This window comes from Nonomuraea sp. NPDC004186 (assembly GCF_053603495.1).
This window is the reverse complement of the sequence record NZ_JBSGFQ010000096.1, coordinates 1-48,927: the sequence shown is the minus strand read 5'-3', so window position 1 is coordinate 48,927 and position 48,927 is coordinate 1. Positions and strand designations below refer to the sequence as shown.

The 48,927-nt window shown below is 70.7% G+C and carries 43 protein-coding genes; 21 read left to right on the top strand and 22 right to left on the bottom strand.

What is annotated here, in order from left to right:
- Positions 1 to 132: 132 nt before the first annotated feature.
- From ACWEPL_RS48990 to ACWEPL_RS48970, 5 genes are all read right to left on the bottom strand, one after another.
- Entirely contained in the window at positions 133 to 2,637 is a 2,505-nt protein-coding gene (locus ACWEPL_RS48990; RefSeq protein ID WP_452440340.1) for a PEP/pyruvate-binding domain-containing protein, read from the bottom strand.
- Positions 2,638 to 2,856: 219 nt separating this feature from the next.
- A complete protein-coding gene (locus ACWEPL_RS48985; protein ID WP_452440339.1) occupies positions 2,857 to 3,492 on the bottom strand; it encodes a response regulator in 636 nt (211 codons plus the stop codon).
- A gap of 3 nt (positions 3,493 to 3,495) precedes the next feature.
- A complete protein-coding gene (locus ACWEPL_RS48980) occupies positions 3,496 to 4,797 on the bottom strand; it encodes a sensor histidine kinase (RefSeq protein ID WP_452440338.1) in 1,302 nt (433 codons plus the stop codon).
- Positions 4,794 to 5,516, bottom strand: coding sequence for an ABC transporter permease (locus ACWEPL_RS48975; RefSeq protein WP_452440337.1), 723 nt, complete (start codon positions 5,514 to 5,516; stop codon positions 4,794 to 4,796). The genes ACWEPL_RS48980 and ACWEPL_RS48975 overlap by 4 nt, the downstream gene beginning before the upstream one ends.
- Entirely contained in the window at positions 5,513 to 6,229 is a 717-nt protein-coding gene (locus ACWEPL_RS48970; protein ID WP_350728279.1) for an ABC transporter ATP-binding protein, read from the bottom strand. The genes ACWEPL_RS48975 and ACWEPL_RS48970 overlap by 4 nt, the downstream gene beginning before the upstream one ends.
- 161 nt (positions 6,230 to 6,390) lie before the next feature.
- Here ACWEPL_RS48970 and ACWEPL_RS48965 point away from each other — a divergent pair, with 161 nt between their 5' ends.
- Both ACWEPL_RS48965 and ACWEPL_RS48960 read left to right on the top strand, forming a co-directional pair.
- Positions 6,391 to 7,236, top strand: coding sequence for an ABC transporter ATP-binding protein (locus ACWEPL_RS48965; protein WP_350728278.1), 846 nt, complete (start codon positions 6,391 to 6,393; stop codon positions 7,234 to 7,236).
- A gap of 8 nt (positions 7,237 to 7,244) precedes the next feature.
- Positions 7,245 to 8,084, top strand: a complete 840-nt coding sequence (locus ACWEPL_RS48960; RefSeq protein ID WP_452440336.1) for an ABC transporter permease — start codon at positions 7,245 to 7,247, stop codon at positions 8,082 to 8,084.
- Between the two features lie 222 nt (positions 8,085 to 8,306).
- Here the strand turns inward: ACWEPL_RS48960 and ACWEPL_RS48955 are convergent, their stop codons facing one another.
- The 3 genes from ACWEPL_RS48955 to ACWEPL_RS48945 all read right to left on the bottom strand — a co-directional run bounded on the left by ACWEPL_RS48955 (position 8,307) and on the right by ACWEPL_RS48945 (position 10,768).
- Positions 8,307 to 9,038 carry a 4'-phosphopantetheinyl transferase family protein gene (locus tag ACWEPL_RS48955; protein WP_350728276.1) on the bottom strand — a complete coding sequence of 244 codons (732 nt, stop codon included), beginning with the start codon at positions 9,036 to 9,038 and terminating at the stop codon, positions 8,307 to 8,309.
- A 133-nt stretch (positions 9,039 to 9,171) separates the two neighbouring features.
- The gene (locus tag ACWEPL_RS48950; protein WP_355199581.1) at positions 9,172 to 9,834 is read right to left on the bottom strand and encodes a response regulator transcription factor; all 663 of its coding nucleotides are present in this window, start codon (positions 9,832 to 9,834) and stop codon (positions 9,172 to 9,174) included.
- Positions 9,821 to 10,768: a sensor histidine kinase gene (locus ACWEPL_RS48945; protein WP_355199580.1), complete on the bottom strand. Its 948-nt coding sequence runs from the start codon at positions 10,766 to 10,768 to the stop codon at positions 9,821 to 9,823. Before ACWEPL_RS48945 ends, ACWEPL_RS48950 begins: the two co-directional genes overlap by 14 nt.
- Positions 10,769 to 11,668: 900 nt before the next feature.
- Here ACWEPL_RS48945 and ACWEPL_RS48940 point away from each other — a divergent pair.
- Both ACWEPL_RS48940 and ACWEPL_RS48935 read left to right on the top strand, forming a co-directional pair.
- Positions 11,669 to 14,413: an AAA family ATPase gene (locus tag ACWEPL_RS48940; protein WP_452440335.1), complete on the top strand. Its 2,745-nt coding sequence runs from the start codon at positions 11,669 to 11,671 to the stop codon at positions 14,411 to 14,413.
- 211 nt (positions 14,414 to 14,624) lie between these two features.
- Positions 14,625 to 15,554 carry an aldo/keto reductase gene (locus ACWEPL_RS48935; protein WP_363979430.1) on the top strand — a complete coding sequence of 310 codons (930 nt, stop codon included), beginning with the start codon at positions 14,625 to 14,627 and terminating at the stop codon, positions 15,552 to 15,554.
- Positions 15,555 to 15,570: 16 nt separating this feature from the next.
- On the opposite strand, the gene ACWEPL_RS48930 is transcribed toward ACWEPL_RS48935, so the two are convergent.
- Complete coding sequence (locus ACWEPL_RS48930; RefSeq protein WP_350728271.1) at positions 15,571 to 16,449, bottom strand: UbiA family prenyltransferase; 879 nt, start codon at positions 16,447 to 16,449, stop codon at positions 15,571 to 15,573.
- A 209-nt stretch (positions 16,450 to 16,658) separates the two neighbouring features.
- Between ACWEPL_RS48930 and ACWEPL_RS48925 the strand changes: the two genes are divergently transcribed.
- Entirely contained in the window at positions 16,659 to 18,326 is a 1,668-nt protein-coding gene (locus ACWEPL_RS48925) for a 2-isopropylmalate synthase (RefSeq protein WP_452440334.1), read from the top strand.
- 258 nt (positions 18,327 to 18,584) lie between these two features.
- On the opposite strand, the gene ACWEPL_RS48920 is transcribed toward ACWEPL_RS48925, so the two are convergent.
- A complete protein-coding gene (locus ACWEPL_RS48920; protein WP_363979434.1) occupies positions 18,585 to 18,794 on the bottom strand; it encodes a DUF5988 family protein in 210 nt (69 codons plus the stop codon).
- A gap of 12 nt (positions 18,795 to 18,806) precedes the next feature.
- Positions 18,807 to 20,219: an acyl-CoA carboxylase subunit beta gene (locus tag ACWEPL_RS48915; protein ID WP_350728268.1), complete on the bottom strand. Its 1,413-nt coding sequence runs from the start codon at positions 20,217 to 20,219 to the stop codon at positions 18,807 to 18,809.
- A gap of 320 nt (positions 20,220 to 20,539) precedes the next feature.
- Between ACWEPL_RS48915 and ACWEPL_RS48910 the strand changes: the two genes are divergently transcribed.
- Positions 20,540 to 21,748 carry an NAD(P)-dependent malic enzyme gene (locus tag ACWEPL_RS48910; RefSeq protein ID WP_363979437.1) on the top strand — a complete coding sequence of 403 codons (1,209 nt, stop codon included), beginning with the start codon at positions 20,540 to 20,542 and terminating at the stop codon, positions 21,746 to 21,748.
- A 75-nt stretch (positions 21,749 to 21,823) separates the two neighbouring features.
- On the opposite strand, the gene ACWEPL_RS48905 is transcribed toward ACWEPL_RS48910, so the two are convergent.
- A complete protein-coding gene (locus ACWEPL_RS48905) occupies positions 21,824 to 22,252 on the bottom strand; it encodes a nucleoside deaminase (protein ID WP_350728266.1) in 429 nt (142 codons plus the stop codon).
- A gap of 54 nt (positions 22,253 to 22,306) precedes the next feature.
- Positions 22,307 to 23,161, bottom strand: coding sequence for a DUF4429 domain-containing protein (locus tag ACWEPL_RS48900; RefSeq protein ID WP_452440333.1), 855 nt, complete (start codon positions 23,159 to 23,161; stop codon positions 22,307 to 22,309).
- Positions 23,162 to 23,198: 37 nt separating this feature from the next.
- On the opposite strand from ACWEPL_RS48900, the gene ACWEPL_RS48895 reads away from it, so the two are divergent.
- A complete protein-coding gene (locus ACWEPL_RS48895) occupies positions 23,199 to 23,786 on the top strand; it encodes an HD domain-containing protein (protein ID WP_452440332.1) in 588 nt (195 codons plus the stop codon).
- Here ACWEPL_RS48895 and ACWEPL_RS48890 read toward each other — a convergent pair.
- Positions 23,783 to 24,493, bottom strand: coding sequence for a FadR/GntR family transcriptional regulator (locus ACWEPL_RS48890; protein ID WP_363979446.1), 711 nt, complete (start codon positions 24,491 to 24,493; stop codon positions 23,783 to 23,785). The two genes, ACWEPL_RS48895 and ACWEPL_RS48890, sit on opposite strands and share 4 nt — an antisense overlap.
- Before the next feature lie 132 nt (positions 24,494 to 24,625).
- On the opposite strand from ACWEPL_RS48890, the gene ACWEPL_RS48885 reads away from it, so the two are divergent.
- Genes ACWEPL_RS48885 through ACWEPL_RS48865 form a run of 5 tightly spaced genes read left to right on the top strand, consistent with a single transcriptional unit; the run spans position 24,626 to position 31,049 of the window.
- Positions 24,626 to 26,230, top strand: coding sequence for an ABC transporter substrate-binding protein (locus ACWEPL_RS48885; protein WP_363979449.1), 1,605 nt, complete (start codon positions 24,626 to 24,628; stop codon positions 26,228 to 26,230).
- Positions 26,227 to 27,186: an ABC transporter permease gene (locus ACWEPL_RS48880; protein WP_363979452.1), complete on the top strand. Its 960-nt coding sequence runs from the start codon at positions 26,227 to 26,229 to the stop codon at positions 27,184 to 27,186. The genes ACWEPL_RS48885 and ACWEPL_RS48880 overlap by 4 nt, the downstream gene beginning before the upstream one ends.
- Positions 27,183 to 29,120 carry a dipeptide/oligopeptide/nickel ABC transporter permease/ATP-binding protein gene (locus ACWEPL_RS48875; protein WP_452440330.1) on the top strand — a complete coding sequence of 646 codons (1,938 nt, stop codon included), beginning with the start codon at positions 27,183 to 27,185 and terminating at the stop codon, positions 29,118 to 29,120. Before ACWEPL_RS48880 ends, ACWEPL_RS48875 begins: the two co-directional genes overlap by 4 nt.
- Complete coding sequence (locus ACWEPL_RS48870; RefSeq protein WP_363979458.1) at positions 29,113 to 30,147, top strand: ABC transporter ATP-binding protein; 1,035 nt, start codon at positions 29,113 to 29,115, stop codon at positions 30,145 to 30,147. Before ACWEPL_RS48875 ends, ACWEPL_RS48870 begins: the two co-directional genes overlap by 8 nt.
- Entirely contained in the window at positions 30,144 to 31,049 is a 906-nt protein-coding gene (locus tag ACWEPL_RS48865) for a dihydrodipicolinate synthase family protein (protein ID WP_452440328.1), read from the top strand. The genes ACWEPL_RS48870 and ACWEPL_RS48865 overlap by 4 nt, the downstream gene beginning before the upstream one ends.
- 1 nt (position 31,050) lies before the next feature.
- Here ACWEPL_RS48865 and ACWEPL_RS48860 read toward each other — a convergent pair whose 3' ends face one another.
- Positions 31,051 to 31,308, bottom strand: coding sequence for a DUF1876 domain-containing protein (locus ACWEPL_RS48860; RefSeq protein WP_185067965.1), 258 nt, complete (start codon positions 31,306 to 31,308; stop codon positions 31,051 to 31,053).
- A gap of 233 nt (positions 31,309 to 31,541) precedes the next feature.
- On the opposite strand from ACWEPL_RS48860, the gene ACWEPL_RS48855 reads away from it, so the two are divergent.
- Entirely contained in the window at positions 31,542 to 32,678 is a 1,137-nt protein-coding gene (locus ACWEPL_RS48855) for a Fic family protein (RefSeq protein WP_452440327.1), read from the top strand.
- 292 nt (positions 32,679 to 32,970) lie between these two features.
- Here ACWEPL_RS48855 and ACWEPL_RS48850 read toward each other — a convergent pair whose 3' ends face one another.
- Positions 32,971 to 34,071, bottom strand: a complete 1,101-nt coding sequence (locus ACWEPL_RS48850; RefSeq protein WP_452440326.1) for a winged helix DNA-binding domain-containing protein — start codon at positions 34,069 to 34,071, stop codon at positions 32,971 to 32,973.
- 98 nt (positions 34,072 to 34,169) lie between these two features.
- Between ACWEPL_RS48850 and ACWEPL_RS48845 the strand changes: the two genes are divergently transcribed.
- Genes ACWEPL_RS48845 through ACWEPL_RS48835 form a run of 3 tightly spaced genes read left to right on the top strand, consistent with a single transcriptional unit; the run spans position 34,170 to position 38,152 of the window.
- Positions 34,170 to 35,204 carry a LacI family DNA-binding transcriptional regulator gene (locus tag ACWEPL_RS48845; protein WP_452440325.1) on the top strand — a complete coding sequence of 345 codons (1,035 nt, stop codon included), beginning with the start codon at positions 34,170 to 34,172 and terminating at the stop codon, positions 35,202 to 35,204.
- A gap of 34 nt (positions 35,205 to 35,238) precedes the next feature.
- Positions 35,239 to 36,240: a hydroxyacid dehydrogenase gene (locus ACWEPL_RS48840; RefSeq protein WP_452440323.1), complete on the top strand. Its 1,002-nt coding sequence runs from the start codon at positions 35,239 to 35,241 to the stop codon at positions 36,238 to 36,240.
- A gap of 58 nt (positions 36,241 to 36,298) precedes the next feature.
- Positions 36,299 to 38,152: a protein kinase domain-containing protein gene (locus ACWEPL_RS48835; RefSeq protein ID WP_452440321.1), complete on the top strand. Its 1,854-nt coding sequence runs from the start codon at positions 36,299 to 36,301 to the stop codon at positions 38,150 to 38,152.
- Here ACWEPL_RS48835 and ACWEPL_RS48830 read toward each other — a convergent pair.
- From ACWEPL_RS48830 to ACWEPL_RS48820, 3 genes are all read right to left on the bottom strand, one after another.
- On the bottom strand, positions 38,149 to 41,448 hold the full coding sequence (locus ACWEPL_RS48830) for a protein kinase domain-containing protein (protein WP_452440320.1): 3,300 nt from the start codon (positions 41,446 to 41,448) through the stop codon (positions 38,149 to 38,151). The two genes, ACWEPL_RS48835 and ACWEPL_RS48830, sit on opposite strands and share 4 nt — an antisense overlap.
- 105 nt (positions 41,449 to 41,553) lie before the next feature.
- Positions 41,554 to 42,108 carry a GNAT family N-acetyltransferase gene (locus tag ACWEPL_RS48825; protein WP_363979485.1) on the bottom strand — a complete coding sequence of 185 codons (555 nt, stop codon included), beginning with the start codon at positions 42,106 to 42,108 and terminating at the stop codon, positions 41,554 to 41,556.
- Positions 42,109 to 42,120: 12 nt separating this feature from the next.
- Positions 42,121 to 42,630 (bottom strand): shikimate kinase, encoded by a 510-nt coding sequence (locus ACWEPL_RS48820; protein ID WP_452440319.1) that lies wholly within the window; start codon positions 42,628 to 42,630, stop codon positions 42,121 to 42,123.
- Between the two features lie 38 nt (positions 42,631 to 42,668).
- Between ACWEPL_RS48820 and ACWEPL_RS48815 the strand changes: the two genes are divergently transcribed.
- Together ACWEPL_RS48815 and ACWEPL_RS48810 are read left to right on the top strand one after the other, a co-directional pair.
- The gene (locus tag ACWEPL_RS48815) at positions 42,669 to 42,950 is read left to right on the top strand and encodes a hypothetical protein (RefSeq protein ID WP_192787484.1); all 282 of its coding nucleotides are present in this window, start codon (positions 42,669 to 42,671) and stop codon (positions 42,948 to 42,950) included.
- Positions 42,951 to 42,963: 13 nt separating this feature from the next.
- The gene (locus ACWEPL_RS48810; RefSeq protein WP_363979492.1) at positions 42,964 to 43,449 is read left to right on the top strand and encodes a ChaB family protein; all 486 of its coding nucleotides are present in this window, start codon (positions 42,964 to 42,966) and stop codon (positions 43,447 to 43,449) included.
- Positions 43,450 to 43,536: 87 nt separating this feature from the next.
- On the opposite strand, the gene ACWEPL_RS48805 is transcribed toward ACWEPL_RS48810, so the two are convergent.
- The 3 genes from ACWEPL_RS48805 to ACWEPL_RS48795 form a co-directional block, all read right to left on the bottom strand.
- A complete protein-coding gene (locus ACWEPL_RS48805; RefSeq protein WP_452440318.1) occupies positions 43,537 to 45,366 on the bottom strand; it encodes a transketolase in 1,830 nt (609 codons plus the stop codon).
- Between the two features lie 81 nt (positions 45,367 to 45,447).
- Positions 45,448 to 46,455, bottom strand: coding sequence for an SDR family oxidoreductase (locus ACWEPL_RS48800; RefSeq protein WP_452440317.1), 1,008 nt, complete (start codon positions 46,453 to 46,455; stop codon positions 45,448 to 45,450).
- A 7-nt stretch (positions 46,456 to 46,462) separates the two neighbouring features.
- Positions 46,463 to 46,738, bottom strand: coding sequence for a hypothetical protein (locus ACWEPL_RS48795; protein ID WP_363979501.1), 276 nt, complete (start codon positions 46,736 to 46,738; stop codon positions 46,463 to 46,465).
- A 54-nt stretch (positions 46,739 to 46,792) separates the two neighbouring features.
- Here ACWEPL_RS48795 and ACWEPL_RS48790 point away from each other — a divergent pair, with 54 nt between their 5' ends.
- Genes ACWEPL_RS48790 through ACWEPL_RS48780 form a run of 3 tightly spaced genes read left to right on the top strand, consistent with a single transcriptional unit; the run spans position 46,793 to position 48,806 of the window.
- Positions 46,793 to 47,788: a DNA topoisomerase IB gene (locus ACWEPL_RS48790; RefSeq protein ID WP_363979504.1), complete on the top strand. Its 996-nt coding sequence runs from the start codon at positions 46,793 to 46,795 to the stop codon at positions 47,786 to 47,788.
- A gap of 45 nt (positions 47,789 to 47,833) precedes the next feature.
- Positions 47,834 to 48,082 (top strand): BON domain-containing protein, encoded by a 249-nt coding sequence (locus ACWEPL_RS48785; RefSeq protein WP_192787480.1) that lies wholly within the window; start codon positions 47,834 to 47,836, stop codon positions 48,080 to 48,082.
- Positions 48,075 to 48,806 (top strand): metallophosphoesterase family protein, encoded by a 732-nt coding sequence (locus ACWEPL_RS48780; RefSeq protein ID WP_221519178.1) that lies wholly within the window; start codon positions 48,075 to 48,077, stop codon positions 48,804 to 48,806. The genes ACWEPL_RS48785 and ACWEPL_RS48780 overlap by 8 nt, the downstream gene beginning before the upstream one ends.
- The last annotated feature ends 121 nt before the right edge of the window (positions 48,807 to 48,927 follow it).

Sequence of the window (48,927 nt, the reverse complement as noted above, 5' to 3'; positions counted from 1 at the left end):
TGCGGGTGCACCAGGGCGGGCCGTGGGGGGGGGGGCGGGGCGGCGGCCGCCCCCCCCCCCCCCGCTCCCACCCCGCCCACCACCCACGCGCGCCGCGCGGGCGGTCCGCCCCCCGCCCCCTTCCGCGTGGCCTCAGCTCAGGACGAGCGCCTCCTCCCGCTCCCGCGCCGACTCGCCGATCACCTCGACGCTGCCCTTGCTGCCGTCGACGCGGATCCGGTCGCCGTCCCGCACCAGCATCGTGGCGTTCCTGGTCCCGACGACGGCGGGGATCCCCAGCTCACGGGCGACGATCGCGGCGTGCGACAGGGGAGCGCCGACGTCGGTGACGACCGCCGCCGCGCGCGGGAAGAGCAGCGTCCAGCCCACGTTCGTCACGGTCGTCACGAGGATCTCGCCCTCGCCCAGCCGGTCGCCCTCCGCCACCGACGCCAGCACCCGCGCGGTCCCCTCGACCACGCCGGCCGCGCCGGGGAAGCCGCTGATGGTCTGCGACGGCGGCGCCGCCGTGTCCTCGGCGTCGAACACGTCGCCGCGCCGGTGCGGGTCCGCGGCCCACCGCTCGGGGTCGAACCGGCCGCGGATGATGCCCGGGTACGGCGGCAGCGCCTTGTACAGCTCGTACGTGGCCCGCCGCCTGGCGACGTACGACAGCGGCCGGTTCCAGCCACGCAGCACGCCCAGGATCTCCTCGACCGTCAGGAAGAACAGATCGTCGCCCTGCCCGGTCACCTCGCCGGCACGCAGGACGAAATCGCGCACCATCCAGAAGCCGCGCATCATCTCCGACCGCGTCTCCTCGCGGGAGCGGACGATCGCCTCCCAGCGGTCGATCTGGCGGCGGAACTTCTCGGCCTGCCTCGGGTGGCGCTCGCGGAAGCGCCGCCAGGCCGCCGCGCTCGCCGCCTCCTGGCGTTCGAGCAGCTCGGTGGGGTCGACCGTGAGGGCGGCGAGCTGCTCGTCGATCCACGCCGGGTCCTCCACCGGCCGGGCGGCCGAGACCTCGAACTCGTCCGGGCAGCGGTGCCCGTACCTGCGGACGTACTCCTCGCGGGAGATCTCGCCGCGCTTGAGCCGGGCCAGCCCGAGCAGCGGGCCGAGGCTCTCCAGCCGGCCGTCCCTGGCCTGGATGCCGGACATCAGCACGGTGGCGTCCGCCTCCCCGACCAGCTTCGTCAGCCGGGCGCCGAGGTAGACCAGCGAGCCGGCGTCCTGGCGGGCCGCGGCGGCCAGCATGCGGTTGCACTCGTCGAACCTGGGCTCGATCTCGCTCTGCCAGAGCGCGACCAGGTCGTCGCTCTCGGCGATCATGGCGCGGAGCTCCTCCGTGCGGCGGGGCGCGTCCGCTATGTACTCGGGGATCCGCGCAACGAGCTTCTGGATCTCGCGCCGGCCGCCCGCCATCGGCCTGGCCGCCCTGAGGGTCTGCCAGCGCGACATCGGCAGCAGCGGGGTCCCCACTCCCTCCGGCAGCCTGCCGTAGATCGGCTCCTGGGAGTCCTTGATCTTCTTGGTCATGCCGAGCGCCTTGCCGAGGGAGGCGGTCAGGCTCATGTTCATGTAGACGCGGCCGCCGATGTTCCCGCAGATGGGGTGGCCGCCGAGGTCGCCGACGACCATGATCTCGGCGATGAACGCCTGCACGAGCGACCAGGTGCACGGCGTCATGACGCTGGGGATGGCCTCGCCCAGGTTGCCGTTGGTCCACAGGTAGTCGCCCTGGAGCGAGTCGTTCCACACCTCGCGCTGGCCGGTGATCGGCCTGGCCTGGAGGATGTGCGGGCGCCCGTCGTGCAGGGCCCACTCGATGTCCATCGCGCGGCCGTACAGCTCCTCGATCGCCAGGCCCAGCTCGGCCAGCCGGGTCGCCTGCGCCGGGGTCAGGACCGGCTCGTCGCGCCTGGCGGGCGGGACGGGCTCCTCCCGGGTGCCGTCCGGGGTGCGCACGGTCATGACGGCCTTGGACGCGATGCGCTCCTCGACGACCGTGAGGCCGGCGCGGTCGACGGTGATCGTGTCGGGCGTGACGAGGCCGCCGACGACCGCCTCGCCCAGACCCCATGCGGCGTTGATGGTCAGCCGGTCGTGGGGGGAGACCCGGTCCTCGGTGAACAGCACGCCCGCCGCGTCGGCGGGCACCAGCTCCTGGACGATGACGGCGATGGCCACCTGGTCGCGCGGGATGTCGTGGCGGTCGCGGTAGGCGATCGCCCGGTCGGTCCAGAGCGAGGCCCAGCAGCGCCTGACCGCGTCCAGGAGCTGTTCGGCGCCGCGGATGTTGAGATAGCTGTCCTGCTGCCCGGCGAACGACATCCCCGGCAGGTCCTCCGCGGTCGCCGACGACCGGACGGCCACCGCGGCGTCCTCGCCCAGCGTGGCGTACGAGGCCAGAATGTCCTCGGCGATCTCCGGCGGGATCTCGCACCCGGCGAACAGCGCCTGGATCTCCTCGGCGTCCCCGGACAGGATCGCCTCGCGCAGACCATGGCGGGTCACGAAGTCGCGGTAGGCGCCGGTGGTGACGTGGAAACCCGCCGGCACGGGCAGCCGAGCCCTGGCCAGGCGCGCCAGGGACTCCCCCTTGCCGCCGACGATCTCCAGCTCGGCCCTCGGGTCGGCCAGGGCAAGCGTGTTCATGAGTTCATCTCCAAATCCTTCCGGACGATCTTCAGGAACCGATTCGGCGGCACGCGAAAGAACTCATCAGGGGAAAAGGAAATGCGGTGGTCACATTTGACACACCGCTTGACTCGTCGCGTCCGGGGCAGGAAAGGTGCCCTCGGGTAGAGATGGAACGGCCGCCTGTTCCACGGTACGAAGCGGCCGGAGGGGCGGCACACCCCTAGGCGCCCTTAATCAGCTGTCGGCGCCCGGCCTGAGCAGGCCCGTCTCGTAGGCGGCGGCGACGGCGGCCGCACGGTCGTTGACCTCGAGCTTGGCGAAGATGTGCAGCAGGTGCGTCTTCACGGTGGCCTCGGTGATGAACAGCCGCTTGGCCACGTCGCGGTTGGTGGCGCCCCGGGAGATGAGCGACAGGACCTCCAGCTCGCGGCGGCTGAGAGGCTGCTGGCGCGGCGCGCGCAGCTTCTGCGTCAGCACGCCGGCCACGGAGGGGGACAGCACGGTCTCGCCGCGCGCCGCCGCCTGCACGGCGCGGCGCAGCTCGGCGCGCGGGGTGTCCTTGAGCAGGTAGCCGGTCGCCCCCTCCTCGATGGCCGGCAGCACGTCCACGTCGTCGTCGAACGTGGTCAGCACGAGCACGCGCACCTCGGGCGCCTGCTCGCGCAGCCGGCGGATGAGCTCCGCGCCCTTCATCCTCGGCATGCGCAGGTCGGTGAGCACGACGTCGGGATTGGTGCGCTCCACCACGGCCAGCGCCTCGAACCCGTCACCCGCCTCCCCGACCACCTCGAACTCGTCGTCGGTGAAGATTCCGCGCAGCCCGTCGCGGACGACCGGATGATCGTCCACGATGATCAGCCGAATCGGCATGTCTCACCCGGCGTTTCTGGATCGGTCGGATGGCTCGAGGCCCGTTTCGGCGGGGATGGCGGGGACGGCGGCGGAGATGCCGGTGCCCTCGCCGGGGGCCGACTCGATCTGGAAGTCGCCCGCCAGCCTGGTCACGCGCTGGCGCATGGACAGGAGGCCGAAACCGCCCGCCTCGGAGGCGTGCGCGGCCGGCAGGCCCGGTGGCTCGGGGGCGAAACCGGCTCCGTCGTCGCGTACGTCCAGCACCACGACATCTTCCATGTACGACAGAGTGAGGGCAACTCGTCCGGCGGAAGCGTGCTTGGCGACGTTCGCCAGCGCCTCCTGCGCCACCCGCAGCAGGGTGATCTCCACCTCCGCGTGCAGCGGCCGGGCCTCGCCCGTGACCTCCAGGGACGAGGTCACGCCGCTGGCCTGCGACCATTTGCCGGAGACGTCCTGGAGCGCGGCCGGCAGCTGCGACTCGGCCAGCGGCGCGGGGCGCAGGGCCTGCACCGACCGGCGGGCCTCCTTCAGGCTGTCCCTGGCCAGCATGCGAACCGTGTCAAGGCGGGCACGAGCCGCCTTGACGTCGTCGAGCGCCTCCTCGGCGGCCTCCACCTGGGTGACGATGGCGGTCAGACCCTGCGCGATCGTGTCGTGGATCTCCCTGGCCAGCCGCTGCCGCTCCCCGACCACTCCGGCCTCGCGGGCCTTGGTCAGCAGCTGGGCCTGCAGGTTCGCGTTCTCGGCCGCGAGGGCGGCCAGCCTCGCGCCGGTCTCCTGGAGCTGCGCGATCATCACCCTGCGGCTCTCGTTCTGGTCGGAGATGGTCTGGACGACCAGGCCGACCGCGGAGGCGACCAGGGCGGCCACCAGGAACGAGAAGAGCATCTGGCCCGGGCTCCGCCCGGCCTCCGGCCGCATCGAGACCAGCACCCCCGCGGTCGCGACCACCCCGGCGTAGGCCCACCAGCGGGGCAGCAGCGCGAAGGACTGGATGAACACCGCCGGGCCGGCCACCGTGAACACCGAGTCGATGCTGACCAGCGCCCCGATGGCGGCGAGCAGGACGGCGAAGTAGACGAGCGCGACGAGGTGGTGCTTGATCCACTCCGGGTGCGCGCCGACCATGAACCAGTGCCAGGCCATCGCGAACAGCGCCAGGACCAGCGTGTCCGGCCGCCAGTTCTGCAGCAGGGAGAAGCCTGCCGGGAGCAGGATGAACAGGTAGGGCAGATAGGGCCAGACCCGGTCCCATCGTGAAGGGCCGGGGCCGGTGGAGGTGACCACCGGCCCCGGCCCTTCACGGTCGATGCTGCTCACCACCGGAAGGCCTTGATGGCGACGCCGCCGGCGACGAGGCAGATCGCGAGCATGACCGCCAGCGAGATCGGGGACAGCGCCTGGCCCTCCCAGCCGGCGCGGATGGCCTGGACGGCGGGTGCCATGGGGGTCAGGTCTCCGATCGCCCGCATCGAACCGCCCATGCTCTCGCGGGGGATGATGGCGCCGGAGATGAAGACCATCGGGAAGAACAGGCTCAGCCCGATCACGGTCGCGCCGCGGCCGGAGGGCACCACCGCGCCGAGCAGGAAGCCGATGGCGCTGAGGCTCAGCGCGGCGAGGAGCCACGCCACGACCACGCCGCCCACGTTGGCGGGGGCCGACGCGCCGTAGATGAAGAAGCCGATGGCCACCAGCAGCGCCGTGCCGAACACGGCCAGCAGCATGTGAGCGACCCACTGGGCGCCGAACAGCATGCCGGGCGAGGCCGGCGTGGCCCGCAGCCGCTTCAGCACCAGGCGCTCCCGGTACTGGGCGACCGTGGCCGGCAGGATGACCAGCGCGGCCATGCCGATGACGAACGTGGTCAGCATGGGCACGTTGGCGTCCGCCAGCGACAGCCCGCTGGGAAGGGACCCGCCGTTGCGCAGCTTGACCCAGAGCATGATCGCGGGGAAGGCCAGCGCGAAGAACGCCGACATGGGGTCCCGTGCGATCAGCTTGAGCTCGACCGAGATGACCTGAGTGATGCCTCTCATGCCGCCTGCCCTCCCGTCAGAGCGAAGTACGCGTCCTCGAGCGATTCGGTACGGCCCTGGGCCTTCAGCTCGCCCGGGGTGCCGTGGGTGATGACGCGGCCCTGGTCGATGATCGCCATGCGGTCGCACAGCGCCTGGGCCTCGTCCATGAAGTGGGTGACCAGCACGACGGTCACCCCGCGGTCGCGGATCTCGCGGACCAGGCCCCACGTCATGCGGCGGGCCGAGGGGTCCAGACCGGTGGTGAGCTCGTCGAGGAAGACGACCTCCGGGTTGCCGACCAGGGCCAGCGCGATGAACAGGCGCTGCTTCCAACCGCCCGACAGGCTCCTGAAGCTGGAGCGCTGCCGCTCGGTCAGCCCCCACTCGTCCATGAGCGCCCTCCAGTCGGCGGGCTTCTCGTAGAAGGAGGCATACATCTTCAGCGCCTCGCCCACCTTGAGCGCGTCCGGCAGCGCCGCCTCCTGCAGCTGAACGCCAACGCGCGGAAGGAGCCGGCGCCGGTCGGTCTGCGGGTCGAGGCCCAGCACGCGCAGCACACCGCCGTCGCGCTGCCGCAGGCCCGCCATGCACTCCACGGTCGTGGTCTTGCCCGCGCCGTTGGGGCCGGCGATCCCGAAGATCTCGCCCTTTTCCACCTTCAGGGATACGCTCTCGAGAACCTGCTTGCCTCGGTAGCTCTTACTCATGCCCTCGATTTCGATGACTGTCATGTTTACAGAATCATCGGTGGCCGCGACTTCCGACATCCTCCGAACGGTTGATAGGGGGTCAGCTCCTTGATTTGGGGTCCGACCTGCGGCTTAGACGTTTGACCAGGTGAAACCCTAAATAGGGGTGTCGGTGGCGGAGCCGATCCCCAACCCTGATGGGTATGAGCGATACAGCGGTGCGGGTACGTGAGCTGCGCAAGCGATATGGCGACGTGGTCGCCATTGACGGCGTCGACCTGGACATCGCCAGGGGTGAGGTGTTCGCGCTCCTCGGCCCCAACGGCGCAGGCAAGACGACCACTGTTGAGATCCTCGAAGGGCACCGCCGCCGCGACGCCGGCGACATCAGCGTGCTCGGCGAGGACCCCGGCCAGGCCGGCAGGGCCTGGCGCGCCAGACTCGGCATCGTGCTGCAGTCGGCCACCGACGCCGCGGAGATGACCGTCCGGGAGATGGTGCACCACTACGCCACCTACTACCCGAGCCCGCGCGACCCCGACCACGTGATCGAGCTCGTCGGGCTCACCGGCAAGGCCGACGTCCGCACCCGCCACCTCTCCGGCGGCCAGCGGCGCAGGGTCGACGTGGCGCTCGGCGTCGTGGGCAATCCCGAGCTGGTCTTCCTGGACGAGCCCACCACCGGGTTCGACCCCGTGGCGCGCCGCCAGTTCTGGGACCTGATCTCGCAGCTGGCCGACGAGGGCACCACCATCCTGCTGACCACGCACTACCTGGACGAGGCCGAGGCGCTGGCCGACCGGGTGGGAGTGATCGTGGGGGGCAAGGTCGTCGCGCTGGGGGAGCCGGCCACGCTGGCCGGCCGCGCGCAGGCGATGGCCACCGTCAGCTGGGCCGGCCCGGACGGGGAGCGCAGCGTGAAGACGGCGACGCCCACGCAGGTCGTCGCCGAGCTGGGCCGCCAGTTCGAGGGGGAGATCCCGGAGCTGGCCGTGACCCGGCCGACCCTCGAAGACATCTACCTCGGCCTGATCGGAGACCAGCCGTGACAACCACGATGTCGAGACCGACGACTCGCATCCCCGCCGCGAGCTCGGTGGGCCTGCCCGGCGCCTGGGGCCTGGCGCTCAAGCGCGGCGGGCTGGAGCTCAGAAGCTTCTTCCGCACCAAGAGCCAGTTCATCGTCATCTTCTCGCTTCCGGCGATCATGCTGATGCTGCTCGGCGCGATGCAGATCAACAAGCCGGCCATCGCCGGGATCACGGGAGCCCAGATCCTCACGGCAGGCATGATCGGCGCCGGCGTGATGGGCACGTCCTTCCAGAACCTGGGCATCAACATCGCCCTGGAGCGCCATGACGGGACCCTGAAGAGGCTCTACGGCATGCCGCTGCCACGGATGGCGTATTTCGGCGGGAAGGTCATCCAGGTCCTGGTGTGCATGGTCGCCGAGGTGGCCATCTTGGTCACGGTGGGAGCGCTGCTGTTCGGCATCCAGGTGCCCACCTCTTTCGACCGGTGGCTGACGTTCACCTGGGTCCTGCTGTTGGGTGGTACGGCCTGCGCGCTGCTGGGCATCGCGGCCGGCAGCCTGCCGAAGTCGACGCGCGGGGCCAACGCGGTGATCACGCTGCCGTTCCTCATCGTGCAGTTCTGCTCCGGCGTCTTCATGCCCTTCTCCGACGTGCCGGGCATTCTCCAGTTCTTCGCGTCGCTGTTCCCACTCAAGTGGATCACCCAGGGCATGCGCTCGGTGTTCCTGCCGGAACACGCGGCGGCGCTGGAGCCCTCCGGCTCGTGGCAGCTCCCGATGACCGCTCTCGTGCTCGGCGCCTGGTGCGTCGGCGCGCTGCTACTGTGCCTGAAGACGTTCCGCTGGACGGCGAAGGACAGCTGACCTCGAATCCTCGTGACGGTGGCGGGTCGCCTGAACGCCACCGTCAATCGCATGCCCGGCCTCTGTGCCGGGCTTTCGCGTTGGTGGGTTCTCACGTGCCGCCGCCGGAGCCGTTCACGCGCCTCGCGGTCGCGGGGAGAGGAGGGCGCGCGACACGCCCGGTACCCGGCCGGGAGATGGGGAATCGGGCGCGGCAGGAGTGGGCCGCGCCGTCCGGCCGGGTCAGGCCTTGACGGGCTGGGCGGCGGGGCGCCTGTGCGCCGCGCGGTGGCGGCGGGTGGCGGGGCCGGAGGCCTTGACGATGGCGGTGACGATGAGGCCGTCCTGGGCCTTCCACGTGCCGGAGAAGCCCATCAGCTGCCGGCCCTCCACGTGCGGCCCGGTCACCAGGAGCCGGGCGGAGAACGTGCCCTGCACCGGGTTGAAGGTGAGGATCGCGTCCTCGAAGTCGAGCCACCGCTTCGCCAGCGGGAACCAGGCCTTGTAGACCGACTCCTTCGCCGAGAACAGCAGGCGGTCCCAGGCGACGTCCGGGTAGTCGGCGGCGAGCGCGCTCAGCGACTTGCGCTCCTCAGCCAGGGAGACCGCTTCCAGGACGCCGTAGGACAGCGGCTGGTTGGGCTCGGCGTCGATGCCGATCGTGATGGTGTCGGTGCCGGGGCTGAGGACGGCGCCGCGGTAACCGGCGCAGTGGGTGATGCTGCCCACGAAGCCCGTCGGCCACTGAGGTTCGCCGCGCACGCCCGGCAGGATGGGCTGCTCGGGCAGGCCGAGCAGCCCCATTGCGGTCCTGGCGCACATGCGTGCCGTGGCGAACTCCTTGCGCCGGCTCTCCACCGATCGGCTGATCACCTCTTCTTCCGCAGGGAAGAGCACCGCGTCGTGGTCGTCGAACGTGTCGACCGCCACCACCCACGGCGGGAGGATGCTCCCGATGAATGCATTGGTGTTCACAATTCCACGCTAGGCAGGGCCTTCGCGGAAGAAAATGTTCGGGCGCTTCTTCTCGGGCTCTCCGGAGACGGTTGCGGGGTGAACCTACCCCGGGAAGGGGGTCTGATTTATACAGATATATGGCGATTTGGGGTTAATTGTCGGATCGTGTCCGTGATGGTGTGATCAGTGAGGCGTCGATCGCCCGGTTGACGGCGTCGATGCGCGACGCGGCCCCGAGCTTGACGAAGATGTTGCGCAGGTGGCGCTTCACCGTGGCTTCCGTGGTGTTGATGCGGGCGGCGATCTGCCGGTTGCTGAGCGCCTGCGCGGCCAGCTCGAGGACCTCCCGCTCCTTGCTCGTCAGCACCTCGGACGGTGTGCTCTCCATCTGGGCGAGGCTCTCGCGGGAGACGGCGAGCACGACCCGTTCCGGCTCGTCGTGCACGCTGCGGATGGCCGAGACCAGCTCGTGCCAGTGGACGCTCTTCAGCAGGTATCCGCGGATGCCGGCGGCCAGGAGCCGGTGCAGCAGCTGCGGTCCGTCGTACATGCTCAGGATGATGATCTGCGTGTTCGGTGACTGGATGCGCAGGCGGGTCACGGTGTCGGTGGCGGAGTCGCCGGGGATCTCCACGTCGAGCAGGAGAATGTCCGGCTTCTTGTCGGCCACCATCTTGAGCGCGCCGCTGGAGGTGCCGGCCTCGCCCACCACGACCAGCCCCTCCTGAGACTCCAGGATCTCCCTGAGGCCCTCGCGGAAGAGCGCGTGGTCGTCCACGATGGCCACTGTGGTCGGTTGCTCACTCCTGATCATCGGGTCGCCTCTGGATGGGCACCGCGAGGTCGACCCTTGCCCCCTTGCCGGGTTCGCTCACGATGTTGACCGTGCCGCCGAGCAGCTGGGTGCGTTCCCGGATGGACGACAGGCCCAGGCTGCCCTTGGGCGCCTGCTGGCTCGGGTCGAAGCCGCAGCCGTCGTCGATCACGGAGGCGATCAGCTCGTGCGGCGCGACGTCGATCCTGATGAAGATGGTCGAAGGGTCTCCGTGGGTGAGCGCGTTGCGGGCCGCTTCGCGCAGGATGAGCAGGCACTCCTCGCTGACGATCGGGGGCGCCCAGCTCTGGTCGCCGTTGACGACGAGCTCGACCTGTACGTCGTCGGTCCCGATCACGTCCAGGTAGCCGAGCAGTCCCTTCTCCAGGGTCCTCCCGTCGGGAGGGTGGAGGTCGGAGGTCACCTGGCGCAGGCTGCACATCGTCTCCTGGATGGCCTGCTGCGCCATTTCCAGCTTGGCCAGCGCCTTGGCCGGCTCGGACGGCCGGTAGAGGTTCGACAGCTCCAGCTGGCGCTGGGCGACGCTGAGGCTGTGGCCGATGCGGTCGTGTAACTCCCTGGCGATCCGGCGGCGCTCGGCCATCTGCGCCTCGGTCACCTGGTTCAGCAAGAACCCGGTGTAGCTGCTTGAAGCCTCTCTGATCCGCAGGGAGATGCTCTGTTCCAGAGCCGTCACCACAAGCCTGAGCAGCCTGGCGGCCTGGGTGTCGTCCTGAAGTCGGTGACTAAGAGTAGTGAATGCGGCGCGGAAGAAGACCGACGCGGCCAGGAGGGACTCTCTCGGGTGGATACCGGCGGACGCTCTGGACACGCCGATGTCCCAGGACAGGAAACGGGACGTCTCGTCGTCGAGCAAGCGACCTGCTCGCAGCGTGCCGGCCATCTCTGTCAGGATCTCGCCCGCGTTAGCCATGACCTGGGCTTTCGTGTGCTGATCCCTGATCAGCACGCTGCCGATCGAGGCCAGTCCCTGCTCGTACTTGCTCAGTATGTCGGCTCGACACTCCTCGATAAGATTCGCCGTCCCCGTGGCATCATGCTCGCCCCTTTGCGCAATTTCTCCCACCATGTCCCCTTGGAAATGCACGAATGCTTACATCTTGGGTCAACACTGATGAGTAGGCAACTGTATGAACATAGGCCCCGAGGCGCCGCAGGGCTGCGCTCCGGGCTCGCGAGCCCTGTGACCAGTGGGAATGCCTGCGACGTAGGAATGTCAATATTTCGTGACTTAGGGTGCCCTATCTCGTGGCGGCTCGGCGGGGGCCTCCGGAGCCCGGGGAGGCGGGGTCGATCTTGTGCTCACCGTCCAATAGGGGTCGTTTGTGAGATGTGAAGCTGCCGCGGTCGGTAAGGCCCAGATCGACATGAGCACGGCTCACATTGGCGCTGCTCGGTCAATGTTGACGCGTGGGTAATAAATGATTCAAGCGCTTCGCCGGGACGGCCGGGCCTCGGCCCACCCCTGGCCGCGGGGCCGCGGACGGTGGCCCAGGGCCTGGTGCCGCACCGAGGCGCCCCACCGAGGCGACCGCCCGGCCGATCGACTCGGACCACCCGTTGGTCCGAAAGTTGGAGACGGACTGGTCCGTGTGGAGCGGCGGGCGTTATTAAGGATAAGCCATATTGTGGGCACCCCGAACTGACACCTAACGTGATGACCGTCAACCCATAACCGGATACGGAAGAGGTTGAGGGTCATGCGGCAAGTCCGACGGATCGTGAATTCGAAGCCGAAAAAAGAGCTGAATGGCTCCTTGGACCTCAGAACCCCTTCCGGCCGGAAATTGCCTTTCTAAAAGGGGTGTCCAACATGGGGCTGTACGAAAGAGACACCGCCATGGCCTCCATGCAAGGTCTCCTCACCGAGGCCGTGGGCGGCAAGGGCCGGGTCGCAATGGTGACGGGAGTCGTTGCGACGGGCAAGAGCGAGCTCCTGCACGCCTTCGCCGAGCAGGCTCTGGAGCACGGCGCGCTGCCGCTGGTGGCCTCGGCCACCCGGGCGGAGAGCGACCTGCCGCTGGGCGTGCTCGGCCAGCTCTTCCAGAACGCGCCGCTACAGGAAGACGTACGCGCGCTCGCGGCGGACCTGCTGCGAGAGGGCGCGCAGATGGCCTCCCCCGCGAAGGGGGAGAGCTTTGAACAGGTGGACGCCCAGATCGTCCACTCGTTGTCCGCGGTGCTGCTCTCGCTCGCCGAGCGCCACCCGCTGGTGATCGTCGTCGACGACGTCCACCTCGCCGACAGGGCCTCGCTGCTCTGCCTGTCCTACCTCGTCCGCAGGGCCAGATACTCCCCGCTCATGGCGGTGTTCGGCCAGACCGACTACCGGCCGCACACCCACGGCTTCTTCGCCACCGAGATGCTGCGCCAGCCGCACTGCACGGCCGTAAGGCTGGCGCCGCTGTCGTACGACGCGGTGGTGAGCATGGCGGCCGAGCACCTGGGCGAGGCGGCGGCCGAAGCCGTCGCACCGGACTGGTACGCGCTGAGCGGCGGCAACCCGCTCCTGCTCAGGGGCCTGATCGAGGACTTCGGGACGAGCGGCGGCGCCCCCGCCGAGCGTTACGGCGAGGCCGTGCTGTCCTGCCTGCACCGGGCCGACCCCGCGCTCCTGCAGGTCGCCGGCTGGCTCGCGGTGCTGGACGACCCGGAGCTCCTGCAACGCCTGGTCGACGCGGACGGCACGACGGTCGCCCAGGCCACCCGCTGGCTGGAGACCGCCGGCCTGCTGGAGTCGGGCCACTACCGGGCCGAGATCGCCAGGGAGACGGTGCTGGCCGAGCTGGGCGACGAGATGCGGCGCAGCGTGCACCGCAGGGCCGCCGAGCTGCTGCACCTGGAGGCGGCCGACGACGTCGCGATAGCCGAGCACCTGGTCGGCGCCGACGCCACCGACCTGCCGTGGGCCGTCCCCGTGCTGGAGGCCGCGGCGCTGCACCGGCTGGACGACGGGTTCGTGGACGAGGCCGTCGACTATCTCAAGCTCGCCTGGCGCTGCTGCACGGACGAGCGGCGGCGTACGACCATCGCCACGCTCCTGATGCGCGCGGAGTGGCGCATCAACCCCAGCACCCCGGCCGAGCACATCGCCGAGCTGACCGACGCCCTGCACAACGGCACCCTGCGCGGCAGCGACGCGGTCGTCCTGGCCAGGGCGCTGCTCTGGCACGGCAAGGTGGACGACGCCTGCCAGGTGCTCGAACACCTGAAGGAGAGCGGCGACACCGAGCCGCAGACCGTGGCCGAGCTCGTCGGCACCCGGTTGTGGCTGCGCGCCTCGGCGCCGCCGTTGCTCGCCCACGTCAACAGGGCGACCACCGAGCAGAACAAGGAGGCCGTCCTACCGGTGCGGGTGAGCCGGCGGCTGGAGGCGATCAACGCTCTGACCTCGGTGCTCACCCGCGGTCCCCGCGAGCGCACCCTGGCCACGGTGGAGCGGATCCTGCACAGCTCCCGCCTGGACGAGATGTCCATGGACACGGTGGAGAGCTCGCTGCTCGCGCTCACCTACGGCGGCTGGCCGGACAAGGCGGCGCCGTGGTGCGACGCCTTCATCGAGGAGGCGCAGTCCCGCAGCGCGCCGGCCCGCCGGGCCCGGCTCACCGCGATCCGCGCCGAGATCGCCATGCGGCGCGGCGATCTGGAGACCGCGGCCTCGTCCGCGCGCCTGGCCCTGGAGCTCATCCCGCCGGCCAGCTGGGGGGTGACCGTGGGTTCCCCGCTGGCCAACCTGATGCTGGCCAGCACGGCCATGGGGCAGTACGACCAGGCGCTCGCCCAGGTCAACACCGCGGTCCCGGAGGCCATGCTGCGCACCCGCTTCGGGCTGCACTACCTGCACGCCCGCGGGCGCTACCACCTGGCCGTGGACCATCCGGCGGCGGCGCTGCGGGACTTCCGCTTCTGCGGCGAGCTCATGGGCGAGTGGGAGATGGACATGCCGGGCTTCATCGCCTGGCGTGCCGACGCGGCCGAGGCGCTCATCCGGATGGGCGAGCACGACGAGGCCCGTTCCCTGGTCGAGGAGCAGTTGTCGCGCTGCGGCCCCATGGCCTCCCGTACGCAAGGGGTCGCGCTGCGCCTGCTGGCCGCCACGAGCGAGCTCCGGCACCGGCCCATGCTGCTGCGGCAGTCCACGGACCGGCTGCAGGCCTGCGGCGACCGCTACGAGCTGGCCCGGTCGCTGTTCGAGCTCACCGAGGCGTTCCACAGCGTCGGGGAGTTCCGCAGGGCGGGCATCATCGCCAGCCGTACGCGCATCCTCGCGCAGGAGTGCGGCGCCCAGCCGCTGAGCCAGGCGCTGGCCGGTGACGGCTCCTCCGCCGGCGACGGGCAGAACGCGGAGATCAGCAGGGTCGTGGCGATCCTCAGCGACGCCGAGCGCCGGGTCGCCGGCCTGGCCTCGGTCGGCTACACCAACCGGGAGATCGCGGCCAAGCTGTTCATCACGGTGAGTACGGTGGAACAGCACTTGACGCGCATCTATCGCAAGCTCGGAATCACTCAGAGATCGGATCTTCCCACCGATCTGGAGCTGAGCCCGACCGTCCGCTAACCCCTCCCAGATCCTGCCCACCGCGCGGAGTCCGCGCGGTGGGCAGCTCCATTAACTGGGTGTATAACTGATCGTTGCGTTCTGTGTCAGGCGGCTTAAACGGGAAAGATTCTCCCCTTATTCATCCGCCCACAGGGGGGATAGGGGTTGTGGCACAATCGCGGCCCGCAGATCGTATGTATAACGTGACGGCCAAATGGAGGGGAGTGTCGTGGACAGCAGAAGGCTGGGCGATGCGGGGCTGATCACCTCGTGTCTGGGCTTCGGGTGTCTGGCCCTCTCAGGCGTGTACGGCGACGTGGACCGCTCGGAGTCCCTGGCGTTGATCCACTACGTTCTCGACGTGGGCGTGACGCTGCTCGACATGTCCGACGACCAGGCCGACGGGGAGGTCGAGCGGCTCGTCGGCGAGGCCGTCCGGCCCTGGCGCGAGGACGTGCTCCTGGCGACGCGGACCGTCCGGCGCGGTACCGGCTGCGGCGAGCTGGCGCAGTCGTGCGACGCCTCGCTGAAGCGCCTGGGCGTCGACTACGTCGACCTCTACATCGCGAGCCACGAGGAGCCGTCCGTACCGGTCGAGGAGACCGCCCACCAGCTGGCGGACCTGGTGACCGCGGGCAAGGCCCGCCACGTCGGCCTGTCGGGGGTGACGGGGGAGGAGCTCCGCCGGGCGCACGCGGTCCATCCGATGGCCGCCCTGGCGATGGAATACTCCCTTTGGCACCGTACGGTCGAGCTCGACCAGTTGCCGGTGGCGCGCGAGCTCGGGATCGGCGTGCTGGCCGGACGGCCGCTGGGCCGCGGCTTCCTGACCGGGCGCAGCCTGTCGCCCTCGCGGCTCGGCCCGGCCGACCCTCGCCGGGCGGATCCCCGGTTCTCGCCGCACAACCTCCCGCGCAACGGTGCGATGCTCCGGCGGCTGCAGGCCGAGGCGGCGAACATGGACGTCAGCACGGGCCGCCTGGCCCTGGCCTGGTTGCTGTCGCGGGGGCCGGACGTGGTGCCGGTGCCCAGCACGCGCGACCCGGTCCATCTGGAGATGAACGTGGGTTCCGTCAGGCTCCTGCTGACCGAGACGGTGTGCCGGCGGGTGGAGGAGGCCTTCCCGCCCGGCTCGACCGGCGCGGACTGCGCGGTCTGATCGGCCGGTCCGCCTGTCAGATGAGGAGGAGCGGCAGGATCGCCAGGCCGTGCAGCGCGTACTGGGTGGCCATGAAGGCGCCGTACGGCTCGCGGCGGCGGCCCTTGAAGCACAGGACCGTGATGACCAGCGCCCCGCCGATCATGGCGAGCGCGGACGGCCACAGCGGGAGCTTCAGCAGCAGGACGGCCGCGGCGAAGGCCAGCGCCAGCCCGATCGCCGTGCAGCAGATCGTCAGCCGCAGGACGCGCTCGCCGTGCATGACCGCGAAGGTCATCCGCCCGGCGCGGGCGTCGCCCTCGATATCGGGCAGGTCCTTGGTCGTCGAGCCCACGAGAGCGGTCCACAGCGAGGCGGCGAGCACGAAGACGACCAGCATCAGCGAGCTCCTGATCTCGCTCGCGTAGGAGAAGGCGCCCCCGTAGTAGGTGAGCAGGGTGGCCACACCTCCGGTCAGGACCGTGCCGCCGGAGCTGCGCTTGAGCGGGAACGGCGGGCCCGAGTAGAGGTAGCCGAGCGTCAGCACGACGGCGAGCATGCCGCCCATCAGCGGCGCGAGCGCGAAGCCGGCCGCGAGCGACAGCAGGGCCGCCCCGATCGCGACCGCGCTGGCGAAGCCCGGCGGCAGGTCGCCGCGGACGATGGGCCTGCGTGAGCCGTTGAGCCGGTCCTCCGGCACGTCCATGACGCCGTTGAAGAGGTAGACGGCGAAGATCATCATCACCCATGCCGCGGCGCCCCAGACCGTTCTGCCCAGGTGGCCGTCATCGCCGGCGACCGAGGCGCACAGCGCCGTGCCGGTGAGGAAGCGCAGCAGGAAGATGAACTGCACTGTAGGCCGCGCCTCCGCGAAACACAGACCGCCTCGCCGGATCGCCGGTTCGATAGTCGCCATGATCGGAGTGTGCAGGGCCGGCAGGGGCCGGAGAAGGGGGGTGCGTCGAAAGATACCGGGGGCGCGCACTCTCGATACCCCTGCGGAATCCCTTGGTCAGGACCGGCACTCTCATGATCCCCGACCTGTTCGCGGGCCCGTCGCCGCTTGTACGTTGAGTGCGGAGATCTCCTAGAGCCACACCATGAGACCTGCGAAGGAGATTCACGATGGCCCCGACCCGTCCCGTCGAGCGCTATTCGAACTTCACCCCGCTGGCCCTGCCCGACCGTACCTGGCCGGACAAGAGGATCGTGGCGGCGCCCCGCTGGCTGTCGACGGACCTCCGCGACGGAAACCAGTCGCTGGCCAACCCGATGTCGCCGGCCCGGAAGCTGCGGATGTTCGAGCTGCTCGTCGACCTCGGCTACAAGGAGATCGAAGTCGGATTCCCCGTGGCCAGCCAGGACGACTACGACTTCGTCCGGATGCTCATCGAGCAGGACCGCATCCCGGACGACGTATGGATCTCGGTGCTCGTACCGGCGCGGGACGAGCTGATCGAGCGCTCGGTCACCGCGCTGGCCGGCGCCCCCCGCGCCACGTTCCACCTCTACAACGCGACCGCGCCGTTGTTCCGGCGCGTGGTGTTCAACATGGACCGCGCCCAGTGCAAGGACCTGGCCGTGCAGGGCACCCGGCTGATGATGAAGTACGCCGAGCGGGACCTGGCGGACTGCGACCTGCGCTACCAGTACTCGCCCGAGCTGTTCAACGAGACCGAGGCGGACTTCGCCCTCGAGGTCTGCGAGGCGGTCATGGACGTGTGGGAGACCGGCCCCGGCCGCCCGATCATCCTGAACTTCCCCACCACCGTCGAGCGCTCCCTGCCCTCGGTGTTCGCCGACCAGATCGAATGGCTGGACCGCAACCTCTCCCGCAGGGAGCACGTCTGCCTGTCCATCCACCCGCACAACGACCGCGGCACGGGGGTGGCCGCGTCCGAGCTGGCGCTGCTGGCCGGGGCCGAGCGCATCGAGGGGTGCCTGTTCGGCAACGGCGAGCGGGCGGGCAACGTCTGCCTGGTGACGCTCGGCATGAACATGTTCACCCACGGGGTGGACCCGGGGATCGACTTCTCCGACATCGACCGGATCCGCGACACCGTCGAGCTCTGCAACGAGATCCCCGTGCACCCCCGGCACCCTTACGGCGGCGAGCTCGTGTACACCGCCTTCTCCGGTTCGCACCAGGACGCGATCAAGAAGGGCTTCGACGACCTGGAGCGGGCCGCCGGCGAGAGCGGCGTCGAGGTCGACGAGATGCCGTGGAGCATGCCGTACCTGCCGGTGGACCCCAAGGACGTCGGGCGCACGTACGAGGCGATCGTGCGGATCAACAGCCAGTCGGGCAAGGGCGGCATCGCGTACGTCATGAGCGCCTGGCACGGGATGCGGCTGCCCCGCGAGCTGCAGCGGGAGTTCGCCGGGCTGGTCCAGGCCCGGGCGGAGGCACGGGGCAGCGAGCTGACGCCCGACGAGATCTGGGCGCTGTTCGAGCAGGAGTACCTCACCGGCCAGGTCCGGACCGACACCCTGGGGCGGGGCGACCGGATCACCGCGACGCTCCACATGGACGGCCAGCAGGAGCAGGCCGTGCGGGCCATCGGCGCCACGATGGCGCCCTGGGGCGTCGACGTGCGGGCGGTGCACCGGGCCGACGGCACCGAGCGCGTCACGAGCATGAAGACGACGGTCTACGCCGAGTGCAAGGTGGACGGCACGACGGTCTGGGGCGTGGGCGTGGACACCAACGTGGTCGACGCGACCCTGGCCGCGGTCGGCTCGGCCGCCAGGCGGAGCGGCCGGACGGGGGTCACGCTCGCGAACGCCAGCTGATGCCGGAGGACACGCCGACGGCCGCCGAAAGGCGGCCGTCGCGGCGTTTTTACGTGAAAAGCAAGAACGAGAGCCACCGTCCATTTTATTCAGGGCGGTGGCTCTCGTTCTGCTGGGGGCTTCGCAAAAGGGGAAGTGCCGTCTAGATCAATGCCTCACCTCTCCGGCGGGATAAACATCCGTCAAACCCGACTACTCATATTGAATCGCCGGTCCGGCTGCTTTCCCACCCCTAGCGAACCCTTAGGCGGTCACCTGTCACTCGGCAATGGCCGTCCGCATGATCCAGTGGTAGGCGGGCACCTCCTGCCCGTCAACGCGCATGCGCTCGCCATTGTGGAGAAAGTGCTCGTACCCGCTGCCGAAAGGCAGTTTGATCTTCTCGCAGAACTTCGCGATGGTCACGATCCGCTGCTCGGCCGGGAGGTGGTTCGGTCCGCCGACGAGCATTACCTTGATGTTCGACATGGTCTCCTCGATTCAGAGCGGGATATTGGAGTGGCAGCCGCGGTCCTGCGGTGCCGATGCCAGTGCTTCCGCCAGCCGGAGCCGGGTCTCGAGAGGCGAGACGACCGCGTCGACCACGCCGAGCGACATCGCCCGCTCGACCCCGCCGGCCGTCCGCCGATGTTCTTCCACCAGTCGCGCGTGCAGGTCCGCCTGCTCGGACTCGGGCACCGCGGCCAGCCGCTTGCGGTGCAGGATGCCGACCGCCGCCTCGGCCCCCATGACCGCCACCTCCGCATCGGGCCAGGCGTACACCGCGGTCGCGCCCAGCGACCTGGAGTTCATGGCGATGTAGGCGCCGCCGTACGACTTGCGGGTGATGAGCGTGACGCGGGGGACGACCGACTCGGCGAAGGCGTGCAGGAGCTTGGCGCCCCGCCTGACCACGCCGCCCCACTCCTGCTGGACGCCGGGCAGGTAGCCGGGCACGTCGACGACGACCACGAGCGGGACGCCGAGCGAGTCGCACATGCGCACGAAACGCGAGGCCTTCTCCGCCGAGAGCGAGTCGAGGCAGCCGCCCTTGCGCAGCGGGTTGTTGGCGATCACGCCCACGGCCCGCCCGCCCAGCCGGCCGAGCCCGATCACCATGTTGGGGGCCCAGCGGGGCTGGAACTCCAGGAACTCCGGGTCCAGGAGCTCGCGGAGGACCGGCCGGACGTCGTAGGCACGGCGCGGCTGCTCGGGGAGGAGGGCCCGCAGGTCGCGCGGCTCGCTCAGCGCGGCGAAGTCGAACCGGCCGGGCCGGGTGAAGAACCCCGTCAGCAGGCGGGCCCGGTCGTAGGCCGCCTGCTCGGAGTCGACCGTGATGTGCGCGACCCCCGATTTGGGGCCGTGCGCCTCCGGGCCGCCGAGGCCCGCCATGTCGATCTCCTCGCCGGTGACGCTGCGGACGACGTCGGGCCCGGTGATGAAGACCCGCGCGACGTCCGACATGATGATCACGTCGGTCAGCGCGGGCCCGTAGGCGGCCGCGCCCGCGGCCGGTCCGAGGACGACCGAGATCTGCGGGATCAGGCCGGAGGCCGCGGTCATGGCGGCGAACATGCGGCCGACGCCGTCCATCGACTCCACGCCGTCGGCCAGCCGGGCGCCGCCGGAATGCCACAGGCCGATCACCGGGCAGCGCCGGCGGACGGCCAGCTGGATGGCCTCGACGATGCGATTCGCGCCTGCCCAGCCCAGCGCGCCGCCCATGCGCGTCGCGTCCGTGCAGTAGGCGATGACCGGCGAGCCGTCGATCAGACCGTGTACGGCCTGCACGCCGCTCTCTTCGTCGCCGGGCATCGGCACCATGGAGCCGGGATCCAGGAGCCGCGAGAGGCGTGCCGATGGCGTCCGCGGATCGAGTGGTGCTTCCGTGGGAAAAGCGGTCAGGACCGTCATCGTTGTCCTTTCGCAGGTATCTGTCCTTCGAATTTCCCGACCGACCCCTATCCCGGACAACCCCTACTGCCTCGTACCTCTTACCAGGGGGTGGCTCCGATATAGGGGGGACATGGGGTAACCGGGAATGGCCGCCCGTGTGACACTCGAGTTGTGTTGTTAATCACATCGACGTAGCGGACGGGGCCGCGCAGAAAGGCATGGACGTCATGAAACGTGCACAGCTCAAAAAGGCGCGCCCGGCGCGTACCACGGTGTGGAACGAGGTGCCTGACTTACGCACCCCGTCCGGCCGGATGCTGCGGTTCTAGGAGCTCCGGATGACGACCGAAATCACCGCGCCGGCCATCAGCCTCGCCACGCTTCTCGACCAGGACCCGGCTTTCCGCCTGCACGAGGGCGGCAAATTGGAGACGCGCCCGTCGGTGCCGGTGCGCGACGCCGGCGACCTGTCGCTCGCGTACACGCCGGGGGTGGCCCGCGTGTGCACGGCCATCGCCGAGCGGCCGGAGCTGGCCGACGACTACACCTGGCGGTCCAACGTGGTCGCCGTGGTCACCGACGGCACCGCCGTGCTCGGGCTCGGCGACATCGGCCCCACCGCGGCCATGCCGGTCATGGAGGGCAAGTCGCTGCTGTTCAAGCAGTTCGGGGGCGTGGACTCGGTGCCCATCTGCCTCGACTGCACGGACGTCGACGAGCTGGTGGAGACGATCGCCCGGATGGCCCCGTCCTTCGGCGGCATCAACCTCGAGGACATCAGCGCCCCGCGCTGCTTCGAGGTGGAGCGCCGGCTCAAGGAGCGGCTGGGCATCCCGGTCTTCCACGACGACCAGCACGGCACGGCGATCGTGGTGCTGGCCGCGCTGCGTAACGCGGCACGGCTGACCGGGCGGCGGCTGTGGGACCTGCGGGCCGTCGTGGCCGGCGCGGGCGCCTCCGGGCTCGCGGTCACGAGCATGCTGCTCAAGGCCGGCATCTCCGAGGTCATCGTGTCCGACAGCAAGGGTGTGATCCACCAGGGCCGTGGCGACCTCAACACGTACAAGGCCCTGATCGCGACCTGCACGAACCAGTCGGGCCACACCGGCACGACCGAGGAGGCCATGGCCGGGGCGGACGTCTTCATCGGCCTGTCGGGCTCGACGATCAGCGAGCGGGCCATCGCGTCGATGGCGCCGGGCTCCATCGTGTTCGCCCTGTCCAACCCCGAGCCGGAGATCCACCCGGGGATCGCGCTGGAGCACGCCGCCATCGTGGCCACCGGGCGCAGCGACTTCCCCAACCAGATCAACAACGTGCTCGCCTTCCCCGGCGTGTTCAGGGGCGCCCTGTCGGCACGGGCCGTGGAGATCACCGAGAACATGAAGATGGCCGCCGCGCACGCCCTGTCCAGCGTGATCGAGGAGGAGCTGTCGGCGGAGCGGATCATCCCGGAGCCGTTCGACCCCCGGGTGGTGCCCGCGGTCGCCGCGGCGGTGGCCGACCAGGCCCGCCGCGACGGCGTGGCCCGCCTGCGCGGCCTCTGAGGCGCACCGGCCGGGGCGCCCGCCTCTCCGCCTCCGACGACACGGAGGCGGAGTGGCCGGATGAACCGTGAAGGGTCAGACGTAGTAGCCCTCGACGGGTACGCGCGCCTCGTCGTACAGGGCCGGGCCTTCGACGGGCGGGTCCACGAAGGCGCTGCCCGGCGGCTTGAGGCCGTTGAGCTGATCGCCGGACAGCGCGTAGACGACGCGGCCCAGGCCCGAACGGGCGATGGCCCCCGCGCACATCCCGCACGGCTGGCAGCTGGTGTACATGGTGGTCGTGGCCGCGGCCGCGGGGTCGAGCTCGCGGGCGGCCCAGCGGGCCAGCTTCAGCTCCGGGTGCGCGGTGATGTCGCGGTCGGTGAGCGAGCTGTTGCGCTCCTCGACCAGGATCGAGCCGTCCGGGCCCGCCAGCAGCGAGCCGAACGGCGGGTTGCCGCCGGCACGGGCCTCCGCGGCCAGCTCGATGGCGCGGCGCAGGAGCTTCTCTTCGTCGTGGGTCACTCTAGGTCCTCCGATATTGGGCATCTGGCCACATCTTGCCCCGCTCGGGCGGGGTCACGTCTCCTGGAGGCGGCGGATCATGGCCTGCTTGGCCGCCGCGAACTCCTCGTCGGTCAGCACCCCGGACCGGTGCAGCTCCCCGAGCTCCCCCAGGCGGCGCAGGACCGCGTCGTGCACGTCGTCGGAGACGGGCGGGGGAGGCGGGAGCTCGGCCTCCCTCGGGAGCCGGGCCAGCACGGCCGCGGCGACCAGGGCGGTGGTCCCGCCGAAGCGCTGGATGCCCCACGACACGCAGTGGAGGTCCTTCTGCGGCGGCTGCGCGGCCCCCTCGCCCTTGACGCGGAACCGCAGCGTGCCGTAACCCATGCCGGACTGCGGCTTCCACTCCACGCCGGTCACGTCCGTCAGCGGGAACTCCTGCGGCCCGGCCTTCTCCTTCTCCGTGCTCGCGAACCCGGTCCACTCCAGCCGCACCCGCTCGCCGTCGAAGAGCGCGGTGCCGTCGCCCGCCGTGGCCGAGACGGGCACGGAGGGCCCGGCCAGGAGGTAGTCCTCGCAGGCGGCGGTGGGCGTCTGGTAGACGAGCAGGGTGTCGCGGACCTCGTCGGCGAAGTATTCGGCCGCGCCGGCGCGGCTCTTGGGGACGGTCAGCCGGTACGGGTCGGCGGGCGGGCCGAGCAGCCCCGCGACCGCGTCGGAGAGCGGGTCGGCCCCTTTGCGCAGCCGCATCCGCACGTGGCCGCCCTTGCGCGACGGCTCGAACGCCATGCTCGCGATCGCCTCCAGCGGCACCACGATCTCGCCCAGCGTCCTGCGCAGCTCGTGCACGCCCTTGTCGCTTCCGGGGACGATGCGCAGGAACTCGCCGTTGAACGTCCACGAGCCGTCGGCGACGGCGATCTCGGCCATATTCTCAGCCTAGGACACGCGGGACGAGAGGAGCGGGATGGAGATCTTCACGAGCTGGTCGTCCTGGGCGCAGGCGGAAGGCCCCCTGAGCGAGGCGCTCCCGCCGGGGACCACGGAGTCCCTGCGTGACGCGGTGGCGTTCGCCCGCGCGCAGCACGGGGTGCAGCAGCGGCCGACCGGGCGCCCGTACGTGGAGCATCTGCTCGAGGCGCTGGAGGTGGCCGTGGTCGGCGCCGAGCTGACCGACCGGGACGTGCTCGTGGCGATCGTGCTGCACGACGTGCTGGAGGACACGCCGTGCACCGAGGCGGACATCGCGCGCAGGTACGGCGCCGGCGTGGCCGAGCTCGTGCGGTGGGTGACCAAGCCGCGCGGGGTCGCGAAGGTCGACTACCTGAGCACCCTCGTGCAGGCGCCGCTGCACGCGGTGTTCGTGAAGCTGGCCGACCGGGTGAGCAACGTGCAGGAGCTGCAGCGGATGCCGTGGCGGTTCCAGCGGCGCTACTACCTGGAGACCGTGGCCTACATCATGCCGCTGGCCGGCGCCCACCCCTGGTTCGCCCGGTGGTTCGGGGAGTGGCGCACGCGCTGGCATCCCCGCGTGGAGCGGCTCAGCGCGTACTAGCCGCCGATCCTGGCCACGCGGTTGCGCACCCCCTCGAAATGGGCGTGTACGGCGGCCACGGCCGCGCCCCGATCGCCGGCCAGCACGGCCGTGTAGATGTCGCGATGGCGCCTGACCACGTCGCCCGGCGGCTCGTCGGGCGCGCCCAGCTCGTCGCGCAGCTGGTAGTAGACGTCCCAGAACGCCCCCAGGAGCTGGCTCACCAGCGGGTTGCCGAGCGGGCGGTAGAGGAGGTCGTGGAAGAGGCGGTCGGTCTCGGGGGAGACCGGCCCGATCGGCGCCTCGGCCTCCATCCTGGCGATGACGTCGGCGACCGGCGTCAGGTCGGCCTCGGGGCCCAGCTCGATGAGGCGCTCGACGAGGCCGCTCTCCAGGATCTCGCGGATCTCGATCAGGTTGGCCAGGTGGTTCTTGCCGTTCTGCAGCGTGATGCGGCTGTGGAAGGTCAGCTCGTCCACCAGCCCCGCCAGCGACATCCGGCCCACGAACATGCCGAAGCCGTGGCGGATGTCCACGATGCCGACCGCCTGCAGGGCCTTGAGCGCCTCCCTGACCGAGTTGCGGCTGACCCGCAGCTCCTCCATGAGCTCCGACTCGGTCGGCAGGGGGTCGCCGGCCACCAGTCCACGCCGGACGATCAGGTCCTTGACGCCCTCCTGGGCCTCGACGGCACGGCTCGGCCGCGCCGGACGCGGGACTGTGGCCATGGAAATTCCTTTCGCCCTATGTAACATTCCGGAAATCTTCTGTTGACCTCAAGCGGTGGCACCATCTAGCGTCCACGTTACGGCAAAGATAGGACATGGGATGTCCCACGTGCTACGTCCCAGGAGGATTCCGTGAGCTCTGAGTTCAGCCGCCGCGACTTTCTGCGTTACAGCGGGGCTACGGGTGCGGCAGCGTTCGTCGCGGCGACGCTCTCCGCGTGTTCCGGCGGTCCGGCCTCGACCGGATCGGTCGGCGCCGGATCCAACAAGGATCTGATCACCGCCGTCATCGGGTACGGCAACGACCAGAGCTGGGATCCGACGCAGACCGCGTCGGCGTTCGCGATGGCGGGGATCAGCCACATCTACGAGGGCCTGCTCGACACCGACCCGATCACGCGCGAGCCGTACCCGGCCCTGGCCACCGCCCTGCCCACCGACCTGAACGCGACCTCCTGGAAGTTCACGCTCAGGGACGGCGCCAAGTGGCACGACGGCCAGCCGGTCACGGCCGACGACGTGGTCTTCACCTTCGAGCGGATCCTGGGCCCCGACAACGTCCTGACCGGCAACTTCTTCAAGTCCTGGCTCCAGGAGGTGAAGAAGGTCGATGACAGGAACGTCGAGCTGGTCTTCAAGTTCCCCTTCCCCGACGCCGCGCCCAGGCTGACCATCGCCAAGATCATGCCGAAGCACGTGTTCAGCCAGGCGGGCGCGTGGGACAAGGCCAAGAGCGGCATGACGATGGGCTCGGGGCCGTACAAGCAGACCGCGCACAACCCCAAGTCCAACACCGCCTTCGAGGCGTTCGACGGCTACAACGGGCCGCGCCCGGCCACGGCCAAGAAGATGAACTGGCTGACGATCGTGGACGCCGCCGCCCGCGTGGCCAAGATCTCCGGTGGCTCGGCCGAGGCGCAGATCGCCGACAACATCCCGTACGCCAACGTCGAGCAGCTCAAGCAGCAGGGCCTGACGGTCGAGGGCGGCAAGGGCATGAACCACATGTTCCTGATGTTCAACACGGGCGCCAAGCCCTTCGACGACGTACGGGTGCGCCAGGCCCTGCACTACGCGATCGACAAGCAGAAGATGATCGACGTGGCGCTCAAGGGCCACGGCACGGCCTCCAGCTCCTTCCTCAACGAGGGCAACCCCGCCTACAAGCGGGCCTCGGTCGTCTACGACTACGACCCCGAGAAGGCCAAGGCGCTGCTGGCCGAGGCCGGGGTCAAGAACCTCACGATCAACCTCATGGCCGTGAACGTGAGCTGGATCGCGGACTGCCTGCCCACCATCGCCGCCTCCTGGGAGGCCATCGGCATCAAGACCACGCTGGAGCCGCAGGACACGGCCGCGCTGTTCGCCAAGATGGACCAGTTCCAGGACTACCAGGTGGTCGCCGCCGCCTCGAACCCCAACCAGTTCGGCATGGACGCCGACCTGATCCTGCACTACAACTACGTGCCCGGCGGCCTGTGGATGAAGTACAGCCACTGGGACGGCACCGCGGACGCCAAGAAGCTGTTCGCGATGATGGACGAGGCCAGCAAGGAAACCGACAAGGCCAAGAGGACCGAAGTTATCCACAAATATCTGGACTTTGTGGCTGAGCAGGCCATCCTCTACCCCGTCGTCCACAACGAGCTGATGACCGCCTGGGACCCGAAGAAGCTGTCGGGCATCCGCGCCCAGCCCTACCCCGGCATCAACCTGCTGCAGGCCAAGAGGACATGACGCTCGTCGCCAGGATGCTGCTCCGGCGGCTCCTCATGCTGATCCCGCTGCTGCTCGGCGTGGTCGCGTTCGTGTTCATCGTGATGCGCTTCTCCAACAGCAAGCCGGAGTACGCGTACTTCCAGGGCGCGAACCCGACCCCCGAGCAGATCCACCAGTTCCAGCTCGAGAACGGCCTGCTGGACCCGTTGCCCCTGCGCTATGTCCGCTTCGTCGCGGACCTGGCCCAGGGCGACATGGGCACCAGCGTGCTCACCAAGAAGCCGGTGCTGGAGTCCATCTCGACCGCGCTGCCGCTGACGCTGCAGCTCACGTTCCTGGGCCTGGCCGCCGCGGTGGTGCTGTCGCTGGTGTTCGGCGTCACCGCGGCGCTGTACCGCGACCGCTGGCCGGACCAGGTGATCCGCGTAGTGTCGCTGGTCGGGGTGGCGGCGCCGTCGTTCTGGCTGGCGCTGCTGATGATCCAGTACCTGGCCGTCGGCGAGGGCCTGTTCCCGACGGGCGGCTACATCAACCCGGCCGACTCCACGGCGGGCTGGCTGCAGTCGATGACGCTGCCCGCGCTGTCGCTGTCGCTGCCGATCGCGGCCCAGCTCACCCGCATCATCCGCACCTCGATGGTGGAGGAGCTGGACCGCGACTACGTGCGCACCGCGATCGGCAGCGGCCTGCCGCCGATCGTGGTCGTCGGCAGGAACGTGCTGCGCAACGCCCTGATCACCCCGCTCACCGTGCTCGGCCTGCGCATCGGATACCTGATCGGCGGCACCGTCGTCATCGAGACCATCTACGGCCTGCCCGGCATGGGCCAGCTCATGATCAACGCCGTGCGCGACGGCGACCCGGCCGTCGTCCAGGGCGTGGTGCTGACCATCGCGGTCGGCTTCATGGTCGTCAACCTGGTCGTGGACGTCCTCTACCTGCTGGTCAACCCCCGCCTCAGGAGCGCCGCATGAGACGTGGACTGACGGAACGGCTGTCCGTGCCGAAGAAGGGGCCGGGCATGACTCTGCGCCGCCTCAAGCCCCTGTCGTGGGTGGCGGTCGGCATCGTGGCCGTGGTCGTGCTGGCCGCGCTGCTGGCGCCGTGGATCGCGCCGAACTCGCCGTACTTCCAGGAGGCCACCGGCGGCGGCCCGTCGGCCGCGCACTGGATGGGCCTCGACAGCGCCAACCGCGACATCCTGTCCAGGCTCCTGTACGGGGCCCGCTGGTCGCTGATCATCGGCCTCGGCGCGACCGCGCTCGCCCTGGTGGCCGGGGCGGTCGTCGGCGCGATCGCGGCCACCTCGCGCCGGGCCGTGGACGAGACCATCATGCGCCTGCTCGACGTCGTCATGGCCTTCCCCGGCATCGCGCTGGCGGCCGTGCTGGTGGCGGTGTTCGGCGGCAGCATCCCGGTGCTGGTCATGGCCATGGCCTTCCTCTACATGCCGTCCGTGGCCAGGGTCGTGCGGGCCAACGTGATCGCCCAGTACGGCGAGGACTACGTGGCGGCCGAGCGGATCATCGGGGCGCGCACGCCGTACATCGTCGTCAAGCACGTCGCGATCAACTGCGCCGCGCCCGTGCTGGTCTTCTGCACGGTGATGGTGGCCGACGCGATCGTGTTCGAGGCGTCGCTGTCGTTCATCGGCGCCGGCGTGCGCCCGCCGAACCCCTCCTGGGGCAGCGTCATCGCCGACGGCAAGAACATGGTGCTGCTCGGCGGCTGGTGGGCCACCGTCTTCCCGGGCCTGCTGATCCTGCTGACCGTGCTCGCGCTCAACATCCTCTCGGAGGGCATCTCCGACGCCTGGGCCGCGCCCGCCGCCCGCAGTGCCGTCCCGAAGAAGGACGACGCGTTCGAGCGGGCCAGGCCCGGCTCCGGCGAGGTCGTCGAGCTCCCCGGGCTGGCCGAGGCCGCCCGCAGGCTGGCCGAACGCGCCCGCCCGCTCCCGCAGGGGCCACCGATCCTCTCGGTGGAACGGCTGCGGATCGGCTTCGCGGACGGTGTGGACATCGTGGACGGCATCGGCTTCGAGGTGCACCCGGGCGAGGTGCTCGGGCTGGTCGGCGAGTCGGGCTGCGGCAAGTCGCTGACCGCGCTGACCATCATGGGCCTGCAGCCGCGCAGCGCCCGCGTCAGCGGGCACGTCCGCTTCGACCAGCGCGAACTGCTCGCGGAGTCGCGCCGCGCCCGTCGCCGCCTGCTCGGCCACGAGATGGCGATGATCTACCAGGACGCCCTCTCGTCCCTGAACCCGGCCATGACCATCAAGGCCCAGATCAAGCAGCTCACCCGCCGCGGCGGCCGGCGCACCCCCACCGAACTGCTCGAACTCGTCGGCCTCGACGCCCGCCGCACCCTGTCCGCCTACCCGCACGAGCTGTCGGGCGGCCAGCGGCAGCGGGTGCTGATCGCGATGGCGCTGTCGCGCGACCCGAAGCTGATCGTCGCCGACGAGCCCACCACCGCGCTCGACGTGACCGTCCAGGCGCAGGTCATCGAGCTGCTGCTGAAGCTGCGCGAGGAGCTGGGGTTCGCGCTGATTCTCGTCTCGCACGACCTCGCGCTGGTCGCCGACGTCACCGACCGCGTGGTCGTCATGTACGGCGGCCAGATCGTCGAGACCGGCGTCACGGCGACCCTGGTCGGCGCGCCCGCCCACCACTACGCCCGCGGCCTGCTGGGCTCGGTGCTGTCGCTGGAGTCGGGGGCCGAGCGGCTCACGCAGATCCCCGGCGTGGTGCCCGCCCCGGCCGACTTCCCGCCCGGCTGCCGGTTCGCCGACCGGTGCCCCATGGCCACGGACGTGTGCCGTACCGAGGCTCCGGTGCTGACGGGGGACACCACGCACGCGGTGGCCTGCCATCATCCGGCGCTCGTAGGAAGTGAGCAGCATGCTTGAGCTGAAGGACGTGCACGTCGTGCACAAGGCCCGCTCGGGCGGCCTGTTCTCGCGCGACCGCGTCCACGCGCTGACCGCGGCGGACCTCACGGTGAGCGCCGGCGAGACGGTCGGGGTCGTGGGGGAGTCGGGCTGCGGCAAGTCCACGCTGGCCAGGGTGCTGGTCGGCCTGCAACAGCCCACCCAGGGCAGCGTGACCTTCCGCGGCAAGGACCTGTGGGCGCTGAAGGAGGGCGAGCGGCGCGCGCTGATCGGCTCCAGCGTCGGGATGATCTTCCAGGACCCGTCCACGGCGCTCAACCGGCGCCTGCCCGTCAGGCAGGTGCTGCGCGACCCGCTCAACGTGCACCGCCGCGGCACCCCCGCCCAGCGCGACGCCCGCGTACGCGAACTGCTCGACCTGGTGGGCCTGCCCGCGAGCGCCGCCGACGCGCTGCCCAGCCAGCTCTCCGGCGGGCAGCGCCAGCGCGTGGCCGTGGCCAGGGCGCTCGCGCTCGAACCCGACCTGGTCGTGGCCGACGAGCCCACCAGCGCGCTCGACGTGTCGGTCCGCGCGCAGATCCTCAACCTGCTGCTCGACCTGAAGGAACGGCTCGGGCTCGCGCTGGTGTTCGTCTCGCACGACATCCAGACGGTACGCAGGATGAGCGACCGCGTGGTCACCATGTACCTCGGCAGGATCGTCGAGCAGGCGCCCGCGCGGGCCGTGCCGATGGGCGCCCGCCACCCGTACACGCGGGCCCTGTTCTCCGCGACCCCGGGCCTGATCTCGCCGATCAACCCGATCCCGCTCGTGGGCGTGGTGCCCTCCGCCACCAGACCGCCGAGCGGCTGCCCGTTCCGCACCCGGTGCTGGCGGGCAGACCACCTTTGTGCGGAGGACTGGCCGGCGGCGCAGACCGAAGGCGACCACCTCCGTGCGGAGGACCGGTCCGCGGCGCAGACCGAAGGCGACCACCTCTTCCACTGCCACCACCCGGTGGCGGCGGGAGCAACTGATGTAGAGCTGATCCAGGAGCGCGCATGACTTTGACCGGCGTCATTCCCCCGGTTTGCACCCCGTTGACCCCTGACTACGAGGTGGACGCCGCCTCGCTGGTCCGGTTGGTCGACCACCTGGTGGCGGGGGGCGTGGACGCGCTGTTCGTGCTGGGGTCGTCGTCGGAGGTGGCGTACCTGACGGACGCGCAGCGCCGGGTGGTGCTGGACACCGTGGTCGGCCACGTGGGCGGGCAGGTGCCGGTGCTGGCCGGGGTGATCGACATGACGACGCCACGCGTGCTCGAACACGTGCGGGTCGCGGCCGAGGCGGGGGTGTCGGGGCTGGTGGCGACCGCGCCGTTCTACACGCGTACCCATCCGGACGAGATCCGCACCCACTTCCGGACCATCGCCGCGCGGGGCGGGCTGCCGGTCTACGCGTACGACCTGCCGGTTTCCGTGCACACGAAGCTGAGCGCCGAACTCCTGCTCGGCCTGGCCACCGAGGGCGCGCTGGCCGGAGTGAAGGACTCCAGCGGCGACGACGGCGGCCTGCGCCAGGTCATCCTGGGCCGCGAGGCGCCCTTCAGCGTGCTCACGGGGTCCGAGGTGACCGTGGACTCGGCGCTGTGGATGGGCGCGGACGGCGTGGTGCCCGGCCTGGGCAACGTGGACCCGCAGGGATACGTCGAGCTCTACCAGTGTGCCGCCCGGGGCGACTGGCAGGCGGCAAGAGCGGAGCAGGAGCGCCTGGTCAGGCTGTTCGAGATAGTCCGTGTAGGCGGCTCACGCATGGGCGGCAGCTCGTCGGGCCTCGGAGCCTTCAAAGCTGCGCTTCACCTACGCGGTGTCATCGACTGCCCGATCACCGCGCTCCCGCAGGTTCCGCTCAATGACGACGAGGTAGGCCGGATCGGCAAGCTCCTGGCTGCCGCCGGGCTGCTCTGAACTATGCCGTACCGGCCAGCTGGGCCACGTCGTCCGCGCCGTCCTCGATCAACTTCGAGGCCAGGTTGGACAGGGCCCGCCCAGCGGCCAGCTCGTCCCCGATCCCGGGCACCGGGCGGTCGGTGGGATTGCGTCGGGCGTGCGCCACGCTCTCGTGACGTTTTCCGTCCGCGGTGAACAGCACCGCCGTGGCCGTGGTCACGGCGTCCTCGTCGTCCTCACTGATCCAGATCTGTATGTTCCACTGTTTGTACTCCATGGGAAGACACCTCCCTACTTCGAGGGTCTCTCTTACGAGCCCAAAGGTAAAGGTCAGGCCCCCGGAACGGCCCTGGTGTCACCCCGGCGGGGCCTACGCCGGGGTGATGGTTTCCCGCCCGGGTGCCCTCCCGGCCGGCTGCTCTGCTCGTCCTGGTGGCCGCGCCGCCCGCCGTGGCGTTGCCGTATGGCTAATAGATTGACGCAATGATTGCGTCAATCTATTATGGAAGCATGCTGTATGCCACGCCGTCTCTCGCCGCGGAAGACGGCCGGGTCCTCGAGGAGATCGAGGCGGCCCGACGTGCGTTGCATCATCAGGTTCGCGCCACACCCGCCAAGTGGACCACTGGGCTCCGGAAGTTTCTGACCGCCGACGCAGTTGCCGCCTCCAACTCCATCGAAGGCTTCAAGGTCTCCACCATCGACGTGGAAGACCTCATGGAGGGTGAGAGGGACGTGGATGTCTCGGAAGAGAACCGCGAAGAGACCCTCGCCTACCAGCGAATGATGACCTACATCCACACTCTCCACGACGTCGAGGACTTTTGCTACAGCGCGGGCTTCCTCAACGCGCTCCACTGGATGCTCCAGGGCCATCGCCACACCATGCGCAAACCCGCCGGGCAGTGGCGCAAGGGTCCCGTCTACGTCACCGACGTCCGTGATCCGAGCATCGCCGCCTACACGGCTCCTGAGGCGCTGGACGTACCCAGCCTGATGCGCGAGTTCTGCGACTGGCTCAACACCGACAACGGCGATCACCCGCTCATCAGAGCAGCCATGGCGCACCTGCACCTGGTCTCGATCCACCCCTGGGCCGACGGCAACGGACGGATGTCACGCTCACTGCAGACCCTGATCATCGCCAGGGACGGGGTGCTCGCGCCGGAGTTCTCCTCCATCGAGGCATGGCTGGGCAGGCCGGGCAACACCTGGGAGTACTACGCTGTGCTCGCCCGGCGCGGCGCGACCTATCGTCCGGACCAGGACGTTTCCGACTGGATCCGTTTCAACCTCACCGCCTACCACCAGCAGGGACAAACGGTAAAAGCGCGCCTTGAGCGCTCGAATCGGGTTTGGGTGCTGTTGGAGGAGTTCGCCCGGCAACGGCGGCTCGACGAACGCGTGGTGACCGCGCTGCACGATGCTGCGACATCCGGACGCGTCCGCCGCACTCGCTACGAGAGCGCCGAAGGCCTCAGCGTTCAACAAGCCCAACGCGACCTACGCGACCTGGTCACCGCCCAACTGCTCACCCCAGTCGGTAAGACCCGTACTCGCTTCTACACCACCGGGCCGGCCTTCCCCGAGGAGGTGCTGGAGGTGGCCCGGACCCCGTCACCCCTGGTGGACCCGTACGCTCCCTAGACCGCGGCTCAGTGCGCCAGGCCTTCCGCGCCTGGGGGGCAAGCGTAATTCCCTGGGGTTCGTAGGCGATCGAGAAGACGCTCTTCGCATCGGCTCTCGTGACTCGGCCGACAAGGTCGCATTCCTGGCATGCGGGCTGACGACTCGGCAAGACTTGATCGCCTGACGAATCGGCGAAGCGGCTTTGAGCGGGGGTTTGGGGGGCCGCGCCCCCCGATCTCACAGCCTGAGCTCCAATGCGCGAAGCGCTGTCCGGCGAAGACCGTGCCGTTCCCCCCGGTGCACGGCCGTGTCAGGGTTTGGAAGGACCGTCGGAGACCGTGATTTCGTGTTTGTCGCCCGGCGCCAGGAACTCCAGCAGCCTCCGTGCCTCCTCCTCGACCTCCTCCAGGACCGGGATCGGCATCCACCGGTGGATGGTGAGCGTGGAGGTGCCCTTGGCGCGGGCCACCGTCCAGTCCCCGGCGGTGAAGCCGTCCACCAGGATGACGCGCGGCACCACGTTCGTGCCCATGAAGCCCTGGAGGGCGGTCGCTCCCGTGTCGGAGATGGCCCGGGAGCGGTCGGCGTACGACAGGAACAGGTTGTCGAAGTCGTACATCAGCCGCACCGGCGCCGGGGTGTCCTCGCAGGGTCGTACGGCGTCGGGCAGGTCGTACAGGGTCCGGCCGGCCTCGTCCCTGAAGCGGACCAGGTCGAGCGAGTCCACCACCTCGCCCAGCCGCGTCAGCCCGGACCACGTCTGCACGTCCATCACCGACGCCGGCCCGAACGCCGCGAGATAGCGCCGCACCAGCTCGGCCGGCGTCATCGCCGGCACCTCGAAGCCCAGCCAGGACTCGGCGCTCGTGTGCGCGATGGGCCCGCTCTTGCCCCACACGCCCCTGGGCGGCACCTGTACGAGCGGCACCAGCCACCGCACGCCCTGGCCGAGCGCGTGCGGATCGTTCGCCGGCCACCGCTCGGCCAGTTTCCGGCCCAGCTCCGCGAACGTCATGGGCCGCTCCTCCAGCAGCTCCCGCCCGACCGCGGCCAGCTCGTCCAGGTCGACCCCTTGCCACCGCTTGCCGAACGTCGACGTGGTCATGCGCCCGATGGCGGGCTGCAGCAGCGGCCGGATGGCCAGGCAATCGCGGGCGGAGACGAGGTGGATCGTGCCGCGCTGCAGCGCGATGCGTACGAGCTCGCGCGAGAGCAGCAGGTCGGCGGCGTCGGCGGGTTTGAAGCCCTCCACCCGGTTCCACAGGCCGGTGTACCAGGTGTGCGGGGTCTGCGCCTGGAGCCCGCCGAGGCGCTCCACGACCTCGACCACGGAGTTGTCGGTGCGGCGCAGCAGGTGCTGGCGGTCGAGCGTGGCCCGGTTGAGCGCCCTGCGGCTGATGAGGGGGTCCATGGGTCAAAGGTAGGGGTTGATGAGGTCTGTTCCGGTCCTCAATGGCAATTGATCGAACGAAACTAAAACGATCATTTCGAAAGGCATAGGATCGAGGCATGTCCGTCGAGCAGCGCCACAGGCTCATCCTCCGCCAGGTCCGCGACCGCGGCTCGGCCCGGGTGGCCGACCTGGCCGAGGCGCTGGGCGTCTCCGCCGTCACCCTGCGCAGGGACGTCGAGCACCTGGCCGCCCAGGGCCTGCTCACCAGGGTGCACGGCGGCGTCACGCTGCCCGCCGAGGCCCCCGCCCCGCGGGCCGGCGGGCTGACCATCGGCATGCTGGTCCCGACCGCGCACTACTACTACCCGGCCGTGATCAAGGGCGCCCAGGAGCAGGCGGCCAGGGCGGGGGCGCGGCTCGTGCTCGGCATCTCCCGGTACGAGGACGCCGAGGACCGCGCCCAGGTGCGCCAGCTCGTCAAGGGCGGCGCGGAGGGCCTGCTGCTCACCCCGAGCAGGCAGCCCGACGGCTCCCACGTGGAGTGGCTGGCCGGGCTGAGCGTCCCGGCCGTGCTCGTGGAGCGCCGGGCCGAGCCCGCGGGCCCGGCCGCCACGCTCGACGCGGTCGCCTCCGACCACGCCCACGGCGCCTACCTCGCCGTACGCCACCTGGCCGAGCTGGGCCACTGCGGGCTCGCGCTCGTCGCCTTCCCCAGCCCGACCACGCCGGGGATCCGGGCGGGCCTGCTGGCGGCCGCCTCGGCGCTGGGCCTGGACACCCCCGCGGAGATCGTCATCGACCGCGACCGCACCGACGAGCTCGTGGCGGGCGTGCTGCGCCTGGTGCGCGACCGGGGCGTGACGGGCCTGCTCGTGCACAACGACGAGGACGCGCTCACGCTGGTCAGGCACCTGGTCGCGGCGGGTGTGGACATCCCGGGCGAGGTGTCGCTGGTCGCCTACGACGACGAGGTGGCCGCGTTCTGCTCGCCCTCGCTCACCGCCGTGGCGCCGCCGAAGGAGGAGGTCGGGCGCTGCGCGGTGGACCTGCTGATCGCCCGACTCGCCGCGGGCGCCGCCCCGGTCGGCCGCCACGTGGCGCTGCTGCCCGAGCTCAGGCCCCGGGAGTCGTCCGGTCCCCCTTCGTTATGATCGATTCGATCGTATTGATTGCGGGGGGAGCGATATGAGCGAATCACGGCCGAAGACGCTGCTGGCCATGGGGCGACCGGTGGCGGCCCGGCTCTTCACCGGCGAGGTGCGCGACCGCCTGGTCGGCATCGCCGACGTGGACCCCGGCCTGGTGGCCGAGGACTTCGCCGATCCCGCCGTGGCCGAGGCGCTGACCGGTGCGGAGGTGCTCTACACGAGCTGGTGGTGCCCGCCCGTCACCGGGGACGTGCTGGCCAGGGCGCCCAGGCTGCGCGCGATCGTGCACGCCGCCGGCACCGTGAAGCACCACGTCACCGAGGCGTGCTGGGAGCGCGGCATCGTCGTGTCGTCCGCCGCGGCGGCCAACGCCGAGCCGGTGGCCGAGTTCACGCTGGCCTCGATCCTGTTCGCCAACAAGCGCGTGCTCGACATCGCCGCGCTCTACCGCGAGCAACGGGCGCGGATCGACGCGGACAGTCGCTTCCCCGGGTTCGGCAACTACCGGCGCACGGTCGGCATCGTCGGGGCCTCCAGGATCGGCCGCCGGGTGATCGAGCTGCTGCGGCCGTTCGAGCTCGACGTGCTCGTGGCGGACCCGTACCTGACGGAGGACCTGGGCGTGCCGCACGTCGGGCTGGACGAGCTGATCGAGCGGTGCGACGTGGTCAGCCTGCACGCGCCCTCGCTCCCGGAGACCAGGCACCTCATCGACGCGGCCCGCCTCGCCCGCATGCGCGACGGCGCCACGCTGATCAACACGGCCAGGGGCGCGCTCGTCGACCAGGACGCGCTCGTCGCCGAGCTGGCGAGTGGACGGCTGTACGCGGTGATCGACGTGACCGAGCCCGACCCGCTGCCCGCCGACTCGCCCCTCTTCGACCTCCCGAACGTCCTGCTCACCCCGCACATCGCCGGGTCGCTCGGCGGCGAGCTGTCCCGTCTGGCCCACCAGGCGCTCGACGAGCTGTCCAGATACGCCCAGGGCCTGCCCTTCCGGTACGGCGTCGAAGCGGGGTCGCTGGCGATAAGCGCGTGATGCCCGTACTGCCGGGGTCCGATGGCGCGGGCAGCGGGTCGGCCCTACGCTGCTCTGCATGCACAAACGGGTGATCGACGGCCGTTTCGAGCTCAACGAGCGGCTCGGCGGCGGGGGCATGGGCCTGGTGTGGCGGGCCTGGGACGTGGCCCTGCACCGCGAGGTCGCGCTCAAGGAGGTACGCCCGCCCGACCCCTCCATGGACGAGCACGACCCGGCGGGCGCCCGCGAGCTGCGGGCCAGGGTGCTGCGCGAGGCCCGCGCCCTGGCCCGGCTGAACCACCCGCACGTGGCCACCATCCACCACATCGTCGACCCCGGCGAGCAGGGCTACCCGTGGATCGTCATGGAGCTGGTCACGGGCGGCTCCCTCCAGGACCGCATCCAGCGCGGGCCCATGTCGCCGCAGGAGGTGGCGCGCCTGGGCAGGGAGGTCCTGTCCGCGCTGCGGGCCGCGCACGCCGTCGGCATCCAGCACCGCGACGTCAAACCCGCCAACGTCCTGTTACGCGAGGACGGCCGGTCGGTGCTCACCGACTTCGGCATCGCGGCGGTACGCGAGTCCACGAGCCTCACGGCCACCGGGTCGTTCATCGGCTCGCCCGAGTACATGGCGCCCGAGCGCATCAACGGCGTCGAGGGCGACCCGGCCTCCGACTTCTGGTCGCTCGGCATGATGTTGTACGTGGCGGTGGAGGGCCGGCACCCGCTGCGCAGGAGCACCACGCTGGCGACCCTGGCCGCGGTGCTCAACCAGGAGGTGCCGCCGCCGGAGCGCGCCGGGGCGCTCACCCCCGTGCTGAGCGCGCTGCTCAGGCGCGACCCGGCGGGCCGCCCCGACGCCGAGACCCTCGACCGCATGCTGGCCTCGGCCGCCGACCCCGGCGCGGCCCCGCCCCCGATGCCCCCCACCCCTGCCCCGGCGATGCCGGGCCCGCACGCCCAGGGCCCCGCCCCGGCGGGCCCCGCGATGGGCCCCGGAATGGGTCACGCGACAGGTCCCGGGATGGGTCACGCGACAGGTCCCGGGATGGGTCACGCGACGGGCCCTGGGATGGGTCACGCGACGGGCCCTGGGATGGGTCACGCGACGGGCCCCGGGACGCCCGGGCCGCATGCCGCCCACACGGTGCCGCCCATGGCCGGTCGCCCAGGGCCGCCGATGGGCGGGCAGACGATGCCGCCCGGGTACGGGCACGCGCCGCAGCAGCCCCCGTGGGGTCCGGCGCCGATCCCGAAGGCGACCACCGTGCACGGCCGCCGCCGCGGCGGCGGGGGCCTCACCGTGGGCATCGTGACGTCGGCCGTCGCGGTCACGGTGGCGGGCGTACTGGTGTGGCAGCTGATCCCCTCCGCGTCGAGGAGCACTACGAGGAAGGACCCGTCGGTCCGCTCCACCTCGGAGGACTCCTCCGAGGTGGAGCGCACCGATCCCGAGTCCCCGCGCGACAGCACGCCCGCCACACCCGGCAACCTGCACACCCCTGCGGGAATGCGGGCCCTGATCGCCAAGATCAAGAACGAGCTCGGCGGCACCAAGGTCGTCAGGATGACGGTGTACCCCACGTACGCCTCGATCGAGGCACCGACCAAGGCCAACAAGGCCGTCTACGACACCTACTTCTACCGCGACGGCGAGATCACCCGCTCGAGCGCCGGCGGCAAGATGAGCGGCAAGCCTTTCGTGGACCTGCAGAAGTACAACTGGGACGCCCTCCCCGCCCTGTTCAAGAAGGCGAACAAGGACCTCGGCGTCGCCAAGCCGACCTCGCGGTACCTGATCGTGGACCCCGACTACGCGTTCGCCACCCCGCGCCAGGTGCTGCTCGTCTACGCGTCCGACGAGTACAGCTCGGGCTACCTGGTCGCCAACCTCCAGGGCAAGGTGGTCAAGACCTACGCGAGCGACTAGCAGATCTTCTGGTATCCGCTCTCCGGGATCAGCCGGGTCCACTCCGCCTTGCTCAGCGACCCGCCCGCCCTGGCGCACACCGCCTGCGCCGCCAGCCCGGGATCGACCGGGCTCTCGCGTACGGTGCCGTCCGGCCCGACGCCGCGCAGCCGCTTGCCGTCCTGGGTGAAGGCCGGTCCGGCGGCCCACGAGCCCGCCTGGCCGACCTCCCGCATCGTGCCCGCGTCCCAGAGCGAGGTACGGGCGGCGTCGATGGCCAGCAGGTCGCCACCGGGGGAGAAGCGGAGCTCGTCCACCGGGGCCGTCCCCGTCTGGATGGTGCCCCGCGCCTTCCCCTTGCGCAGGTCCCAGAGGAGCACGTGCCCGCCCTCCAGCCCGAACGCCAGCGTGCGCCCGTCGGGCGAGAAGGCGAGCGCGGTCGGCGCCGGCGGGTCCTCGCCGGCGTCGGCGGACCGGTCGAGGACCAGCGGGGTGATCGCGCCGGTGCGCAGGTCGAGGAGCTTGGCGCCGGCGGCCAGCGTCGAGCCGTCGGGGCTGAAGGCCATCGCCAGGTCGCCCGCGCCCTCGTACGCCTTGATGCGCCGCCCCTTGCGCACGTCCCACGTCTCCAGGGTCCTGCCCCGCGCGGTGGCCAGCGTGTCGCCGGCGGGGGAGAGGGCCACGGCGAGCACGTCGCCGCCCGCGTCGATGGCGGCGACCCGGCGGCTGCTGGTCACCTCCCACACGGTCACGGGGTCGCCTGCGACGGCGAGCAGCCGGCCGTCGGCGTCGAAGGCCAGATCGCCGGCGGCGGCGATGCGGCCGAGCTGCTTGCGCTCCACGGTGTCGGTGAGCTCGATGGAGTCGCCGACCTCCTTGGCGGCGACCCGCCCGTTGCCGGAGAAGGCGGCGGAGGGGGCGTCCTCGGACGGCACGGGCAGCCCCGAGACGTCGAGCGAGACCACGGAGCCGGTGCCGCTCAGGTAGCGCAGCGAGCGGCCGTCGGCGGAGAAGGCCAGGCCGCGCTCGGGGTTTCGGAGGGGGTAGGCGCCCGCGAGGCGGCGTTCGGCGACGTTCCAGACCCGGACCTCGCCGTCGCCCGGCAGCGCGAGCAGGCGTCCGTCGGGGCTGAAGGCGGGCGGGTCGGCCGAGGTGTGCCCCAGGGCGTCGGCCCCGACCACCTCGATGCCGCGCACGGACTCCCGGGCCATGCGCCCCTCCGCCCGGAACATCTCGGGTGTTCCGGACGCCGTGGGGTTCGGCGTGGTCGCCCGCTTGGGGATGACGGGGCTCGGGGGTCTGGCCGCCACGAGCGTGATCCCGTCGCGCCCGGCCACGGCCAGCGTCGCCCCGTCGGGGCTGAACGCCAGGGCGGGCGCCGCCGCGTCCGCGCCGGTGGGCGGCTGGACGGAGACGGTGCCGGTCTTGGTCCGCCCTGCCAGCTCCCACAGATCGACCCGCCCGCTCAGGCTGGAGAAGGCGGCCCTGGTCCCGTCGGCGGAGAGCGCCACCTGGCGGTCGGCGACGTCGAACAGCAGCCGCCCGCCCTGGTAGACCCTGGTCCTGTTGCCCTGGCCGATCGCGTAGGTGACCGGCTCTAAGGGCGCGCGCCCCGTGGACACCTCGAACGGCCGGCCGTCGGCCGCCTCCGCGAACCTCCCGTCGTCGCTCAGCACGCTCCCCGCCGGCAGCGAGTACGAGCCGAGCCGCTGCCCGCCGGCCAGGTCCCAGACGGCGACCGTACCCGTGCCCCATTTGACCAGTTGGTCGCCGCGCAGCACGTAACGCGCCCGCAGGTCGGCGGCGGGGTCGGTGAACACCCCCAGCTCCGGCTGCACCAGCGAGGCCTGCAGCGCCGCCCGCGCCTCGAACACCGGCGACAGCTTCCAGGCCGCCACGCTCAGCCGCATCGCCGTACGCGGATCGGACGACCGCAGCGCCTCCGCCCTGGCGGCCACGGCCCGCGCGTTGGCCTCGACGAGCTGCCCGCGCAGCTGGTTCTGCCCGTGCACGGACACCACGGACAGCGTCACGGCGATGGCCAGCACGGCGGCCAGCGCCGCCAGCGCGGGTGTGAGCAGCCTCCTGCGCTGCTTGGACAGGGTCACGCTGTCGTTGACGAAGTCGCGTTCGAGCTGGTTGAGGCGTAGATGGCGGCGCTTGGTCGCGGCCCAGGCGAGCGCCGTGTCGAGCGCCTGGCCGCGGAAGAGGTGGCTCCTGCCGCGCCGGTGCTCCGACCAGTTCCTGGCGGCGTCGCGGATCTCCCGGTGCACGTGCATGCTCTCGCGCTCGTCCTCGACCCAGGCGCGCAGCCGGGGCCAGGCCCGGTAGAGGGCCGCGCTGGCCGGGGCCACCCGCTGGTCGCTGACCGCGACGAGCTTGCCCACGGGCGTCTCGGTCGGGGCCACGCGGACGCTGCGGCGTACCAGGAGACCCGCCTCCATGAGCGGGCCGAGCACGTCGCCCTCGTCGTGCGGGCTGTCGCCGTCGAGCAGGCGCAGCAGCAGCCCCGGCACCTCCGCCTGCTGCCGCGGCGTGAGCGCGAGGTAGACCTCCTCGGCCACCTCGCCCAGCGAGCGCGGCCCGGCGTGCCCCTCGGGCGGCCGCACGTCGGCCGGGCTCTCGACCCACAGCTCCGGCGCGGCGGGCCGGTCGGCGGGATCCTTGGCCAGGGCGCGCCCGACCAGCTCGCGCAGCGGCTCCGGCAGCACGCCGAGGTCGGGGTCGACGGTCAGCAGCCGGTGCATGACCCCGCCCAGGCTCGTCCCGCTGAACGGATCGTCCCCGGTGGCCGCGAACAGCACCACGGCGCCCCACGCGAACACGTCGGCCGCCGCCCCCGAGTCGCGCCCGGTCAGGACCTCGGGAGCCGTGTACGTGTACGTGCCGCCGGCCGGCACGCCCAGCTCGATCACCTTGGGCCCGTCGGCGGCCAGCAGCACGCTCTCCGGATTGAGCCCCCGGTGCGTCAGACCCGCCTCGTGCAGCGCGCTCAGCGCCGACGCCAGCGCGCCGGCCAGCGCGACCAGCTCGTCGCCCGCGTAGGGCCCGTGCAGCTCGACCGCGCGCCGCAGGTCAGGTCCGTCCACGTATTCGCTCACCACGTACGGCACGCCCTCGTCGTCGCCGACGGCGACCACCTCCGCCAGATGGGGGCAGGTGACCCGCTCGAACCGGCGACCGACCTGGCCACGCGGCACCGTCACCGCGAAGCGGCGGCCCTCGTCGTCGTAGGCGTCGTAAACCACGCCGCGCCCGCCCGCGCCGAGTCTGGCCGCCGGCCAGAAGCCGCCGAGCCTCTCGGGGTCACCTGGCACCAAGCGCATCGTCACTGATGCTTAGATGCACGCCACTGCCCAATGGTTGTCCCAAAGACGCCACAGGTCCCCCGCGCGCCTCGGGGGACCCATGCGTCATGATCATTATGCCAGGCTTCCGGATCTTGCCGGCCATTCGTGCCGGAGCACCGACATGAGCACCGCGTCGTGCCATTCGCCGTCCCACAGCAGAGCGTCGCGTTCGACGCCCTCCTCGACGAAGCCGACCTTCTTGTAGACGTGCCGCGCCCGCTCGTTGAAGGCGTAGACGCCCAGCCTGATGCGGTGCAGCGGCGTCGTGGCGAAGGCGTGGTCGAGGACCAGCTCGATGGCCTCGGTGCCGTAGCCCTTGCCGAAGGCGCGCTCGCCGATGAGGGCTATGCGGAGGTTGCAGGCGAGGTTGTGCTGGTCGAGCTCGTTGAGCACGATCTCGCCGACGTATTCGCCGGCGGCCATGATGGCCAGGTCGAGCCGGTCGGCGTGGTCCTTCCTGGTGGCGTACCACTGGTGGGCGGCTCCGCGGTCGATCTCGCCGTGCGAGCCCGTCAGGCGGCCCACCTCGGGGTCGGAGACCAGCTCGAAGAGGCCGTCGACATGCTCCGGGCCGACCGGGCAGAGGGTCACGCGGTCACCCGTCAGGGTGGGCTTCTCGGCGAACATCCCCTTTGGCTATCAGGGCCGATCGCCTTCGGGCAAACCCATTTCCCGCAGCGTCGCGTCCCGCACCTGCTCGGGGGTCAGCTCGCCGACGTCGCACCTCAGGTCCGCGACCTCCCGGAAGAACGGCTCGCGCCGGGCCCGCATGACGGCGGGGCCGTAGTCGGGGCGGTGGCTGCTCGACTTCATCCGCTGGGCCAGCACCTCGTCGGCGGCGTCCACCCAGACCACGAACGCCTTGGCCAGCGCCGCGCGCACCTCGGGGAACTCGACCGTGCTGGCCGCCGCCGCGATGACCTCCGGCTCGCCGGCCAACTGGTGCAGCACGTGGTCGGCCTCGTACCGGTGCAGCGCGTCCGCTCCCTCGCGTTCGGCGATCTGCGCGGCGGTGCCGCCGTAGCGCCCCTGAAGGAACGGATCGCTGTCGCTGAACGGCAGCCCGAGCGCCTGCGCGATCAACCGGCCGGCGCTCGACTTGCCTGAGCCCATGAGCCCGACCAGTACGACTGGTTTGTTTTTCGACATGTGGATAGAGGTTCCTTCGTGTCAAGGAGGTAAATCTGATGACCATCGCCGGAAGCATCATCCTCATCATGCTCGGCGCGATCCTCACCTGGGCCGTCGAGTTCGACCTCGCCGGTCTCGACATCAACGTAGTGGGGGTCATCCTCATGCTCGGCGGCCTCGTCGGACTCCTGTTCGGCATCTACAGGATCAGCGTCACCCGTAGAGCGGTCGGACCCATCGACGAGCCGGTTCACCGTCACGAGGTCTACGAGGAGCCTGAAGCCCGCAGGACCACCGTGTACGAGGAACGCCGCCGCTACGACGAACCACCGCTGTAGGAGGTGAATCGACATGCCAGCTGTTGAAGAGCTGCCGTCGACCATCAAGCGTTCGCCGAAGAGAGCGCAGAACACGTGGATCAAGGCGCACGACAACGCCGTGAAGGAGTACGGCGAGGGCCGGCGCGCCCACATGACCGCGTTCGCCGCGCTGAAGCGATCCTTCGAGAAGGTCGGCGACCACTGGGAGCCCAAGAAGGGCCCCTCCGACAAGGCGACGATGACCCGGACCGGGAAGGCGACCACGACCCGGACCGGTGGCAAGGCCACGATGGCCCGGACCGCCAAGGCCGCCACCCGGACCGCCAAGGCCGCGATGACCCGGACGGCCAAGACGGCCGAGGGCGTCGTCGAGGGCGTCAACCTCAACGCCACCAGGGAGTACCTGCAGAAGATGGCCGCCAAGCTCGACGTGCGCGGCCGATCGAAGATGACCAAGCAGGAGCTGGTGAACGCCATCAGGAGGGCCAACAGGAGGCTGACGGCGAAGGCCCGTTGACGGGGGCTTCCCGCTCAGGGGGCCACGCCAAAAGGGAGGGCCGGGGGCAGGTCGCCCCTCGGCCCTCACTCATGTCCGGCATATCCATCACAGGAGCCGCTTGACCGCCTCGGCGATCGCTTGGCGGTCGATGCCGGCGTCGGCCAGTTGCTCCTCGGGCGTCGCGGAGCCGGGCAGGCCCGTCACGGCCAGCTTCACCACCCGCGGCCCCAGCTCGCTGACCGCGTCCAGCACCGCGTCGCCGAGCCCGCCCTCCAGCCGGTGGTCCTCCACCGTGATCAGGTTGCCCGTGGTGGTGGCCGCCTCGACCAGCGCGGCCGTGTCGACCGGCTTGACCGAGTACAGGTCGATCACCCCCACCGGGATCCCGGCCCCGCTCAGCTCGTCGGCCGCCGCCAGCGCCTCGTGCACGGTCACCCCTGCGGCCACGATGGTGGCCCGGTCGTTGGGCGAGTGCCGCAGCACCCGCGACCCGCCCACGGGGAACCGCTCGCCCGGCGGGTAGATGACCGGCGTCTCCCCGCGCGTGGTGCGCAGGTAGGAGACGCCTTCCACGTCCGCCAGCTCGGCCGTCAGCGCCGCCGCCTGGTTGGCGTCGCACGGGTAGAGCACGGTGCTGCCGTAGACCGCCCGCAGCATCGCCAGGTCCTCCAGGCCCATCTGGGAGGGCCCGTCCTCGCCGATCGCCACCCCCGCGTGCGACCCCACGAGCCGGATCGAGGCCCTGCTCACGCCGGCCATCCTGATGAAGTCGTACGCCCTGGTCAGGAACGCCGCGAACGTGACCGCGTACGGCTTCCACCCGCGCACCTGCAGGCCGATGGCGGCGGCCACGAGCTGCTGCTCGGCGATGTACATCTCGAAGAACCGCTCGGGGAACTCCTTCCCGAACGCCTCCGCCCTGGTCGAGTCCGCCACCTCGCCGTCCAGCGCCAGGACGTCCCCGCGGGCCGCGCCGAGCGCCGCCAGCGCCTCCCCGAACGCCGTCCGCGTGGCCGCCTTGTCGCCCACCTTGTACGCGGGCAGGCTCATCGGCCTGGTCTCGAACCGGTACGGCGCCGCCGGGGCCTCGGGCTTGTGCACCTCGACCCGCAGGTCCCGCCGGCCGCCCAGCTCCTCGACGGCCTTGTCCGGGTCCTTGAGCGGCTTGCCGTGGGCCCCTTCGCGGTTCTCGACCTCCAGGGCTCCCTCGCCCTTGCGCGTCTTGGCCAGGATCACCGTCGGCCGCCTGCGCGTGTTGCGGGCGTCGCTGAGCGCGTAGTCGATCTGCCCGGGATCGTGCCCGTCGATCTCGATCGTGTGCCACCCGAACGCCCCGAACCTGCGCGCGTAGGCCCCCGTGTCCCATCCGTGCCGGGTGGGCCCGCGCTGGCCGAGGCGGTTCACGTCCACGATCGCGGTCAGGTTGGCCAGCCCCTCGCACCCCGCGTGCTCGGCCGCCTCCCAGATGGACCCCTCGGCGAGCTCGCTGTCCCCGCAGAGCACCCACACCCGATACGGCATCCGCTCCAGCCGCCCGGCCATGGCCACCCCGACCCCGACCGGCAACCCCTGCCCGAGGGACCCGGTGGCCACGTCCACCCACGGCAGCCGCGGCGTCGGATGCCCCTCCAACCGGCTGCCCCGCCGGCGGAACGTCAGGAGCTCCTTGTCGTCGACGACCCCGGCTGCCTTGAAGAGCGCATAGAGCAGCGGGGACGCGTGCCCCTTCGAGAAGATCAAGTGGTCGTTGGCGGGGTTGTCCGGGTTCTCGAAGTCGTAGTGCAGGTGGCACGCGAAGAGCACGGCCATCAGATCGGCCGCCGACATCGACGAGGTCGGATGGCCGGACCCGGCCTCAGCGGCCGCCCGCACGGAATCGACCCGCAGTTGCGCGGCCAGCTCGGTCAGGTACTGAAGATCGCGCTCAGGCATCATGGCCTCCTCGGAAGCGGTTTCCCGCCGCCTACCCCGCCAGGCCCGCTTAAGTCGGGCCGATCAGGGGGGACGGGGCTCGGTTCATCGCCCGCGCAGTCGCAGGGCGGCCCACGCGGCGGCCGCGCCGCCGGCCAGCGCGAAGAGGACCGCGCCGCGGTGCTGGGCCAGCCAGAGCTGGGGGCTGTGGGCGTGGGAGCGCGCGTCGAACGAGCCGTGGGCGCCGTAGTCCACGTCCTCGTCCGCCGGCTTCCACAGGTTGGCGACGCCTTCCGGCGGTTTCTCGTCCGTCTGCTGGGACCGCGCGCCGGTCCTGGCCAGATAGCGGTCCACCAGCGCCGGCGCCACGCGCTGGGCCAGGAGGGTGGCGGCCGTGCTGGCCCCCACCCAGTACTCCTTGCGCTCCGGGTGCTCGGCCGCGTACACGATGGCCCTGGCGGCCACCTCCGGCTGGTAGATCGGGGGGACCGGCTGCGGGTGGCGCCGCAGCTTGGACAGCACCCAGTCGAACTGGGGGGTGTTGACCGCGGGCAGCTGCACCAGCGTGATGTCGATGCCGCTGCGGTCGGCCAGCAACTCCGTGCGGACCGACTCCGTGAACCCCTTGACCGCGTGCTTGGCGCCGCAGTACGCCGACTGCAGCGGGATGCCGCGCTGCGACAGCGCCGAGCCGGTCTGGACGATCGCACCCGCGTTGCGCGGGCCCATGAGGTCCAGGGCCACCTTCGTGCCCCAGACGTAGCCCAGGTACGTCACCGCGGTGGTGCGGGCGTACTCATCTGGGGAAATATCGGTGAATTTGGCGAAGACGGATGAAAATGCGGTGTTGATCCAGACGGAAATGGGCCCCATCTCCGCCTCTATACGCTCGGCCGCCCTCCGCACCTGGTCGTAGTCGGCCATGTCGGCCTCGAATACCTCGCCGGTGCCTCCTTCCACCCCCACGTCCACGGCGGCGGCGCCCAGCCCGGTCGTGCCCCGGGCGATGAGCGCCACCTTCGCACCCTGGTGCCCGAGCTGCCGGACGACCGCTCGCCCGACCCCGCCGCTGGCACCCGTCACCACCACTACGCGCCCTTCAAGTGGTGTCATGTCGCAATCAGCCCGCCTCTCCGTCCTGTCGCAGCTTCTGGCGTCGCACGGCCAGAGCGATGTCGACCACCGTGGCCAGGCCCACAACGAGCGCGATCCCCGTCATGACGGGCGCCCCGACGATGATCCCGAGCACCGCGAACGCGAACATGAACACCAGCAGGAACGACCCGATCCTGATGTGCGCCACGTCGCGCGGCGTCGCGGGCACCATGGCATGGCCCCTGATGTCCCGCTCCTCGTGCCACTTTCCGTTATCCGGTATGTCCCTGTTATCCGACATGCCGCCCACCTGCCCGTTCTGTTTGTCCCTTAACTTCCTGGGTAGCCGCTGCCCGTGCCCAAGCTGCGTCCCAGTGATCAGAGCGAGCCGGGGATCGTACGGAGGCGCCGCGGGCGCGGGTTCGGCTACCAGGGGCCTGACGGGCGTGCGGTGCGCGACCGGGCCACGCTGGCCCGCATCAAGGCGCTGGCCATCCCCCCGGCCTGGACCGACGTGTGGATCTGCACGTCCCCCGACGGCCACCTGCAGGCCGTGGGCACGGACGCGGCCGGGCGCAGGCAGTACCGCTACCACGACCTGTGGCGCGAGCAGCAGGACCAGGCCAAGTTCGACCGCGTGCTGGAGGTGGCCGAGCGGCTGCCCGAGTTCAGGAAGGCCGTGGACGGCCGGCTCGGCGGCCGCGGCCTGACCAGGAAGCGGGTGCTGGCCGCCGCGGCCCGCCTGCTCGACGTCGGCTTCTTCCGCATCGGCGGCGAGAGCTACGACACGTACGGGCTGGCCACGCTCAGGATGGAGCACCTCACCTGCTCCAACGGCATGGTCACCTGTTCCTACCAGGCCAAGGGGGACATCTCCCGCGAGGTCGAGGTGGCCGATCCCGGGGCCTGCAAGGTGCTCAGGTCGCTCAAGGCGCTCGGCGTGGAGGGCGAGCTGCTGCGCTACCGGCGGCGCGACGGCGGCTGGGGCTACGTCAGGAGCGAGGACATCAACGACTTCCTGCGCGAGATCATCGGGTACGAGGTCACCGCCAAGGACTTCCGCACCTGGCACGCCACCGTTCTGGCCGCCGTGGGCCTGGCGGTCTCCAAGCCGGCCGGCCAGAAGAAACGTGCGGTGGCCCGGGTCATGCGGGAGGTCGCCGAATATCTGGGCAACACGCCCACGGTGGCCAGGGCCTCGTACGTGGATCCGCGGGTGGTCGAGGCGTACGACCAGGACAGGACCATCGCGGCCGCGCTGACCGAGCTGGGGGCGGACACCGATTTCGGGCAACTGGCCACGGTGGGCCCGGTCGAGCAGGCGGTTATTGACCTTATTCGTGCCGTTTGAGGTGTTAATCCAGGGGCATGCGGCGACAGAAGAAGGAGGCGAGCGATGGAAGCTCCGCAGTACGTCGCGGCCCGTGTCCAGCAGGCGCTGGCCGAGGACGGACGCACGCACGAGCTCGGAATCCGCGTCGACATACGAGGCGACCAGCTGTTCCTGCGCGGTGAGGTCAGCGGGACAGGGCAGCGCGAGCGGCTCGGCCAGGTGGCGCACGAGGCCGCGCCCGAGCTCCACCTGCACAACGAGATCAGGGTCGTGGAGGCCAGTGAGCCGGGGGAGGATGAGCGTCTTGACTGACCTGCGTATCGCGGCCGTCGGAGACATCCACCTGGGGGAGGACGACAGAGGCCAGTACCGCAAGAGACTGGTGGGCATCGAGGAACGCGCGGACGTGCTGATGCTGGCCGGCGACCTGACCAGGCACGGCACGCTGGAGGAGGGGCGGGTCGTGGCCGACGAGCTGCGCGGCCTGCCGATCCCCGTCGTCGCGGTGCTCGGCAACCACGACTACCACTCCGACCTGCAGTACGAGATCGCCGGCGAGCTGCGCGACGCGGGCGTCGTGGTGCTCGACGACGACGGCGCCGTCGTCCAGTGCGGCGACAGGAAGCTGGGCGTGGTCGGCGGCAAGGGGTTCGGCGGCGGGTTCGCGGGCAAGTGCGCCAGCGAGTTCGGCGAGCGGGAGATCAAGAACTTCGTCGCCCACACCCGCTACATCGCCGAGTCCTGGAAGGTCGCGCTGAAGGAGATCGTGGCCGAGAAGCGCGTGGTGCTGTCGCACTACTCCCCGATCAAGGAGACGCTGGAGGGGGAGCCGCACGAGATCTACCCGTTCCTGGGCAGCTACCTGCTGGCGGAGGCGGTCGACACGGCGGGCGCCGACCTGATCCTGCACGGCCACGCGCACAAGGGCAGCGAGAAGGGCATGACGCCGGGCGGCATCAGGGTCCGTAACGTGGCGCTGCCGGTGCTGGGCCGGGCCTACGCGGTCTACTGCCTCGACTGCGAGACCGGCTTCTAGAGGACCATCGCGGCCAGGAGGCAGATGCCGTCCTCGGTCGCGTCGAACGCCCCCAGCATCATCCCCGACACCCCCTCGACCTGCGCGGCGCCCCGCCCCAGATCAGCACGGGGCGGGGCGC

Coding starts and splice junctions, on each gene's coding strand:
- ACWEPL_RS48990 (WP_452440340.1), bottom strand. CDS start 2,637: ATGAACACGCTTGCCCTGGCCGACCCGAGGGCCGAGCTGGAGATCGTC.
- ACWEPL_RS48985 (WP_452440339.1), bottom strand. CDS start 3,492: ATGCCGATTCGGCTGATCATCGTGGACGATCATCCGGTCGTCCGCGAC.
- ACWEPL_RS48975 (WP_452440337.1), bottom strand. CDS start 5,516: ATGAGAGGCATCACTCAGGTCATCTCGGTCGAGCTCAAGCTGATCGCA.
- ACWEPL_RS48970 (WP_350728279.1), bottom strand. CDS start 6,229: ATGACAGTCATCGAAATCGAGGGCATGAGTAAGAGCTACCGAGGCAAG.
- ACWEPL_RS48965 (WP_350728278.1), top strand. CDS start 6,391: ATGAGCGATACAGCGGTGCGGGTACGTGAGCTGCGCAAGCGATATGGC.
- ACWEPL_RS48960 (WP_452440336.1), top strand. CDS start 7,245: ATGTCGAGACCGACGACTCGCATCCCCGCCGCGAGCTCGGTGGGCCTG.
- ACWEPL_RS48950 (WP_355199581.1), bottom strand. CDS start 9,834: ATGATCAGGAGTGAGCAACCGACCACAGTGGCCATCGTGGACGACCAC.
- ACWEPL_RS48945 (WP_355199580.1), bottom strand. CDS start 10,768: ATGGCTAACGCGGGCGAGATCCTGACAGAGATGGCCGGCACGCTGCGA.
- ACWEPL_RS48940 (WP_452440335.1), top strand. CDS start 11,669: ATGGGGCTGTACGAAAGAGACACCGCCATGGCCTCCATGCAAGGTCTC.
- ACWEPL_RS48930 (WP_350728271.1), bottom strand. CDS start 16,449: ATGGCGACTATCGAACCGGCGATCCGGCGAGGCGGTCTGTGTTTCGCG.
- ACWEPL_RS48925 (WP_452440334.1), top strand. CDS start 16,659: ATGGCCCCGACCCGTCCCGTCGAGCGCTATTCGAACTTCACCCCGCTG.
- ACWEPL_RS48920 (WP_363979434.1), bottom strand. CDS start 18,794: ATGTCGAACATCAAGGTAATGCTCGTCGGCGGACCGAACCACCTCCCG.
- ACWEPL_RS48915 (WP_350728268.1), bottom strand. CDS start 20,219: ATGACGGTCCTGACCGCTTTTCCCACGGAAGCACCACTCGATCCGCGG.
- ACWEPL_RS48910 (WP_363979437.1), top strand. CDS start 20,540: ATGACGACCGAAATCACCGCGCCGGCCATCAGCCTCGCCACGCTTCTC.
- ACWEPL_RS48900 (WP_452440333.1), bottom strand. CDS start 23,161: ATGGCCGAGATCGCCGTCGCCGACGGCTCGTGGACGTTCAACGGCGAG.
- ACWEPL_RS48895 (WP_452440332.1), top strand. CDS start 23,199: ATGGAGATCTTCACGAGCTGGTCGTCCTGGGCGCAGGCGGAAGGCCCC.
- ACWEPL_RS48890 (WP_363979446.1), bottom strand. CDS start 24,493: ATGGCCACAGTCCCGCGTCCGGCGCGGCCGAGCCGTGCCGTCGAGGCC.
- ACWEPL_RS48880 (WP_363979452.1), top strand. CDS start 26,227: ATGACGCTCGTCGCCAGGATGCTGCTCCGGCGGCTCCTCATGCTGATC.
- ACWEPL_RS48875 (WP_452440330.1), top strand. CDS start 27,183: ATGAGACGTGGACTGACGGAACGGCTGTCCGTGCCGAAGAAGGGGCCG.
- ACWEPL_RS48870 (WP_363979458.1), top strand. CDS start 29,113: ATGCTTGAGCTGAAGGACGTGCACGTCGTGCACAAGGCCCGCTCGGGC.
- ACWEPL_RS48865 (WP_452440328.1), top strand. CDS start 30,144: ATGACTTTGACCGGCGTCATTCCCCCGGTTTGCACCCCGTTGACCCCT.
- ACWEPL_RS48860 (WP_185067965.1), bottom strand. CDS start 31,308: ATGGAGTACAAACAGTGGAACATACAGATCTGGATCAGTGAGGACGAC.
- ACWEPL_RS48855 (WP_452440327.1), top strand. CDS start 31,542: ATGCTGTATGCCACGCCGTCTCTCGCCGCGGAAGACGGCCGGGTCCTC.
- ACWEPL_RS48850 (WP_452440326.1), bottom strand. CDS start 34,071: ATGGACCCCCTCATCAGCCGCAGGGCGCTCAACCGGGCCACGCTCGAC.
- ACWEPL_RS48845 (WP_452440325.1), top strand. CDS start 34,170: ATGTCCGTCGAGCAGCGCCACAGGCTCATCCTCCGCCAGGTCCGCGAC.
- ACWEPL_RS48840 (WP_452440323.1), top strand. CDS start 35,239: ATGAGCGAATCACGGCCGAAGACGCTGCTGGCCATGGGGCGACCGGTG.
- ACWEPL_RS48835 (WP_452440321.1), top strand. CDS start 36,299: ATGCACAAACGGGTGATCGACGGCCGTTTCGAGCTCAACGAGCGGCTC.
- ACWEPL_RS48825 (WP_363979485.1), bottom strand. CDS start 42,108: ATGTTCGCCGAGAAGCCCACCCTGACGGGTGACCGCGTGACCCTCTGC.
- ACWEPL_RS48820 (WP_452440319.1), bottom strand. CDS start 42,630: ATGTCGAAAAACAAACCAGTCGTACTGGTCGGGCTCATGGGCTCAGGC.
- ACWEPL_RS48815 (WP_192787484.1), top strand. CDS start 42,669: ATGACCATCGCCGGAAGCATCATCCTCATCATGCTCGGCGCGATCCTC.
- ACWEPL_RS48810 (WP_363979492.1), top strand. CDS start 42,964: ATGCCAGCTGTTGAAGAGCTGCCGTCGACCATCAAGCGTTCGCCGAAG.
- ACWEPL_RS48805 (WP_452440318.1), bottom strand. CDS start 45,366: ATGATGCCTGAGCGCGATCTTCAGTACCTGACCGAGCTGGCCGCGCAA.
- ACWEPL_RS48800 (WP_452440317.1), bottom strand. CDS start 46,455: ATGACACCACTTGAAGGGCGCGTAGTGGTGGTGACGGGTGCCAGCGGC.
- ACWEPL_RS48795 (WP_363979501.1), bottom strand. CDS start 46,738: ATGTCGGATAACAGGGACATACCGGATAACGGAAAGTGGCACGAGGAG.
- ACWEPL_RS48785 (WP_192787480.1), top strand. CDS start 47,834: ATGGAAGCTCCGCAGTACGTCGCGGCCCGTGTCCAGCAGGCGCTGGCC.